The organism is Polaromonas sp. JS666, assembly GCF_900103405.1.
Lineage (GTDB): Bacteria > Pseudomonadota > Gammaproteobacteria > Burkholderiales > Burkholderiaceae_C > Polaromonas.
Map to the genome: position 1 here is coordinate 226,046 of NZ_FNHX01000003.1, position 56,195 is coordinate 282,240.

Genomic DNA, 56,195 nt, shown 5'->3' on the forward strand with positions numbered 1-56,195 from the left:
CACCCGGGAAGCGGCGCATTACGTGCGCGATGCGGGCAAGTTCACGGGGGCGACCGTCACGGCCCACCACCTGCTCTACAACCGCAACGCGATCTTCACCGGCGGCATCCGCCCGCACTACTACTGCCTGCCGGTGCTCAAGCGCGAAACCCACCGCCTGGCGCTGGTCGAGGCCGCTACCAGCGGTAATACGCGCTTCTTCCTGGGCACCGATAGCGCGCCGCACCCGGCCCACCTGAAGGAGCACGCCACCGGTTGCGCGGGCTGCTACACCGCCCATGCCGCGATGGAGCTGTACGCCGAGGCCTTCGACGCGGCCGGCGCGCTGGACAAGCTCGAGGCCTTCGCCAGCTTCAACGGCGCCGACTTTTACGGCCTGCCGCGCAATACCGGCAGCATCACCCTCAGAAAGGAAAGCTGGCACCCGCCTGAGAGCTATGCTTTCGGCGAGGCCGAGCTCAAGCCTTTGCGCTCGGGCGAAAGCCTGCCCTGGAAGCTGGATGCCCCGACGCGGGCATGATGGACCGCCAACCGGTAAGGACCTGAGCACCATGGCAAGCCCGCCGCCGCTGCCCCCTATCGACTGGGAACGGCCCTGGCTGCAGGCCTGGCGTGAACCCGGCCAGCGCGCGGCCTGCGCGGTCACCGCGGGCGTTGCGCTGCACCAGGCGCTAAATGCCGTCCAGCCGGCGCCTGTGTGTTTCGCGCCCCAGTGCAGCCTGCCTTCCGGCGAGGCCTACGAGAGTTTTATCGCCAGGACCCGCTTGTGCCCCACGCGCGAGGGCGCGCACGATTTTTTCAACGGCCTGTGCTGGATGCGCTTTCCGGACACCAAGCGAAAGCTCAACCAGCTGCAGGCCGCCGAGATCGACGCCGCGGGCATCGCGCCTGTGCGCGGGGCGGTGCGCGACGCCCTCACGGTGTTCGACGAAAACGCCGCCTTCCTGACGGCGCCGCAGCCGCTGTGGGACGCGCTGCTCGCCCGCGACTGGAATAGCCTTTTTATCACCCACAGGGCGCTGTGGCAGCAGGCCAGGCTGGTGCTGTTCGGCCATGCCCTGCTGGAAAAGCTGCTCACTCCCCGCAAAGCCATCACCGCCCACGTCTACCTGGCGCAGCCGCCCATGGGCACGCTCGCGGAACTGGACGCCTGGGTGGCGGCCGACCTCAGCGCGGCCAGGCTGGCCGCCAAGCCTTTTGCGCCCTTGCCGGTGCTGGGCGTGCCCGGCTGGTGGCCCGATAACGAGAACTTTTCCTTTTATGATGACTCCCTTGTATTCCGGCCGCCGCGGTTGTCATAGGCTGTCATAAATAACAGACAAAAATCAGCGACTTAGGCGAGGGTACCGCTTGAACCGGACCCGCGGGCCCTCATATCCTGCGCAAGGCGGGCTTTTTTACCGACCCCACGGAGAACCCATGAAACGTATTTTCCTGTTTGTCCTGACCAATATCGCCGTTGTGGCGGTGCTGGGCATCGTCGCCAGCCTGCTGGGCGTGAACCGCTACCTCACGGCCAACGGCCTGAACCTGACGGCGCTGCTCGGCTTCGCGCTGGTCATGGGCTTTGGCGGCGCCATCATCTCGCTGCTGATCAGCAAGCCGGTTGCCAAATGGAGCGCCGGCGTGCGCCTCATCAACGAGCCGCAGAACGCCGACGAAGCCTGGATCGTTGAGACCGTGCGCAAGCTGGCCGAGAAAGCCCAGATCGGCATGCCCGAAGTCGGCATTTTTGAAGGCGAGCCTAACGCCTTTGCTACAGGCGCCTTCAAGAACTCCTCGCTGGTGGCAGTCTCCACCGGCCTGCTGCAAGGCATGACCAAGGAAGAAATCGAAGCCGTGCTGGGCCACGAGATCGCCCACGTCGCCAACGGCGACATGGTCACCATGACCCTGATCCAGGGCGTGATGAACACCTTTGTGGTCTTCCTCTCGCGCGTGATCGGCTACGCCGTCGACAGCTTTTTGCGCCGCGGCAGCGACAACAACTCCGGCCCCGGCATCGGCTACTACGTCAGCACCATCGTGCTGGACATCGTGCTGGGTTTTGCCGCGGCCATCGTCGTGGCCTGGTTCTCGCGCCAGCGTGAGTTCCGCGCCGATGCCGGCGCCGCGCAGCTGATGGGCCGTCGCCAGCCCATGATGAACGCCCTGGCCCGACTGGGCGGCATGCAACCCGGCGAGCTGCCCAAGGCCGTGGCGGCCATGGGCATCACCGGCAGCATAGGCAAGCTGTTTGCCACGCACCCGCCGATTGAAGAGCGCATCGCGGCCTTGCAAAACAGCCAGGCTTGAACATCACATCAAAGGGCGCCCCGCACAGGGCGCCCTTTTTTTCTTCGCAGGAGTGAAAGCATGAAAAGCTGGATCAGGCAGAACCGCAGTTTTCTGGTGTTGCTGTTGTTGTTCGGGTTGTTCCGCACCGCGATCGCGGACTGGAACCCCATCCCCTCGGGCTCCATGCGACCCAACCTGCTCGAAGGCGACGTGGTCTTCGTCAACCGGCTGGCCTACAACGTCAAGATCCCGCTGACCGACACGGTGCTGGCGCGCACCGCCGATCCGCAGCGCGGCGATGTCGTCACCTTTTCCTCGCCGGTAGACGGCGTGCGCCTGATCAAGCGCCTGGTGGCCGTGCCGGGCGACGTCGTGGAAATGCGCGCCAAGGTGCTCGTCATCAATGGCCAGGCGGCGCGCTATGAGGCGCTGGACACGGCGCCGGAACCGGCCGGCCCGGTGGGTGTGCTGGTGGCCACGCACCTCAAGGAAAGCACGGCCCAGGGCCAGCATGAAATCCAGTGGCTGGCCGGCGTGAAGGCCAAGGACGACTGGGGCCCGATCACCGTTCCTCCCGACCAGTTCCTGATGCTGGGCGACAACCGCGACAACAGCGCCGACTCACGCTACATAGGCCTGGTGCCGCGTCAGCTGCTGATAGGCCGGGCCGAGCGCATCCTGGTGTCGGCCGACATTCTTGAAAAGTGGCAGCCTCGCTTCGAGCGTTTCGGCCGCTCGCTGTATTGACCGGGCCTTATTGAGGCTGGGCCGTGCCGGCCCGCCGCGTGCGTTCCACGGCCTGGGCGACGTCGGCCGGGTTCATGCCGTACATCTCGGCAAACTGCTCCACGGTTTTGCCGCTGGCCTCAAAGGCGCGCATCAGCGCTTCACGTTTTGCGGTCTGCACCGCCAATTCGGCAAAAGCCTCATCGAGCAACGCATTGGCGGCTTCGTCCTGGGTCCGGGCTCGCTCGGCGTATTCCTCGCGGCTCAGGCCCGAAGCCTCGATGGCTGCGACCAGGCGGGCGCGGGCCTTGGGGCGCAAATCCTCCTTGGAGCGCGCCTGGCGGCGCCGGAACACCTCCATGATGGCGTGGTGCACATGCTCGGGCGCCACCGGCTCCACGGGCTCGCCCTGCAGGTTGTGGCGCGGAAGGCCTGCCGCCACGCATTCGAGATAGCGGGTGGAACGCGCATGCAGGCCCAGCGCGACTTTCAGCTCGTCGCGCTTGAAGGTGTCCGGGTTCTCGGCCAGCAGGTCCTGGAAGGCGCCCAGCTTGAGCGGCAGGAACTGCGCGCCGAACATTTTTGGATAGAGCTCGAACAGCTTTTCCAGCACCGGGTGGACTTCGCGCGTGCGTTGCTGCGGTGGGGCGGCGGGCCGGGAGCGCTGCTGCTGGCTACGGGGGCGCTTGGCGCGCGGGGTGGGTATGGTGGTGTCGGTCATGGGGGTGGGGTGAAAAGGTGGACTGCCGGGTGTTCAGCCGCTAGCGCGGCCTGAACATACGAAAGAGGTTGTCGGGGGTGACGGCAAAATAATCGGCCGGCCCGCCGCCGCGAAGAATGGGCTGGGCGGCCGCCGTGTCGTAAATGCCGTCCTTGAGCAGCTGCCTTGCAATGTACACGCCCACGACTTCGCCCAGCACCAGCCAGGTCGACACCGGCACGCCGTCGGCGCCCTGCAGCTGCAGGATCTGGGTCAGCTTGCACTCGAAGGACACCGGGCTTTCCAGCACGCGCGGCGCGGCGATGCGCTGAGAGGCTGTGGGCGTGAGGCCGGCCAGCTCGAACTCGTTGACCTCGGGCGGTACCATCGCGCAGGACTGGTTCATGGCCTCAGCCAGCGGCCGGGTCGCCAGGTTCCAGCCGAACTCGCCGGTCTCGCGGATGTTGCGCAAGCTGTCCTTGGCGCCAATGCTGGCAAAACCGATGATGGGCGGTGTGTAGTTGAAGGCGTTGAAAAAACTGTAGGGTGCCAGGTTGAGCCGGCCCTTTGCGTCCCGCGAGGAAATCCAGCCTATGGGCCGCGGCCCCACCATGGCGTTAAAGGGGTCGTGCGGCAGGCCGTGGCCTTTGGCGGGCTCGTAATAGTGAAAGCCGTCGTCAGCCATCATGCGGCCATCCGCTGCCGTTCGGCATCCTGCAGCACGCAGCGCGCCAGCGCTTCAGCGACCTTGATGCCGTCCACGCCGGCCGACAGGATGCCGCCCGCGTAGCTCGCGCCTTCGCCGGCCGGGTAGAGGCCGCGCACGTTGACGCTTTGCAGGTCCTCGCCGCGGCTGATGCGTATGGGTGAGGAGGTGCGTGTTTCCACGCCGGTCAGCACCGCGTCATGGGTGTCAAAGCCCTTGATCTTTTTGCCGAACACCGGAAAAGCTTCGCGCATGGCCGCGATCGCATAGTCGGGCAGTGCCGACGACAGGTCGCCCAGGGTCACGCCCGGCTTGTACGACGGCGTGATGCTGCCCAGCGCGCTCGAGGGGCGGCCGGCCAGGAAGTCGCCGACCAGCTGCCCCGGGGCGCGGTAGTCGCCGCCGCCCAGCACAAAGGCGTGGGACTCGAGCCGGCGCTGCAGCGCGATGCCGGCCAGCGCGTCGCCGGCCTCAAAGCCGGGGTAGTCGCGCGGGTCTATGCCGACCACGATGCCGGCGTTGGCGTTGCGCTCGTTGCGCGAGTACTGGCTCATGCCATTGGTCACCACGCGGCCGGGCTCTGAAGTGGCCGCCACCACCGTGCCGCCCGGGCACATGCAAAAACTGTAGACCGAACGGCCGTTGCTCGCGTGGTGCACCAGCTTGTATTCGGCCGCGCCCAGCGAAGGATGGCCGGCATGGCGGCCCCAGCGCGCGCGGTCAATGATGCCCTGCGGGTGCTCGACCCGAAAGCCGATGGAAAACGGCTTGGCCTCGATGTACACGCCGCGCGCATACAGCATGGCGAAGGTGTCGCGCGAGCTGTGGCCCAGCGCCATCACCACCTGGTCGGCGCGCATTTCGTGGCTTTGGCCCGTGGCCTGGTCCAGCACCGTGAGGCCGCGCAGCTGTTTGCCCTCGGGGCCGTCCTCGATCAGCACGTCGGTCACGCGCTGCTCGAAACGGATCTCGCCGCCCAGCGCGACGATCTGCGCGCGCATGTTCTCGACCACCTTCACCAGCTTGAAAGTACCGATGTGCGGATGCGCCTCGAACAGGATGTCGGCCGGCGCGCCGGCTTTGACGAATTCGTTCATCACCTTGCGGCCCAGGTGGCGCGGGTCCTTGATCTGGCTGTAAAGCTTGCCGTCGGAAAAGGTGCCGGCGCCGCCTTCGCCGAACTGCACGTTGGATTCGGGATTGAGCACGTTCTTGCGCCACAGGCCCCAGGTGTCGCGGGTGCGCTGGCGCACCGTCTTGCCGCGCTCCAGCACGATGGGCTTGAAACCCATTTGCGCCAGCAGCAGCGCCGCGAACATGCCGCAGGGGCCGAAACCGACCACGACGGGACGCAGCGGCAGGCCGGCGGGCGCCTGGCCCACGGCACGGTAGGCCATGTCGGGTGTGGGCAGGATGTGCGGGTTGCCGGCAAACTTCGCCAGCAGCGCGCTTTCCTGGCCGGCGTCGGCCAGCGTGACGTCGACGATATAGACCTTGAGCAGGTCCGCCTTGCGGGCGTCGAAGCTGCGTTTGTGGATGTGGATATTCTGCAGGGCGGCCGCGGCAATACCCAGGGTCTGGGCCACCAGGGCGGGCAGGGCGTCTTCCGCGTGCTCCAGCGGAAGTTTGAGTTCGGTCAGGCGAATCATGGCAAGGGGCTCGTGTTGATCAAGCAGCCCGCATTTTAAAGGGCGCCACGCCATGGCGTCTTGCTGGCGGATAATAGGCTCCGTGAAGCACGCCAGGCCGCCGCTGGTGCAATCTGGGAAACCAGGCACTGGAGGAACGTCCGGACTGCACAGGACAGCGTAGGAGGTAACACCTCTCCACCGTGAGGTGAGGATCAGAGCAACAGAGACGAGTCGGCCTTGGGGTAACCCCGGGCCGGGTGAAACGGGCAATCTCTACGCGCAGCAATACCAAGTAGGCCAGCGTTGATGTGGTTCCGCAGAGCTGGCGGGTAGGTAGCATTGAGCCGTGGGGGCGACCCCCGGCCCAGATTAATGGCGGTCACGCCGGGCTTTCTCCAAGGGGGCCCGGTGCACAGAATCCGGCTTATCGGCGGGCTTCACACTTTATTTGCACGGCCTTGGCGGCCCCGGCGCATCCAGAGCTGGAACGCCAGGAAACCCACCACCCCCAGGTTGAGCAGCAACACGCCCGCGTTGATGGCGCCGGGCCGGTGCGCCAGGTGGGCCACTTCGAGCGGGACGTAAAGCGCCCCCGACAGCGCGCCTAGCCATTCGGCCCAGGTTTTTTCCTTCCACAGTCCCCAGGCTTCCAGGAAGCGCACGGCGATATACGCCAGCGCCACCGGCGCCAGCGTGCGCAGGTCGATGGCACTGAGCAGGTCGGCATAGTGCAGCAGGAGCGTGGGGTAGGGCCGGGCCGGGTCGAGATGAAAGCGCCACAGCAGCGCGACGGCCAGCCGGTGGATGTCGTGGTGCAGCAGCTCCAGCAGGCCTATGCCGGCCGCCAGCGCGGCCAGGCCTTTGGCGGCCTCAAAAACGGCAATGGCGCGCAGGGCGCGCCTGCGGCCGGCGGGTGTGGCGCCGGCGGGCGGGATCGTCTTGCCGGGAGTCATGCAGGCGCCGCGCAGGGGTAAAACCGGCGGCGCCTGAGGCGAGTGGCCTTATTTCGAGGCGGCGGACGCGGGGGCCTTGGCGGCTGCCGCGGCAGGTGCGCCGAAGTACTGGGTGTAAATCTTGTCGTAGGTGCCGTCGGTCTTGATGTCGGCCAAGCCCTTGTTGAGTTTTTCCAGCAGTTCGGTGTTGCCCTTCTTGACGGCCAGGCCGTACTGCTCGGCGGCGAAGCTGGCGTCGCTGATGGTCTTGAAGTTCGCGCCGCTGTTGTTATTGACGTAGTGCACCACCACGCCGTTGTCGGCCACCACGGCATCCACGCCGCCGGCTTCGAGTTCTTTCAGCGCCAGCGGCGTCGATTCAAAACGCTTGATGTTGGCGCTGTCCTTGCCTTGCAGTTTGGACACCACTTCATCGCCCGTGGTGCCGTTCTGCACGCCGACCTTGAGTTTTTTCAGGTCGTTGAACTTGGCGATCTTCGAATCCTTCTTGACGGCGATCAGCTGCTGCGCGTCGAAGTAAGGCGTCGAAAAATCCATGGTCTGCTTGCGCTCGGCCGTGATGGTGATGGACGACACCAGCAGGTCGCGGTCGCCCTGGGCCAGGGTGTTGAAGATGCCTTCCCACGGCGTGTTCACGAATTTCACTTCGATACCGGCTTTTTGCGCCACGGCCTTGACGACCTCGATGTCGAAACCGACGATCTCGCCTTTTTCGTTCTGCGATTCAAAGGGTGCGTAGGCGGCGTCGGTGCCCACCAGGTAGACCTTGGCAGCCGGCGCGGGCGCGGAGGCTGCGGGCGCCGATGCACCGGCGGCGGGTGCTGGGGGCTCCTGCTTGCCGCAGGCCGCCAGAACCAAGCCGGCCAGCAAAATGCCGGCGCTTTGAAGGAAATGTCGGGTCGAGATGGAAGACATGAAAACCTCGCTGAATGTTGAATATGTGAGTTCAGAATCCCGCGGAAAGGCGGGCTGGTGGCCCGGTTCCCGGCAGGTATGAGAAAAAAAGTATAAACCGTGGCCGTCAAAAACCTAGCAATTGGTGTGCCCGAGGTGACGGACAGGCTGCACAAGCGTGTGCGCAGCCCTACAGATTGGCAAAACCCTGCGACTCAATGCGCTCCACATGCGCGAGCAGCGATCGCTTGGCCACCGGCCAGATGCGCGGGTCCACGTCGTCGTAGGCGGCCGCAACCCAGTCGTCCATGGTGCCGTCCGGCCGAGCCCGCATCACGCCGATGATCTTGGCCTCGCGCTTGAGGCGGTGCGCCTTGAGCTGGGCAATCGCGGTTTTAGCCTCGCCTATCACATAGCCGTGCGCCGGGGCGATGAATTCGATCCGGTGTTCGTCGCAGGCCGCGCTGAGCGCATCCAGCGATTCGAGGTAGGCGTTCATGTCGCCGTCCGGCGGGTCGATCACGGTGGTGCTGCCGTTGAGGATGTGGTCACCGCTGAACAGCAGGCCGTCTTCCTCGAGCACCAGGCAGACATGGTTGGCCGCATGGCCGGGCGTATGCAGCGCCTGCAGCGTGTGGGTGGTGGTCTCGCCGTCCGGCCCTTCTCCCGAGAGCGTGAGGCGTTCCCGGTGTTGCAGGGCCCTGTCGGGTATGAAGGCGCTGGCGCTGCGCGCCGTGGGTGCCGAAGGCAGGCCCAGGATGGGCGGGGCCATGCGGCACAGGGCCTGCAGCGGTTTGGCTCCGGGGGAATGGTCGGGATGTGAGTGCGTGCAGACAATCATGCGGATATCGCCGCCGGCCGCCTGCCAGAGGCGCTGCAGGTGTTCGTGGTCGGCTGGGCCCGGGTCGATCACGATGTAGCCGCTGTCCGTGTCGCCGACAAGGTAGCTGTTGGTGCCCGGCCCGGTCATCACACCCGGGTTGGGAGCGGTCAGGCGGCTCACATTGCGCAGCAGCGCTACCGGCCGCGCGCTTTGCCAGTCCAGCGTGTGCACGATCTGCCCGTCGGGGCAGGTCAGCGCGAGTTCGCCATAGGGCGCTTCATGCTCCATATAGCGCGCTTCCTTGCCGGCCAACAGCCCGGCGCGCGGGCAGGAAGTCCACAGCGGGATTTCAGACGCGCAGGCGGCCAGCAACGCGTCGACATCGGCATAGTGCCGCAGCTTTTCCAGCGTGCGTATGGTGGGGAAGATGATGAAAAAATCGCCCGCCGCGTGCCGCGCCAGCGCATCGGCCGGCCGCACCCAGACCGGCTCGAACTGCTCGGCCTCGTCGGCCACCGGGCTCTGGCCTTCGGGCATGCGCGCCACCAGAAAGGGCACGTCAAAGCGCCGCGGCAGGTCGCGGTCGGTGATCCAGTGCGCCAGCACAAACACCTCGTCGCCCGCCAGCGTGAGGCCGCGCTCGCGACATTGCGCGGCAAAGGGCGCCTTGCGGTCCAGGGCCGCGATGTCCGCCGTACTGGCATGGCTGCCATCCGCATGGCGTGCCAGCAGCACGCCCAGTTCCTCAAAACTTTCCCGTATCGCCGCGATGGCCTGGGTCAGATGCAGGTCGCTTTGCGTGGCCCGTCGCGTCGACTGGGCGTGCGCCTGCGCGTCCGCAGCGTCGATGCCTCCGCCGGGGAAGACATACGCGCCCGGCGCGAAGCTGGCTGTCATGGAGCGGCGTGTCATCAGCACCTCGATGCCCTGGGGCGTGTCGCGCAGCAGCAGGACGGTGGCGGCAGGGCGTAGCGGGGCGGGGTCGCGGTGGGGGTGGAGTTGTTGTGAGAGGCGGGGCATTTTTGGATTATGGCTTTTAGGGTGGGTTCTTGCTGTGGCGGGGAGCCCCCGGCGGAGAAGCACAGATAATCCGGGGATGCGAATCCGATTCACCAAAATGCAAGGCGCGGGCAACGATTTCGTCATGCTCGACGAAACCCGGGGCCCGCTGGGCCTGAGCACCGCCCAGTACCGTTTCCTCGCCGACCGCCATTTCGGCGTCGGCGCCGACCAGATCCTCACGGTGCGGCCTTCGCCCGCGGAAGGCATTGATTTCGAGTACGTGATCCACAACGCTGACGGCGGCGAGGTGGAGCAGTGCGGCAACGGCGCGCGCTGCTTTGTGCGTTTTGTGCGCGAGCAGGGGCTCACGAGTAAGGACGTCGTGAGGGTCAAGACCCTGAGCGGCATCATCGAGCCGCGTATGCAGGCCGATGGGCGCGTCACGGTCGACATGGGGGCGCCGGTGTTTGAGCTGGTGCGCGTCCCGTTTGACGCTGCCGGCCTGGCGCCCGTGGCGCAAGGTTCATGGGAGAAATGGCCGCTGGCACTGCCGGGGCAGGCGCAGGCGGCTTCGCTGTTCATAGGCGCGCTGTCTATGGGCAACCCGCATGCGGTGCAACTGGTGGATGAGGTCGATACCGCGCCGGTGCTGCAAACCGGCCCGCTGATCGAGAACCATGCGCGCTTTCCGCGCCGCGTGAACGCCGGCTTTATGCAGGTGGTCTCGCGCGGGCAGATTCGCCTGCGCGTTTACGAGCGCGGCGTGGGCGAGACGCTGGCCTGCGGCACGGGCGCTTGTGCGGCCGTGGTGGCGGGCATACGCTGGGGTCTGCTGGATGCGAAAGTGGATGTCATGACGCGGGGCGGCCAGCTGACCATCGAATGGCCGGGCAAGCTCGATGCGCCTGTCATGATGACGGGGCCGGCGACCACGGTGTTCGAGTCCGAGATCGACATTCCCGACGGAGTCTGAAAACGGTCTTTCCACGAAAGCGGATGTAACGCGGGCACCCTGCGCCTTTGCGTTCGCCACAAAACTGAGGACAATCCCCGACATGAATCCAACCGAACATCCCATCACCGAAGACGACATCGCCAATTTCCTGGCCAACACGCCCGACTTCTTCGAGCGCCATGCCGAGTTGCTGGCTTCGGTGCAACTGTCCAGCGGCCACGGCAACCGCGCTGTCAGCCTCCAGGAGCGTCAGGCGCTGATGCTGCGCGAAAAAATCAAGGGCCTGGAAACACGCATGGTCGAGATGATCCGCCACGGCCAGGACAACGTCGGCATCGCCGACAAGATGCAGCGCTGGACGCGCAAGCTGCTGCAGGCCGCGCAGGCGCGCGACCTGCCGGGCGCGGTGGTCGAGGGCATCACGACCGAGTTCCTGATCCCGCAGGCCGCGATCAAGGTCTGGGACGTGAACGGTATTTTTTCGGACGAGAGTTTCGCCACCGGCGTGAGCGAGGATGCCAAGGCCTTTGCCTCCTCGCTGGGCGCGCCCTATTGCGGCGTCAATTCGGGCTTTGAGGCCGCCGGCTGGCTGCCTGAGCCTGCGGTGGCGCTGTCGATGGCGATGATCCCGCTGCGCGCCGCCCCGGGCGCGGATGCGTCCGGCCTGCTGGTGCTGGCCTCGCCCGACCCCGAGCGCTTTCACAGCGGCATGGGCACCGACTTCCTCGAGCGCCTGGGCGAACTCGCCAGCGCGGCGCTGACGCGCCTCCGGCCCCAGCCGGCGGCCGCCGAATAAACACCACGGTTATGGCGCAGGCATTCCCTCCCGCGCCGGACATTGCGCCCGAAGCCGGCGGCCCGGTGCCGCCCTCGCACCCGCTGGTCGAGCGCTACCTCGAGCATGTGCGCGTGGAAAAACGCCTGGCTTCGCGCACCGTGGAGCTGTATGCGCTGGACCTGCAAAAACTCGAGGCCAACGCCGGCCAGGCCGGCGTGGCGTTGACCGAGGTGCAAAACATCCATATGCGGCGCTGGGTCGCGCAAATGCACGGCGCCGGGCGCAGCGGCCGCGGCATCGCGCTCATCCTCTCGGGCTGGCGCGGTTTTTACACCTGGCTGGGCCGTGAGGGCCTGATCAAGGGCAATCCGGTGCAGGACGTGCGCGCCCCCAAGGCCGCCAAGCCCCTGCCCAAGGCGCTGAGCGTGGACGAGGCCGTGCAACTGGCCGCCTATAACGCCGACGCCGCCGAAGGCGACCCGGTGCTGGCGCTGCGCGACCAGTGCATCACCGAGTTGCTGTACGGCTGCGGGCTGCGCATCGCCGAGCTTGTGGGGCTGGACGTGCAGGCCAGTGCCCAGGCGCGCGGCTGGATAGACCTGGATGCGGCCGAAGCCCATGTGCTCGGCAAGGGTTCCAAGCGGCGCAGCGTGCCGGTGGGTCATGCGGCCTTGCAGGTGCTGCGCCAGTGGCTGGTGGCGCGCGGCGGCTGGGCGCGCGAGGACCAAGCCCTGTTCATCAACCAGCGCGGCACGCGCCTGACGCCGCAGCACATACGCGTGCGCCTGAAGCAGCGCTCGCTGAAGGCCGGATTGGCCACGCCGGTGCACCCGCACATGCTGCGCCACTCCTTCGCCAGCCATGTGCTGCAGTCGAGCGGTGATTTGCGCGCGGTGCAGGAGTTGCTGGGCCACGCCAACATCACGACCACACAGGTCTATACGCGGCTGGATTTCCAGCACCTGGCCAAGGTGTATGACGCGGCGCATCCGCGAGCGGTGTCCAAGGCCGGCACGGGCATGCCGGCGCCGGCGCTGCCTGCTGAAAACGGCCAGGCATCCAAAGCGGCCAAACAAGCCGCGGGCCCGGCCAAGGGCAAAACCTGAGCAGGCCGCTCAGGCCGCCTTGGGCCGGTCGCGCCGCACCGGCCGCAGGGGCTGCGGCTCCCCGAGCATGAATACCGCGCGCTTGCCCTCGGCCGGCGCGGCGGCCAGGCGCTCTTCGAGCTGCGTCAGCAGACCCTGCGCGTTGGAGCCCTGGTGGGGCACCAGCGCATAGGCCACGTGCACCTGCGCCACGCAGTCCACATGCAGGCCCTTGTAGGGCATCAGGCAGCGCGCCACGATGCGCGGGCCCAGCGTGCCGGCGTCTTCGGCGTTGAACGGGCCTTCCACCAGCATGCCGAAGCGCCGCTCCGACAGCCGCGCGGCGCTGTCGATTTCGCGCGCGGTGGACAGCAGGCGCTCGGCCACGCGCAGCGGCAATTCCTCGGCCGCCTTGCGCCCGAAGTCGCGCTGGATCTGCTCGGTGTTGACCAGGTCAATGATCATCACCGCGCTCTGGTGGCGCAGCCGCTCGGAGCGCGCGATCATGCGGATCAGGCGTTCGGCGAACACATGGCCATTGATCAGGCCGGTGGCCGGGTCGACCCGGTCCAGGCCCTGGATGCGGCGTATGTTTTCGCGGCGCTGCTGGCTGCGCAGCATCAGCACCAGCATGACAATGGGCAGGTGCAGCGCCACGCCCAGCTGCATGCCGTGCTGGGTCAGAAAGCCTATGGGCACCAGCTCGGCGTTGCGCGCCATGGTCCAGCCGGCGGCGACCAGCACGGGCACATAGGCCAGCATCAGCCAGGGCGCGAAGCGGTCGCCGCGCCGCCAGGCCCAGCCCATGACCAGCATCCCGCTGAACTGCAGGATCAGCATGATGGGGATGAACACGTCCATGCGGGAGGCGGCGGGCAGCAGCGCCAGCAGCACCGCCACCAGCGCGCCCAGCGCGGCCTGGCCCACCATCAGCCAGTGCAGGCGCGGCGAGCGCTCGGGCAGGGCCACGGCCGCGGAAATGAAGAGCAGCATGGCCGAGACCGTCAGCATGGGCAGCACCGAGGTCGCGACGTCGCTCCAGCCGGGCCAGGCCGGCCACAGGTGCAGGCCGGCGATGCCGGTGACGGTGGCCTGGGTCAGTGCCAGCAAGGTCACGCACAAGGCATAAAAGCCGTAGGCGGTGTCGCGCAGCGATACGGCGCCCAGCGCCGAGATCAGCGCGGCCAGGCCGGCCAGGCCGAAGAAAATGCCCAGGATCAGCGAGACGCGCTGCTCGGAGTAGCTGAGCCGGCCTTCGCTGATGAACTGCAGCGGTGCGCTGAAGGCGTGGCCGTTTTCCAGGCGCAGCAGGTAATTGGAGGGAGTTTCGGCCGACAGCGCGATGGGCAGCAGCGGGTGGCGGTGCGGCACCGGCCATGTGTTGACCGCCACGAGGTCGCCGGCGCGCTGCTCGTTCCACTGGCCGGCACCGTCCAGCGTGTACAGCGACGCCCGGTCTATGGACGGGTAGGGCACCTCGAGGTACCAGCGCTCGCTGTCGGGCGCGGGCGGCACGTTAAAGCGCACCCACATCGAGGAACCGCTGGTGACCGGGTAGATCGCGTCGGCGCGCGTCGGCTTCCAGGGGATGTCGGGCGTGGCGGCGACCTGTTCGGGCGTGAACTTGCCCGTGCTGTCTATCCAGTAGTCGCCCCAGTCCTGCAGGGCCACCGGCTGCACCTGGGCGTCCAGGTCCAGCACCGTGCGCGAGCGGGCGTCCAGGCTGGTGAGCGCCAGCAGCGAGCCCATCAGCAGGCTCATCGCCAGGCCCAGCAACAGGGTGCGCATGGCCGCAGGCCTGCGAACCACAGCGCCCGTAAATGGCCTGGTTTTCTTGAGTTGCAGGAAAAAGTAATTAAAAATCATTAATTTACGATTGTCGCAAACTTTCCGGAAAAACGACCGCCACGAGTTTAGAGAGCTGTTTCGGTGGCTGTTTGTGCGAGGGATGGCGCGGTCGCACAGGGCTTGCACAGCCTGCCACGACAATAGCACCATGAAAACACTTCGATTGCGCGATGGCAAGGAGCGCTCCCTGCTGCGGCGCCACCCATGGATTTTTGACGGTGCCATCGCCAAGGGCGGCGGCGACGCCGGTGAAACGGTGCGGGTGGAAAGCCACGCCGGCCAGTTCCTGGGCTGGGCGGCCTTCAGCCCGGCCTCCAAGATCCGTGCGCGGGTCTGGAGTTTTGACGAGGCCCAGCGCATAGACTCGGCTTTTTTCGCGGCCCGCATTGCCCAGGCCCTGAAGGCCAGGGAGCGCTTCGATATCCAGAGCGACGGCCGGCGCCTGGTCCATGGCGAATCCGACGGCCTGCCGGGCCTGGTGGTGGACCGCTACGGCGACACCCTGGTGGCCCAGTTTTCCAGTTGCGGCGCGGAAAAGTGGAAAAGCGTGATCGTCGACACCTTGCTGGCCCAGACCGGGCTGACCCGCCTCTATGAGCGTTCCGATGCGAGTTCCCGCGCGCTGGAAGGCCTGCCGGAAGTCACCGGCTGGTTGAAGGGCTCGGGCGAGACCGGCATCACCATCACTGAACACGGCTGGAAGCTCAGCCTGGACATTGCCGAAGGCCACAAGACCGGCTTTTACCTGGACCAGCGCGACAGCCGGCAGAAGTTCGCCGCCTACACACGCCGGTTGCAGTTCGGCCAGGTCCTCAACTGCTACTGCTACACCGGCGGCTTTACCGTGGCCGCCTTGGCCGGCGGCGCCGGGCACGTCACTTCCATCGATTCGTCGGCCCCGGCGATTGAGCGGGCTCGGGCCAATGTGGCGCTCAACGGCTTTGACGCCGGCCGCACCACCTTGCTCGACGCCGACGTGAACGCCTCGCTGCGCCAGTACCAGAAGGAGGGCCGGACCTTCGACGCCATCGTGCTGGACCCGCCCAAATTCGCGCCCACCGTGACGCACGCCGAACGCGCCGCCCGCGCCTACAAGGACATCAACCGCCTGGCGCTGTCCATCCTGTCGCCGGGCGGCGTGCTGTTCACCTATTCGTGCTCGGGCGGCATCAGCGCCGACCTGTTCCACAAAATCGTGGCCTCGGCCGGCACGGACGCCGGCGTGGACGCCTTTATCTCCGAGCGCATGGGCGGCGCGCCCGACCACCCCATGACGGTGGCCTTTCCGGAAGGCGAATACCTCAAGGGGCTGGTGCTGGTGAAACGGGTGGCTGGCTAGGGCTTGACAGCCTCTGTAAAGTAACTGTTAGCCAAAGTGGTATTCGCCGCGCCCCTGTGAAGGGCTTGAAGCCACCGCTAAACTCCCCAGCTTGGGTTTTCGCGGCCTGCCCGCCTTCCCGCAACCTTCCGTTTTTAGGTAGACACCATGAGCTTGATCCCCGTCACCATACTCACCGGCTTTCTGGGCTCCGGCAAAACCACGCTGCTCAAGCGCGTGCTGACCGAGGCGCACGGCCAGAAGATCGCCGTCATCGAGAACGAATTCGGCGAGGAAAACATCGACAACGACATCCTGGTCAACGACACCACGGAAAACATCATCCAGATGAACAACGGCTGCATCTGCTGCTCCATCCGCGAAGACCTGCGGGAGACGCTGCAACTGCTGGCCGCCAAGAAGCGCAAGGGGCTGCTCGACTTCGACCGCGTGGTGATAGAAACCACCGGCCTGGCCGACCCCGGCCCGGTGGCGCAGACCTTTTTCATGGACGAGGAAGTCGCCGAGCAATACCTGCTGGATTCCATCCTGACCCTGGTGGACGCCAAGCACGCCGCCGGCCAGCTCAACGATCGCCAGGAGGCGCGCCGCCAGGTCGGTTTCGCCGACCAGATCTTCATCAGCAAATCGGACCTGGTCGCCAAGGACGAGGTCGATGCCCTGATGCACCGGCTCAAGCACATGAACCCGCGTGCCCCGCAGACCGCCGTGCATTTCGGCGAAGTGGCGATCAAGGACGTGTTCGACCTGCGCGGCTTCAACCTCAATGCCAAGCTGGACATAGACCCCGATTTCCTCAAGGAGGACGAGCACGCCGGCCACGACCACGATCATGAACACGGCGAGCATTGCGACCACCCCTCCCATGCCCATGACGGGCATGAGGGCCACGGCCACCATCACCACCATGACGATGACGTCAAAAGTTTTGTCTTTCGCTCCGACAAGGCTTTCAGCCCGGCCAAGCTCGAGGACTTCCTGGGCGCGGTGGTCAATATCTACGGCCCGCGCATGCTGCGCTACAAGGGCGTGCTGAACATGGAAGGCACCGACCGCAAGGTGATTTTCCAGGGTGTGCACCAGCTCATGGGCAGCGACCTGGGGCCCGCCTGGGCAGAGGGCGAGAAGAAAAACAGCAAGATGGTGTTTATCGGCATCGACCTGCCCAAAGATATTTTTGTGCAGGGCCTGGAGCAGTGCCTGGTTTGAGGTAGGCTGTCCGCCTGTAGCCTAATAAAAGGCGGAGGGCTTCATGTTTGTCTCGATTCTCCAACGATTTGTTTTTTGGGTGTCACAGGGCGCTGGCGAGCCGCTACAATCGCGCGCCGACCAAAATACCCGAAAAATCGAATCGGGAGGCCAGTCAGGTACAAAACCGGTTAAAAAGCGGGTTGAGGGCCGCGATTTAGCGGTTTTCAGGACTGGCGGGCGGCAGACAAACCAGGAAATCTGGCTACAGCTAGGGTTGGACTGCCGCACAGCGGCAGTCTGGCCAGGAAGCCGCCCTAGAGGCCTCAGGGCCGTTCCAAGGCTGCTTTCCAGAGGAGACACATTGTGAAAGCCCCAGCGAAGAAGACCAAGACACCCGCCAAGGCTGCAGCCAAACCGGCCGCCAAGACAGCCGTGAAAGCCAAGCCGGCACCCAAAGCAGCCGCCAAGGCCGTGAAAAAAGTGGCCAAGCCTGTCGCCAAAGCCAAGCCGGCGCCCAAACCCGCCGCGAAGAAGGCCGTCAAGGCCGCGCCCCCAAAAAAACCTGTCGCAGCCGTCAAGAAAACCGCTGCCAAGCCTGTGCCTTCCAAGGCCAAGGCCGTCGCCAAACCCGCAAAGCCAGTGCCCAAAACCACACCGAAACCCGCCGTAAAACCGGCTGTCAAGCCTCCTGTGGTGAAAGCCGCCGCCAAACCCGCGGCCAAGCCAGTCGTGGTTGCCCCCGTGCCGGCGCCAGCGCCGGCTCCCGCTCCTGTGGTGTCCGGGCTCATGGCCCCGCCTCCACTGAAACCCGGACGGCGCAGCTCAGCCCGGGTCGCCACCCAATCACCCCCTCCCGCACCCATGGTGCCAACCCATGCGCCCGACGCAGCCAAAGCCAGTTACTCCACAATGACCGAACGCGTGATCGCGCCGCCACCTCAGGCGGCGGCCAAAAAAGACCCCAAGCTTGCCAACAACTGGAAGACCAAATCCGCCGAGCAACTGACGGACGACGAAGTCAAGGCCATGCCCGACTCCGAGTACATGAACGAAAAGCAGCTGGCCTTCTTCCGCCACAAGCTGTCGGTGCTCAAGCAGGATATCCACAACAGCGCCGGCGAAACCACCGAGCACCTGCGTGAAGACACCGTCGTGGTGCCCGACCCGGCCGACCGCGCCACCATCGAGGAAGAGCACGCCCTTGAATTGCGCACCCGCGACCGCGAGCGCAAGCTGCTCAAGAAAATCGAGCAATCCATCGCCCGCATCGACTCCGGTGACTATGGCTACTGTGACGAGACCGGCGAACCCATCGGTGTGGGCCGGCTGATCGCCCGCCCCACGGCGAATCTGTCGCTGGAAGCCCAGCAGCGCCGGGAACTCAAGCAAAAGATGTTTGGCGATTGACGCCAGGCTACCGATAGAAGTATTGTTAGTCGTCCGACCATGTCCAAAGAAGATACCGCTTCAGGCCTGCTGTCCAAGATGGTGAAGTTCGTCCGGAATCCGGCCACGAACTGGGCCGACCTGGACGCGGCTGCCACGGACCGGGACGAAGCCATGAGCAAGCAGTTGCTCAAGGAAATGATAGAGCGCAAGCGGCAGAACGATTTCGTGCGCAAGCGTGAATTCGACATGCTGCGCAAGATGCGCAAGCGCGAGGCCATGGTCGGCGTGGGCCAGGATCCGACCGGGCGGCCTTCCTTCTTTCAGAGCAGCATGCCGTCCAAACCGGACGACAGGGCCACCACGCTCAAGAAGATCGACGAGATCGAAGCGCAGATGTCCATGCAGTGGTGGAAAACCAAGAATGGCGGGATTCCCGACAGCACCCCCCCGCATGCCTCGCCCACGGGCGCCAGGAATCCCTCGGTGCAGGCGCCGCTGCTGGACAACGCCCTGCCGACCGCCTACCGGGCAACGGCCCCGGCGGGCCTGCAAACCCCGGGCTTTAAAAGACCCGAGCCGACGGAAGCCGCTCCGCTGGACGCTTCGCCCACCGCGCCCGATTCCTTGTCCATCGCGCTTGCGGAAGCGCGTGCCGGCGGTGCACCTGCAGCCAGGCCACCCGCTCCTACTCCCGTGCCTGCCCCCGCTGCTCCCGCCCCCGCGCCTGTTGGCTTGCCCGGTGGGCTGGCGGGTATCAGCGCCCGCAGCGACGACGGCAGCTCCGGTTTTTCGCATTCCAAATTCAGCGCCGTCGATGTCGATGAAGGGGTCGAGCATGACGCCGAACTCGAAGAGGCGGCCATCCGCTTTGCCAACGGCGACGACGCCGGGGCCGAAGCCGGCCTGCTCGAAATCCTGGCCCCGAACGGTTCGCGCGCCGGCCATGCCGATACCTGGCTGACGCTGTTCGACCTGTACCGCGCCACGGCCCAGCAGGACAAGTTCGAAACCGCCGCCATCCAGTTCGTTGAGCGTTTTGACCGGTCGGCGCCGCAATGGTTTTCCATGCCCGACATGGTGAAAAAACTCACCGAACCGGCAGGCGGCAAAGCCAGCAACGGCCCCGCTGCCGACTGGGTATGCCCTTCCACGCTGGGCATACAGACGGTGGCCACGCTCAAGGCGGCCATGGCCAAGGCACCCATGCCGTGGCGGCTGGACTGGAAAAACCTCAAGGCCATCGAGGCCGCCGCGGTGGAGCCGCTGTACAAGGTTTTCAGCAGCTGGGCGGCTCAGCCCGTCCAGTTGCGTTTCATGGGCGATGCGCAACTGCAGAAGGTGCTGCAGGACGCCACGCCCTCGGGCAGCCGCGACACGGTCCAGACCTGGTGGCTTTTGCGCATGGAGGCGCTGCGTGTCACGCACCGGCCCGACGACTTCGAACTCGCGGCGCTCGACTTCTGCGTCACCTATGAAGTCTCCCCGCCGGCCTGGGACAGCGCGCGCTGCGAATACAAGCCCATAGACGCCCAGGGCGGCGTTTTGAGCGGCCAGGCCATCATCGGCGACGTCTACCGCGATTCGGTGCCCTCCAGCCTCAGCGCCATCGAGGGCGATACTCAGATGGATGCGCCGAGTTCGCAGATGAGCAACCTGCTGTCGGTGGAGCTGTCCGGCCAGGTGCAGGGCGACGCGATCGCGGTGCTCGACAAGCTCGAGGCCAAATTGATGGGCGCGGACATGATGCTGATCTCCTGCTCCAAGCTGATCCGCGTGGATTTTTCCGCGGCGGGGACGCTGCTGAACTGGGTGTCGGCCCGCGAAGCCGAGAACCGCGCCGTGCAGTTCTCCGACGTCAACCGCCTCGTGGCCGCATTCTTCAATGTGATCGGCATCACCGAGCACGCCAGGGTCATGGTCCGCGTCGACTGACGCAGTCCAATTCTGTCTCAGCCCCTGCGCAGGGGCTTGTTCAACCGGCTTTGACGGCCCGAGTCACCCGCAGTGGGCCTGGCGCTGCCCGGGCATTCCCTCTTTCATTCCTGATGGCGCGCCTCGCGCCGTGCTTTTTTGCGCTTGTCCGCGGCCGTCGCGCGCTATACGGCCGCGAAAAAGGGAAATAGTCCCGCTTTGCGCTCTGCTGTCTCCGCCTAGGGACTCTTGCCTTAAAGCAATACTTTCATTGCATCGGCTAAGTACTTAATTTAGAACACTTTTTGATTTTGGCTTCGCATCCAAAGAAGCTTCTAAGTCCTTGATTTCATTGAAAAAATTTGTTTCAAATCCCTTGTTTGCAAATGGTTTCCTGCTAAAGTGGGAAGAAGTGCAATTTAGTGGTGAAAAGTGTTTTCCAAAGGTTTGTAGCAGTGTTTCAAGGCGCCTCATCGTTAGCTCTCGATACCAAGGGTCGGCTCTCCGTGCCGACCCGGCATCGTGACGTGCTGAGCGCCACCGCTTCCGGCCAGCTCACCATCACCAAACATCCGCACGGCTGCCTCATGATTTTCCCTCGCAACGAGTGGGAAAAATTTCGCGAGCGCATCGCCTCGCTGCCGATGCAGGCACAGTGGTGGAAGCGCATCTTTCTTGGCAACGCCATGGACGTGGACATGGACGCCACCGGCCGCGTGCTGGTGTCGCCCGAACTGCGCGCTGCGGCGGGCATCAGCAAGGACACGGTGCTGCTGGGCATGGGCAGCTACTTCGAGCTCTGGGATGCCGCCACCTACGCGGCCCAGGAAGCCGAGCAGATGAAGGGCGAAATGCCCGATGTCTTCAGAGACTTTTCGTTCTGAAAGAAGACGGTGAACGGCACATGGATACACCGTACCGTCCTGTTGAACGAAGCCATAGCGGCGCTTCTTGTCAACCCGGACGGCCACTACGTCGACGCGACCTTCGGGCGCGGCGGCCATTCACGGCTGTTGCTGTCGCAACTCTCGCCCCAAGGGCGGCTCACCGCCTTCGACAAAGACCTCGACGCCATCGCCGAGGCGCAGACTATCACCGACCCGCGCTTTTCGATCCGCCACGAGGGTTTCATGCACCTGGGCCAGTTGACCGCCGCCAGCGCGGACGGCGTGCTAATGGACCTGGGCGTGAGCTCGCCGCAGATCGACAACCCGGTGCGCGGATTTTCGTTTCGGCAGGAGGGGCCGCTGGACATGCGCATGGACACCACGCGTGGCCAGAGCGTGGCCGAGTGGCTGGCGGATGCATCCATAGAAACCATGGCGGAGGTGATTCGTGAATATGGCGAAGAACGGTTTGCTCAACAGATTGCAAAGGCGATTGATCGTCGCCGACAGGAACGGGGCCCTCTTCGAACCACCGCTGAGCTGGCCGAAGTCGTGGCTGGCGCGGTCAAAACCCGCGAGCCGGGCAAGGACCCTGCAACGCGCACATTTCAGGCTCTTCGGATTTTCATCAACGCCGAGCTTGAAGAGCTGCAACAGGCGCTAGCCGCGTCGCTGAAAGTTCTCCGACCGGGAGGCCGTCTGGTGGTGATCAGTTTTCATTCGCTCGAAGACCGCATCGTCAAACAGTTCATCGCCGCACATTCGCGCGAGGTGTTCGACCGCCGCGCGCCTTTCGCCGAACCCAAGGCCATGCAGCTCAAGGCCCTGGGCCGCACCAAGCCCAGCGAACAGGAGGTGGAAGGCAACCCGCGCTCGCGCAGCGCCGTGATGCGTGTTGCCGAACGCACAGAGGTGGCCGCATGAGCACCGCTACAAGCGTGGGGGCCGTATGGCTCGGCTGAACCTCATTCTTCTTCTGGCCGTGCTGGCCAGCGCGCTTTACCTCGTGCGCACCCAGTACGAGTCGCGCCGTCTCTACGTCGAGCTTGAGAAAGCGACGGCCGAGGCGCGGAAAATCGAAATGGACAACGAGCGCCTGCAGGTGGAAAAGCGCGCCCAGGCCACGCCCTTGAAGGTCGAGAAGCTGGCCAAGGAGCGCCTGCAGATGCGCACGGTGACGCCGGCCATCACCCAGTACGTGACCTACAAGGACGCCCCGGCCGCTGCGGCCGTTGCGGCCTCCGCAGCGGAAGGCACCAAGCCATGAGCCGCAGCGTGCTTTATTCGTCCAGCCCCCTGCTGGCCAGCAAGACACCGGTCTGGCGCAGCAAGTTCATCGTGGCCGGCATCGCGCTGGCCTTTGCCGGGCTGGCCGGCCGGGCGGCCTACATCCAGATTTTTGGCAATGAGTTCTTCCAGAAGCAGGGCGAGGTGCGTTTTGCCCGCACGTTGGAGCTGCCCGCCAACCGCGGTCGCATCCTGGACCGCAACGGCCTGATCCTCGCGTCCAGCGTGCCGGCCTCCAGCATCTGGGCCATTCCCGAAGACGTCCAGGCCAGCAAGGCGCAGCTTGCCGAGCTGGCCACGCTGCTGGAAATGCCGCTGGCGGACCTCAACAAGAAGCTCGGCGATGAGGACAAGACCTTTGTCTGGCTCAAGCGCCAGGTCGACGAGCCGGTGGCGCAAAAAATCCACGCGATCGGCATCAAGGGCATTTACCAGCGCAAGGAATACAAGCGCCAGTATCCCGAAGGTGAAACCACGGCCCACGTGGTGGGCTTCACCAACGTCGAGGACCGCGGCCAGGAAGGCATCGAGCTGGCCTTCAACAAGGACCTGGCGGGCAAGGCCGGTTCGCGCCGCGTGATCAAGGACCGCCTGGGCCGCGTCGTCGAGGACGTCGGCGAGCAGATGCCTCCCGTCGAAGGCAAGGACATCCAGCTGAGCATAGACAGCAAGGTGCAGTTCTTTGCCTACCAGAAGCTGCGCGACGCGGTTATCGCGCGCAAGGCCAAGGCCGGCAGCGTTGTTGTGCTGGACTCCACCACCGGTGAGGTGCTGGCGCTGGTGAACTATCCCAGTTACGTGCCCGACAGGCGGAAAAACCTGACCGGCGAGCAACTGCGCAACCGTGCCCTCACCGACACTTTCGAACCCGGCTCCACGATGAAGCCGATCACGGTGGCCATGGCGCTGGAAGCCGGGCGCATCAAGCCGCAAACCATCATCGAAACCGGTCCCGGCCGCTACAGCCTGGGCGGTTTCACCATCAGCGACACCCACAACTACGGCACGCTGACGGTGGAGGGCGTCATCCAGAAATCCAGCAACGTCGGGGCGCTGAAGATCGCCCAGAAAATGAGCCCGCAGGAAATGTGGGAAACCTATATGGCGCTGGGCTACGGGCAAAAACCGCAGATCCAGTTTCCCGGCGCTGTCACGGGGCGTGTGCGGCCCTGGAAGACCTGGCGTCCCGTCGAACAGGCGACCATGGCCTACGGCTACGGTCTGTCGGCCTCGCTGTTCCAGATGGCGCACTCCTACACCGCGTTCGCGCACGACGGCCAGATCATTCCCGTCACCATGCTCAAGAGCAGTGAGCCCGCGGTGGGCGTGCAGGTTTTCTCCGCGGCGAACGCGCATGCCGTTCGCCGCATGCTGCAGATGGCCGCCGCTCCCGGTGGCACCGGCCCGCTGGCCCAAACCGTGGGCTATTCGGTGGGCGGCAAGTCGGGAACGGCGCACAAGCAGGTCGGCAAAGGTTATGCCACCAACAAATACCGCGCCTGGTTCACCGGCATGGCGCCCATAGAGGCCCCGCGCATCATCGTCGGCGTGATGATCGATGAGCCCAGCGACGGCAACTACTTCGGCGGCGTGGCCGCCGCACCTGTTTTCAGCGAGGTCGTGCAGCAGACCCTGCGCATGATGGGCGTGCAGCCCGACATGAGCGTGAAGCCGCAAATCACCACCCAGGCTGTGGAGGAGTCGTTTTGAGCACGCAGCTCCACACCCCTGAGCAGGCCGCCGGCTGGCTGCGCGAGCGCGTGAGCGGCTGCCTGCGCACGGACAGCCGCAAGCTGGTCCGGGGCGATGGTTTCATCGCCTGGCCCGGCGCAGCCACCGACGGGCGCAAATTTGTGGGCGCCGCGCTGGAAGCGGGCGCTCTTGCCTGCCTGGTCGAGCAGGAGGGCGCGGCGGCCTACGGCTTGCAGGACGCCAAGGTCGCGGAATATGCCGGCCTCAAGGCCGCCACCGGCCCCATCGCCGCGGCTTACTTCAACCAGCCCAGCCGGCAGCTGCGCATTTGCGCCGTCACCGGCACCAATGGCAAGACGTCCACCGCCTGGTGGTTGGCGCAGGCCCAGGGTCGCCTGGGACGCAAATGCGGCCTCATCGGCACGCTGGGCACGGGCGAGCCCGGCGCCATGGTTTCCAACGGCCTGACCACGCCCGACCCGGTGCTGCTGCAGCAGGAATTGCGGCGTTTCGCCGACCAGGGTTTTGTCGCCGTGGCGCTCGAAGCCTCCTCCATCGGCGTGGTTGAGCATCGCCTGGACGCGACCGCCATCGAGGTCGCCATCTTCACCAATTTCACGCAGGACCATCTCGACTACCACGCCTCCATGGAGGCCTACTGGGAGGCCAAGGCCGCGCTGTTCGGCTGGCCCGGTCTGAAGGCAGCGGTCATCAACATCGACGACGCCAAGGGTGATGAACTCAAGGACTCCCTGGCCGGCAGCGGCCTGGACCTCTGGACCGTGTCCTGCACGGAGCCGGCCCGCCTGCAGGCGCGCAAGATCGTGCACGGCAGCGACGGCCTGAGCTTTGAAGTAGTTGAGGGCGGCGAAAGCCATAGGCTGGCCACGCGGCTGGTGGGGCAATACAACGTGTCCAACCTGCTGGGCGTGCTGGGAGCCTTGCGCGCCATGGGGGTGCCGCTGGCCGACGCCGTGAAGGCCTGCACCGACCTGCTGCCCGTGCCCGGCCGCACCGAAACGCTGGCCGTGCCGGGCCGGCCGCTGGTGGTCATCGATTACGCCCATACGCCAGACGCGCTCGAGAAAGTGCTGCTTGCGCTACGGCCGGCGGCGGCGCGCCGCGGCGGCCAGCTCTGGTGCGTGTTCGGCTGCGGCGGCGACCGCGATGCCACCAAGCGCCCCTTGATGGCGGCCGTGGCCGAAAAAAATGCCGACCAGGTGGTGGTCACCAGCGACAACCCGCGCAGCGAGAACCCGCTGGCCATCATCTGCCAGGTGCTGCTGGGCCTGAGCCACCGCGATGCCGTGCATGTGCAGGCCGACCGGGCTGCGGCCATCACGCACGCCCTGAGCCTGGCCGGTCCCGACGACGTGGTGTTGCTGGCGGGCAAGGGCCATGAAAGTTTTCAGGAGATCGGCGGCGCCAAGCTACCGTTCTCCGACCGCGAACATGCGCAGGCAGCGCTTGACGCCCTGGCCGTCGCGCCGCAAGGAGGCCGGCCATGATGCGCTTGCAGCAAGCCCTGGATTGGCTGCCCGGTGCCCGGCTGGTGGGCGATGCCGGCGTGCAGGCCTTGCGCGTCAACACCGACACGCGCAGTCTGCAGGCCGGCGACCTGTTTGTGGCGCTCAAGGGCGAGCGTTTCGACGCGCATGATTTCCTTGCCCAGGCCAAGGCGCAGGGCGCCGTCGCGGCGATTGCCCACCACGGCCTGGCAGAGGCTGGCCTGCCCGGGCTGGAAGTGGCCGACACGCGCCTGGCGCTGGGGCGGCTGGCGGCCGGCTGGCGATCGCAGTTCCGCCTGCCGCTTGTGGCGGTCACGGGCAGCAACGGCAAGACCACCGTCACGCAGATGATCGCCTCGATACTGCGTGCCTGGAAAGCCGACAAGGCCTTCGCCACCGAAGGCAACCTCAACAACGACATCGGCGTGCCGCTCACGCTGCTGCGCCTGTCGGCCGCGCACGAAGCCGGCGTGGTCGAGCTCGGCATGAACCACCCCGGCGAGATCGCCTACCTGGCCGAACTCAGCAAGCCCACCGTCGCGCTGGTCAACAACGCGCAGCGCGAGCACCTGGAATTCATGGCCACGGTGGAAGCGGTGGCGCGCGAAAACGGCTCGGTGTTCCAGTCACTGGATGCGGCCGGCACGGCGGTTTTTCCGGCCGACGACGATTACACCCCGCTGTGGCGCGAACTCGTGGGCAAGCGCAAGGTGCTGACCTTCGCGCTTTCAGGGGCCGCCGACGTCACCGGCAGCGCGCAATGGGAGAACGGTTGCTGGAAAGTGGTCGCCGCCACGCCCGCAGGCGCGGCGGAATTTTCGCTGCACATCGCCGGCCGGCACAACGTCAAAAATGCCCTGGCCGCCACGGCCTGCGCACTGGCCGCGGGTGTGCCGCTGGCTGCCATCTGCGCGGGCCTTTCGGCCTTTGTGCCGGTCAAGGGCCGCTCACGCGCCATTGCCGTGGCCTTGCCCGGCCGGGTGCTGACGCTGGTCGACGACAGCTACAACGCCAATCCCGATTCCATGCACGCTGCGCTGGAAGTCCTGGCAGAGCTGCCCGGCCCGCGCCTGATGGTGATGGGCGACATGGGCGAGGTCGGCGACCAGGGGCCGCAGTTCCACGACGAGGCCGGGCGCCATGCGCGCGCGCTGGGCATTGAAAAGCTGTTCACCTTGGGCGAGCAGTCGAAGCAGGCCGCGGCCGCTTTCGGCGGTGCGCAGGTTTTTGCCGGCATGGACGAACTCGCCGCCGCCGTGCTGGCAGCACTTCCGAACACCGGCAGCGTGCTGGTCAAGGGCTCGCGCTTCATGAAGATGGAGCGTGTGGTCCAGGCCATCACGGCCCACGCAGATCAAACACATTATCAAAACAAGGGAGGGCCCCATGCTGCTTAGCCTGGCCCAGTGGCTCCAGTCGATTTCGCCCGAGTTCGGGTTCTTCCGGGTGTTCCAGTACCTGACCTTCCGCGCCGTCATGGCCGCGCTCACGGCGCTGCTGATAGGCCTGCTCGCCGGGCCCTTTGTGATCCGGCGCCTGATCTCGCTCAAGATCGGTCAGCCGATACGCCAGTACGCGATGCAGACGCATTTGAGCAAGAGCGGCACGCCCACCATGGGCGGCGTGCTGATCCTGCTGGCCATAGGCATTTCCACCCTGCTGTGGTTCGACCTGTCCAACCGCTTTGTCTGGATCGTCCTGATCGTCACCTTGGGCTTTGGCGCCATCGGCTGGGCGGACGACTGGCGCAAAGTCGTGCTCAAGGACCCGGAAGGCATGCGCTCGCGCGAGAAATACCTGTGGCAGTCCCTGATCGGCCTGGTCGCGGCGCTGTACCTGGTGTTCAGCATTTCCGAGAGCTCCAACCTGCGCGTGCTCGAGCTGTTCTTCAGCTGGGTGCAGTCGGGCTTTGACGTGAACCTGCCGCCCAAGGCCGGCCTGCTGGTCCCCTTTGTCAAGGAAATCAGCTACCCGCTGGGCGTTTTCGGTTTTGTGATCCTGACCTACCTGGTGATCGTGGGCTCCAGCAATGCCGTCAACCTGACCGACGGCCTGGACGGCCTGGCCATCATGCCGGTGGTCATGGTGGGCTCGGCGCTGGGCGTGTTCGCCTATGTCACCGGTAGCTCGGTCTATTCCAAATACCTGTTCTTCCCGCACATCCCCGGCTCCGGCGAGTTGCTGATCTTCTGCTCGGCCATGGCCGGTGCCGGCCTGGCCTTTCTGTGGTTCAACACGCATCCGGCCCAGGTCTTCATGGGCGACGTGGGTGCGCTGGCCCTGGGCGCCGCCCTGGGCACCATCGCCGTCATCGTGCGCCAGGAAATCGTGCTGGCCATCATGGGCGGCATCTTCGTCGTGGAGGCGCTTTCCGTGATGATGCAGGTGACCTGGTTCAAGTACACCAAGAAACGCTACGGCGAAGGCCGGCGCATCCTCAAGATGGCGCCGCTGCACCATCACTTCGAGAAAAGCGGCTGGAAAGAAACCCAGGTGGTGGTCCGTTTCTGGATCATCACCATGCTGCTGTGCCTCATAGGCCTTTCCACCTTGAAGCTCAGGTAAACAGGCATGCGGCATTTACAAGACCAAACCGTATTGATCCTGGGGCTGGGCGCGTCCGGCCTGGCCATGGCGCGCTGGTGCGCGCGCCATGGGGCGCATGTGACGGTCGCCGACACACGCGAAGCGCCGCCGCTGCTCGCCACGCTGCGCGAGGAGTTGCCGGGCGTGGCCTTTGTGGGCGGCGCGTTCACGCCCGAGCTGGTGCAGGGCACGGCCGTGCGCGCTGTCTACCGCTCGCCCGGGCTGGCGCCCGCGACCATCGCCCCCGTGGCCGACGCCGCGCGCGCCATGGGCCTGCCTGTGGGCGGCGAGCTGGATTTGTTCGCGCGGGCTTTGGCGGATCTGCGCGAGCCGCCGGCCGCTGAGTCCGCCGAGGCCACTGAACCGGCTGAGACATCCGCCGAATCGCCTGCATCCCCTGAGGTGCCAGCCGAGGCGCTCCCGCCTGATGCAGCCAACGCGCCTGCCATGCCCGAAGCGGCCGAGGCGGTTGGCGAAAACGCCCCGCCTGTTGAGGCTCCCGATGTAGCGGATGCGCCCGAAGGAGAGGCGGCCCTGGTAGCCGAGGTTTCGGGCGACATACATGAAGTCGGCGTAGCGCTTGCCGCGGACGCCGCACCGGCCGCCGACGAAGCCGGTGAAGAATCGGCGCTGCCCGCCCTGCTGGCATTGGCCCAGGTCGAACCCGAGCCGGGCTACCGGCCGGCGGTGCTGGCCATCACCGGCACCAACGGCAAGACCACCGTGACCTCGCTGCTGGGCCAGCTGGTGCAGCGCGCCGGGAAGACCGTGGCCGTGGCGGGCAATATAGGCCCGACGCTGCTGGACACGTTGTCGGCCCACATGGATGCGCAAACCCTGCCGCAGGTCTGGGTGCTGGAACTGTCCAGCTTCCAGCTGGCCGACGTGCAGGGCTTCGAACCCACGGCCGCCGTGGTGCTCAACATCACGCAAGACCACCTCGACTGGCACGGCGACATGGACGCTTATGTCGCGGCCAAGGCCAAGGTGTTTGGCAACAGCACCTTCATGCTGCTCAACCGCGACGACCCGCGTGTGATGGCCATGCTGCCGCCGCCCGTCAAGGTGCGCCTGAAAGCGCCGCAGCTGCGCCCCCATGCCACTTTCGGCGCCGGCGAGCCGCAGCGGCCCGGCGACTACGGCATTGAAACCGTCAACGGCATGACCTGGCTGGTGCGCGCGGCCGAGGCCGACGAAACCATCAAGCGCCGCAAGGACGAAGAGGTGGAGCTGCACGTGCAGCGCCTGATGCCTATCGAGGCCCTGCGCATACGCGGGCGGCACAACGCCACCAACGCCCTGGCGGCGCTGGGCCTGGCCGTGGCCGCGGGCTGCACGCTGGCGCCCATGTTGCACGGCCTGCGTGAATACCGCGGCGAGCCGCACCGTGTGGAATCGGTGGCCGTGGTCAAGGACGTCGAGTATTTTGACGACAGCAAGGGCACCAATGTGGGCGCCACCGTGGCGGCGCTTACGGGGCTGGGCCTGGAACGCAAGCTGGTGCTCATCCTGGGCGGCGAAGGCAAGGGGCAGGATTTCTCGCCGCTGGCCGACCCGGTGCAGCGCCATGTGCGGGCCGTGGTGCTGATAGGGCGCGACGCGCCCCTGATCAAGGACGTCCTGCCGCGCAACATCCCGGCGTTCGACGCCGCGTCGATGGAAGAAGCCGTCACCCTGGCGGCGCAGCAGGCCCAGACCGGCGATGCCGTGCTGATGTCGCCGGCCTGCGCCAGCTTCGACATGTTTGACAACTACGAGCACCGCGCGCGCGTCTTTTGCGATGCGGTGCAGGCGCTGGCCCGCGACCAGGGGGAGGTGCTGTGACGGCTGCCGCGCGCCTTTCCGGCCGGTTTTCGGGCTGGTTCTCCGGCTTCGGCAAGGCTGCGGCCGACGTGCTGCCGGTGCGCCTGGGCGGGCAGAGCCTGTCGCGCACGCTGGCGGCGCCGCCCGTGCGCATGGCCGGCTTTGACCAGGCGCTGCTCTGGGTCACGGTGGCCCTGCTGATGTGGGGCTTGGTCATGGTGTATTCGGCCTCCGTGGCCATGCCCGACAACCCCAAATTTGCGCGTTATGCCCACACCCATTTTGTGGTGCGCCACATGCTGTCGCTGGTCGTGGCCTTCATCGCCGCCGTGCTGGCCTTCCAGGTGCCGCTGGCGACCTGGGAGAAGCTCGCGCCCTGGCTGTTCGTGGTCTCCCTGCTGCTGCTGATCCTGGTGCTGGTGCCCTTCATCGGCAAGGGCGTCAACGGCGCCCGCCGCTGGATCTCGCTGGGCATCATGAACTTCCAGCCCTCGGAACTTGCGAAGTTCGCGGTGCTGCTTTATGCGGCCGACTACATGGTGCGCAAGATGGAAGTCAAAGAGCGCTTCTTCCGCGCCGTCATGCCCATGGCGATTGCCATCGCCATCGTCGGCCTGCTGCTGCTGGCCGAGCCCGACATGGGCGCTTTCATGGTGATCTCCGTCATCGCCATGGGCATCCTCTTCCTGGGCGGCGTCAATGCGCGCATGTTTTTTGTCATCGCGGCCGTGGTGGTGGTGGCCTTCAGCCTGATGGTGATGCTCAGCGAATGGCGGCGCGAGCGGATTTTTGCCTACCTCGATCCCTGGAGCGACAAATACTCCATGGGCAAGGGCTACCAGCTCTCCCACTCGCTGATCGCCTTTGGCCGCGGCGAGATCTTCGGCGTGGGCCTGGGCGGCAGCATTGAAAAGCTGCACTGGCTGCCCGAGGCGCACACCGACTTCCTGATGGCCGTCATCGGCGAGGAGTTCGGTCTGCTCGGCGTGCTGGCGGTGATAGGCCTCTTCATGTGGATGACGCGCCGCATCATGCACATAGGCCGCCAGTCGATCGCGCTGGACCGCCTCTTCGCCGGCCTGGTGGCGCAGGGCGTGGGCATCTGGATGGGTTTCCAGACCTTCATCAACATCGGCGTGAACCTGGGCGCCTTGCCGACCAAGGGCTTGACACTGCCCTTGATGAGCTACGGCGGCTCGGCCATCTTGATGAACCTAGTGGCGCTGGCGGTGGTGTTGAGGATTGATTATGAGAACCGCACCCTGATGAGAGGGGGCCGCGCATGAGCAAGCAACACTGCGCTCTTGTGATGGCCGGTGGAACCGGAGGCCACATCTTCCCAGGTCTCGCCGTGGCCGAGGCCCTGCGCGAGCGCGGCTGGCGCGTGCACTGGCTGGGCGGCCTGGGCAGCGCAAGCCGGCCCAGCATGGAGAGCCAGCTGGTGCCGCCGCGCGGCTTTGCCTTCGAGCACATCGATTTCTCCGGCGTGCGCGGCAAAGGGCCGGCGACGCTGGTGTTGCTGCCGCTGCGCCTGCTCAAGGCCTTCTGGCAAAGCATACAGGTGGTGCGCAGGGTCAAGCCCGACGTGGTGGTGGGCCTGGGCGGCTATATCAGCTTCCCGGCCGGCATGATGAGCGTGCTGCTGGGCAAGCCGCTGGTGCTGCATGAACAGAACTCGGTCGCCGGCATGGTCAACAAGGTGCTGGCCGGCGTGGCCGACCGCGTCTTCACGGCTTTCCCGAATGTGTTCCGCAAGGCCGAATGGATAGGCAACCCGCTGCGGCCGGCCTTCACGCGCCAGCCCGGCCCGGTCGAGCGTTTTGCCGACCGGGGCGGCTTGCTCAAGCTGCTGGTGGTGGGCGGCAGCCTGGGCGCGCGCGGCCTCAATGAACTCGTGCCCAAGGCACTGGCGCTGATTCCCGCCGGCGAGCGCCCGCAGGTCACGCACCAGAGCGGCGCCCAGCAGATCGACGAGCTGCGCGCCAATTACGCGGCCGCCGGCGTGCAGGCCGAACTCACGCCGTTCATTGAAGACACCGCGCAGGCTTTTGCCGATGCCGATCTCATCATCTGCCGCGCCGGTGCCAGCACGGTGACCGAAATCGCGGCCGTGGGCGCGGCCGCGATCTTTGTGCCTTTCCCGGCCGCCGTGGACGACCACCAGACCGCCAACGCCAAGTTCCTGGTGGACCAGGGCGGCGGCTGGCTGATCCAGCAGCGTGAGCTCACACCGGAGAAGCTGGCCAACATCCTCAAAACCACGGGACGCTACACCCTTCTGGAGCGCGCCCTTCAGGCCAAGACCATGCAAAAAACTGATGCCACCGCCCGTATGGTGGCCGCCTGCGAGGAGTTGGCGAAATGAAACACGCTATCAAGAACATCCACTTCATCGGCCTGGGCGGCGCCGGCATGTCCGGCATTGCCGAGGTGCTGCACAACCTCGGTTACGCCATCTCCGGCTCCGACCTGTCGGACAGCGCCACCTTGCAGCGACTGGCAAAACTCGGCATCAAGACTTTTGTCGGCCATGCCGCGGGCAACCTCGCCATGGTCGACGCGGTGGTGACCTCCACCGCGGTGCAGCCCGACAACCCCGAGGTGCTGGCAGCGCGTGAAAAACGCATTCCCGTGGTGCCGCGCGCGCTGATGCTGGCCGAGCTGATGCGTCTCAAGCAGGGCATCGCCATCGCGGGCACGCACGGCAAGACCACCACCACCAGCCTGGTGGCCAGCGTGCTGGCCGAAGGCGGCCTGGACCCGACTTTTGTGATCGGTGGGCGCCTGAACAGCGCGGGTGCCAACGCCAAGCTCGGCTCGGGCGACTACATCGTGGTCGAGGCCGATGAATCCGACGCCTCCTTCCTGAACCTGCTGCCCGTGATGGCCGTTGTCACCAACATCGACGCCGACCACATGGAGACCTACGGCCACGATTTCGGCAACCTCAAAAAGGCTTTTGTCGACTTCCTGCACCGCATGCCGTTTTACGGAACGGCCATCCTGTGCACCGACGACCCGGCCGTGCGCGACATCGTGCCCCAGGTCTCCTGCCCCATCACCAGTTACGGCTTCGGGGAGGACGCGCAGGTGCGTGCCGTCAACGTGCGGCCTGTGGGCGCGCAAATGCATTTCACGGCGCAGCGGCGCAACGGCGTCACCCTGCCCGACCTGGACGTGGTGCTCAACCTGGCGGGCGAGCACAACGTGCTCAACGCGCTGTCGGCGATCGCCATCGCGGTCGAGCTCAACGTGCCCGACGCGGCGGTGCAAAAAGCGCTGGCGGATTTCCGCGGCGTGGGCCGGCGCTTCCAGAGCTACGGCGACATGCCGGCCAAAGGCGGCGGGCATTTCACCGTGATCGAGGACTACGGCCACCACCCGGTCGAGATGGCTGCGACGCTGGCCGCCGCGCGCGGCGCCTTTCCGGGCCGACGCCTGGTGCTGGCCTTCCAGCCGCACCGCTACACGCGCACGCGCGACTGCTTTGAGGATTTCGTCAAGGTCATAGGCCAGGCCGACGCTGTGCTGCTATCCGAGGTGTACGCCGCCGGCGAGCCGCCCATTGTCGCGGCCGACGGCCGTTCGCTGGCGCGCGCGCTGCGCGTGGCCGGCAAGGTCGAGCCCGTCTTTGTGGACGAGATCGAGGCCATGCCGCAGGCGATTGTGGACAACGCCCTGGGCGGCGACGTGGTGATGTGCATGGGCGCCGGCTCCATAGGCCAGGTGCCCGCCAGGGTGGCCGAGATGCTGGAAGGAACGCGGGCATGAAACAAAATTCTCCCAATTTCGGAAAGGTCGCCGTCCTCATGGGCGGCCAGTCGGCCGAACGTGAAGTCTCGCTGATGTCGGGCAGCGGTGTGCTCAAGGCGCTGCGTTCGCGCGGCGTGGATGCCCATGCCTTCGACCCGGCCGAGCGCGACCTCGCCGAGCTCAAAAAAGAAGGCTTTGCGCGCTGCTTTATCGCCCTGCATGGCCGCTTCGGTGAAGACGGAACGGTGCAGGGTGCGCTGGAGCTGCTGGGCATCCCCTACACCGGCTCGGGCGTCATGGCCTCCAGCATGGCCATCGACAAGGTCATGACCAAGCGCGTGATGATTTCCGAAGGGCTGCCGACGCCCCAGTACCGTTTGCTGCGCCGTGGCGCCTACGGCGCGGCCGACATCGCCGCCGTGCCCGACGCGCTCGGGCTGCCGCTCATCGTCAAGCCCGCGCGCGAGGGTTCTTCCATAGGCCTGACCAAGGTCACCAGCCGCGAAGGCATGGCCGAGGCCGTCGCGCAGGCCGAAAAACTCGATGCCGACGTGCTGTGCGAGCAGTTCATCAGCGGCGACGAAGTGACCTGCCCGGTGCTGGGCACCGGCGCCGGCGCGCATGCGCTGCCGGTGATACGCATCGTCGCACCGGACGGCAACTACGACTACCAGAACAAGTACTTCACTGACACCACGCAGTACCTGGTGCCTTGCGGGCTTCCCGAGGGCGAAGAGGCCGTCATCCAGCAGCTGGTGCTGGACGCTTTCCGCATCCTCAACTGCCGCGGCTGGGCGCGTGCCGACGTGATGATCGACAAAGCCACGCGCAAGCCCTACTTGCTGGAGATCAACACCTCGCCCGGCATGACGGGCCACTCGCTGGTGCCCATGTCCGCGCGCGCGGCCGGCATCTCCTACGAAGACCTGTGTGTCGAAGTGCTCAAGACCGCCACGCTGGACCACCAGAAACAGGGGGGAGGCGCCATTTGAAGCGCAGAACGCCTATGCCCACCGCCATGCCGCTGGACGTCAAGCTCATGAACACCTTCTCGGTGGTCCTGGGCCTGGCGTTTGCCGCCATGGTCGTGGCCCTGGGCGTCGCCTGGGTGTTGCGCCAGTCGCTGTTCAGCCTGAGTGCGATCCGTGTGCAGGGCGATTTGACGCACAACAACGCGGTCACGTTGCGCGCCAACGTGGCGCCCAGGCTGGCCGGCAATTTTTTCACGGTGGACCTGGCCGCCACGCGCGCGGTGTTCGAGTCCGTGCCCTGGGTGCGGCGGGCGCTGGTGCAGCGCGAATTCCCGAACCGCCTCAAGGTGGTGCTGCAGGAACACAAGCCGGTGGCCTTCTGGGGTGCCGAAGGCGACGCGCGGCTGATCAACAGTTTTGGCGAGGTATTCGAAGCCAACCAGGGCGACGTGGAGGCGGAAACCCTGCCGCTGCTGAGCGGCCCGCCGGGACAGGCGCCCTTGGTGCTGCAGGCCTACCAGACGCTGGGGCCGCTGTTCGACGAAACGGACGCCACGCTGGAGCAACTGCAGCTCAGCGGCCAGGGCGGCTGGCGCGCGCTGCTTGACAGCGGCGCCGTGATCGAACTCGGCCACGGCTCGCTGCCGGAAATCGAGGCGCGCACGCGCCGCTTTATCGCCACGGTGACGCAGGTGTCGTCGCGCTACGGAAGGGACCTGGAGTCCGCCGACCTGCGTTACGCCAGCGGTTATGCGATCAGGCTCAGGGGGGTGACCACGGGCAACCCCGCCGACAAAGAAGACGGAAAGAAAAAAAGGTAAACATATGGCCAAGGAATACAAGGATCTGGTGGTTGGGCTGGACATCGGCACCAGCAAGGTCATGGCCGTCGTGGCCGAGGTCATGCCGGGCGGCGAGCTCAAACTCGCGGGCCTGGGCATCGCGTCCAGCAACGGCTTGAAGCGCGGCGTGGTGGTCAACATCGACGCCACGGTGCAGAGCATCCAGCAGGCCTTGAAGGAGGCCGAGCTGATGGCCGACTGCAAGATCGCCCGTGTCTACACCGGCATCACCGGCAGCCACATACGCGGCATCAACTCCAGCGGCATGGTGGCGGTCAAGGACAAGGAAGTCACCCAGGCCGACGTGGCGCGCGTGATCGAGACGGCCAAGGCCATCAACATCTCGACCGACCAGCGCCTGCTGCTGGTCGAGCCGCAGGAGTTCGTCATCGACGGCCAGGACGTGCGCGAGCCCATAGGCATGAGCGGCATACGCCTGGAGGCCAAGGTGCACATCGTGACCGGTGCGCAGAGCGCGGCCGAGAACATCATCAAGTGCGTGCGGCGCTGCGGCCTGGAGGTGGACCAGCTGATGCTCAATCCGCTGGCCTCCAGCCTGGCGGTGCTCACGCAGGACGAGCAGGAACTCGGCGTCGCGCTGGTCGACATAGGCGCGGGCACCACCGACGTCGCGATTTTCACCGGCGGCGCCATCCGGCACACCGCGGTGATCCCGATCGCCGGCGACCTGATCACCAGCGACATCGCCATGGCGCTGCGCACGCCCACCAAGGACGCCGAAGACATCAAGGTGGAAAGCGGCTACGCCAAGCAGCTGCTGGCCGACCCCGACACCCAGGTGGAAGTCCCGGGCCTGGGCGACCGCGGCCCGCGCATGCTGAGCAAGCAGGCGCTGGCCGGCGTCATCGAGCCGCGCATCGAGGAGATTTTCTCGCTGGTCCAGCAGGTGATACGCGAGTCGGGCTATGAAGAGGTGCTGTCGTCCGGCATCGTCATCACCGGCGGCAGCGCCGTCATGCCCGGCATGGTGGAGCTCGGCGAGGACATTTTCCTCAAGCCGGTGCGTCGCGGCATACCGCGCTACTCCAGCGCGCTGTCCGACATGGTGGCGCAGGCGCGGGCCTCCACCGTCATGGGCCTGCTCGAAGAGGCCCGGCTGGCCCGCATGCGGGGCTACAAGGTGTCGCAGAAGGCGGGCAGCGTGCACAACGCCTTCGGCCGCGTCAAAGACTGGTTTGTGGGGAACTTCTGACCATGAAAACCTATTCCACTTTTATCGGCAGGCCCTCGCGTTGCATGCATTCGGGCGGGGCGGATCCCCCTGCGTGAGACAGCCGTGTCAACCATAAATACAAATTTCCAATTATTGGCAACTGCAGTTTATTGATTAGGAGGCTCCCAATGAGCATCGAAATGATTGAAATCGAAGAATTCAACCAGGGCACACAGATCAAGGTGATCGGTGTGGGCGGCGGCGGCGGCAACGCCGTCGGGCACATGATCGAATGCGGCGTGCAAGGCGTCGAATTCATCTGCGCCAACACGGACGCGCAGGCGCTCAGCCGCGGCAGCGCCCACAAGACCATCCAGCTGGGCAGCAGCGGCCTGGGCGCGGGCAGCAAGCCCGACAAGGGCCGCGACGCGGCCGAAGTGGCGGCGGACGACATCCGCAGCGCGATCGACGGCGCGCACATGCTGTTCATCACCGCCGGCATGGGCGGCGGCACGGGCACCGGCGCCGCGCCGGTGATCGCGCGCATTGCCAAGGAGATGGGCATCCTGACGGTCGGTGTGGTGACCAAGCCCTTCGAGTTCGAAGGCGGCCGCCGCATGACCAATGCCGACCTGGGCCTGGCCGAGCTCGAAGCCAACGTTGATTCGCTGATCGTGGTGCTCAACGAGAAGCTGCTCGAAGTGCTGGGCGACGACGTGACGCAGGACGAGGCTTTCGCGCATGCCAACGACGTGCTCAAAAACGCCGTGGGTGGCATCGCCGAAATCATCAACGTGCCCGGCCATGTGAACGTCGACTTCGAGGACGTGCGCACCGTGATGGGTGAACCCGGCAAGGCCATGATGGGCACGGCCAAAGCCAACGGCCCTGACCGCGCGCGCATCGCCGCCGAGCAGGCCGTGGCCTGCCCGCTGCTCGAAGGCATCGACCTGTCTGGCGCCAAGGGCGTGCTGGTGCTGATCTCGGCGGCCAAGGGCTCGCTCAAGCTGAGCGAATCCAAGCTCGCGATGAACACCATCCGTGCTTACGCCTCGCCCGATGCGCACGTGATCTACGGCACGGCTTATGACGATGAACTGGGCGACGAGATCCGCGTGACCGTGGTCGCGACGGGTTTGTCGCGCCAGGGTGTGCGCCGCCATGCGCCGCCGCTGCAGGTGCTGCGCACCGGCACCGACAACGTGCCTTTCAACGTGCCCACGCTGAACACGGCGGCAGGTGGTGCGGGCGTGCCGCAGATGGCCACGGGCGCGGCCCAGCCCGATTATGGAAATATGGCGGTGCCGAGCGTGTGGCGCACGAATCGGACGCAGGCTGCGGCCAAGGTGGATGCGCTGGCTTCGGGGGGCATGGACGACTTCGAGATTCCCGCCTTCCTCCGCAAACAAGCCGATTAATGGGTGTAAAGCTACTGCGCGTCCCGATCTTGCGTCTGCGGTGCTCACCGTACTTATGTACGGTTCCGCTCCTCGACGCAAGCTCGGGTCGCTCGCTACGCTTTCCATCCCATTAATCGCCCGTTGAGGGGACGCTTCGCTTCCCTTGCTTGCATCTCATCAATCGTCGGGGGTGGCTGCGCAATGCACTGCGCCTATGCCCGGCATTGCTATCCCCTACCCTTGAAATGGCCTTGGGCCAACTAAAATGAGCAAGATGCTTGCCCAAAGAACCCTTAAATCCCTGACCAAAGCCGTGGGCGTGGGCCTGCACAGCGGGCAGCGGGTGGAATTGACTTTGCGCCCCGCCGCGCCGGATACGGGCATTGTGTTTCGCCGTGTGGATTTGCCGCAGCCGGTGGATATCGCGATTTCGGCGCAATCGGTGACGGACACGCGGCTGGCGTCCACCATCTCCAGCGGCAGCGCCAAGGTGCACACGGTGGAGCATTTGATGTCGGCCTGTGCGGGCCTGGGCATTGACAACCTCTACGTCGACATCACGGCCGAGGAAGTGCCCATCCTGGACGGTTCGGCCTCTTCGTTTGTGTTTTTGCTGCAGTCGGCCGGCATCGAGTTGCAGGCCGCGCCCAAGCGCTTTATCCGTGTGATCAAGCCGGTGGAAGTGCGCGAAGGCGAGGGCGCCAGCACCAAGTGGGCGCGCCTGTCCCCTTATGAGGGCTACAAGCTCAGCTTTGAAATTGATTTCGACCACCCGGCGGTGGACTCCACCGGCCAGCGCGTGGAGTTCGACATGGGCTCGGGCGCCTACTCGCGCGACATCGCGCGGGCCCGCACCTTCGGCTTCACCAAGGACGTGGAGATGATGCGCGCCAACGGCCTGGCCCTGGGCGGCGGGCTGGACAACGCCATCGTGATGGACGACTACAAGGTGCTCAACAGCGACGGCCTGCGCTACAACGACGAGTTCGTAAAGCACAAGATCCTCGATGCCATGGGCGACCTGTACCTGCTGGGCAAGCCGCTGCTGGCCGCTTACAGCGCGTTTCGCTCCGGCCATGCGATGAACAACAAGCTGCTGCGGGAGCTGCTGGCGCATAAGGACGCCTACGAAGTCGTCACCTTTGAAGACGAGAAAAAAGCGCCCAGGGGTTTCGCCACACTGGCGCGCGCCTGGTAGGCGCGGCACTGCCAAGGGCCGCCCATGCTGCTGTTCCGCTGGCTCATCCTGCTGTTCTTGCTGGCCGCCGTGGTGGCCTTCATGTTTTACGCGGGTACCGGGCAGGCGCGCTACAAGCGCTTCGGGCTCATCATCCTCAAATGGACGCTGATTGCCGCCTTCGGGTTTTTCGCGGTGCTGGTGCTTGAGCGCATCGCGTAGCGAAGCCCTTCAGCGGCTGCGCCCGCCGCGGTAATTTCCCGTCATCTTTGTTGTACCCGTGCCGCCGGCCTGGGCCAGCCGTGCCATGGCGCTGCCCACGTGGGCATGGGTGATGGCCAGGCCCAGCGCGTCGGCCGCGTCCTTGCCGGGCAGCGAAGGCAGCTTGAGCAGGCGCATGACCATCTCCTGCACCTCGGCCTTGCCGGCCTTGCCGTAGCCGGCCACAGCTTTTTTGAGCTGCAAGGCGGTGTATTCGGCCACCGACAATTCGCGCGACACCAGCGCGGTGATGCAGGCGCCGCGCGCCTGGCCCAGCAGCAAGGTGGCCTGCGGGTTGACGTTGACAAAAATGATCTCGACCGAGGCCGCGTCGGGCTGGTAGCGCTCTACCACCTCGCACACGCCCTCGAACAGCACCTTGAGCCGCCCCGGCAGGTCGGCGCGCTCCAGGTGGGTGGTCTTGATGGTGCCGCTGGCCACATAGCGCAGGTGGGGGCCGTCCACGTCGACCACGCCGAAGCCGGAGGTCTGCAGGCCGGGGTCTATGCCTAGGATGCGCATGGCCGGGCCGCCTAGAGGCCGAAATACCAGCGGACCGAATGAAAGAAGATGGGCGCGCCGAAGCACAGCGCATCAACCCGGTCCAGCAGGCCGCTGGCGCCGGTCACGCCCACGCCGCGTTTACCCCAGTTGGGAATGCCGCGGTCGCGCTTGAGGGCCTTCATCACGAGGTGGCCCAGCGAGCCCGAAACGCAGGCGATAAAGGCCATGGCCACGGCCTGGGCCGGCTTGAAGGGTGTGAGGCCCGCGAGCAGGCCGCCCAGCAGGCTGGCCGCCACCACGGCGATCAGCCAGCTGGTCCAGTTGAAGCTTTTGCTCACATTGGGCGCGCTGGGCGGGCGCTGCAGCCTGCGGCCGACCAGGTACTCCACGATCATGCAGCTTTGCACCACGAACACCAGGAAGAACACCAGGAAGGCGTTCTTGCCTTCATAACTGGGAAACTTCAGCAGCATCAGGGCCGGCACGTGGCTGATGCCGTAGACGCAGACCATGATGCCCCATTGCAGCTTGGCGTTGCGCTCCAGGAAGCGCTGCGGGTCGTCGGCCAGCGCGCTGACCACCGGAATCGCCAGGAAGACGTAGACGGGGATGAACACGGTGACCAGGTCGAAGCGCCGCGTGATGACCAGCGCGAACTGCACCGGCAGCACCACGAAGAAGGCCAGCACCAGGCTGCGGTGGTCGCCCTGGCGCGTGGGCGAGAGCGTGATGAACTCGCGCAGCGCAAAAAAAGCGACCAGCCCGAACAGCACGGTGGCCACGGTCTCGCCCAGCGTCCAGCCTATCCAGAACACCGTGGACATCAGCCAGGACGTGCGCAGGACGCCATTGAACTCCTTGAGCTTCTGGGTGTGCAGGTCGTCCTCGTGCGTGTCCTTGAGCGACATCACGAAGGCGGCCACGCTGATGGCGGTCAGGATGCCGAAGACCAGCACGAACAGCAGGCCGACCTGCTGCGAAGGCGAGAGGTTGCGCAGAAAGGTATTCATCAGGAATCCCGCAGGTCCATCACGGCCTGGCGTGCGCGGGCCAGGAATTCGCCGCGGTCCTCCCCGTCACCCAGGGCAATCGGCGCGCCGAAGGTGACCGAGCACAGGATGGGCACCGGCACGACCTCGCCCTTGGGCATGACGCGCTGCACGTTGTTGATCCAGGCCGGCACCAGCACCACGCCCGGGAACTTGAGCGCCAGGTTGTAGAGGCCGGCCTTGAATTTTTGCGGTTCCTCATGGTTGCCGCGCGTGCCTTCCGGGAACAGGATGATGGAGTCGCCGTGGGTCAGCGCTTCGATCAGCGGCTCCAGCGGGTCCTGGTCGCCGGTTTTGGCGCGGTCCACGTAAATCGCGTTGAACACCGCCGTGGTGATCCACTTCTTGAACGGCGTCTTGGTCCAGTAGTCCTTGGCCGCGATGGGCCGCGTGATGCTGCGCAGCTCCTCGGGCAGGGCCGCCCACATCAGCACCAGGTCGGCGTGGCTTTGGTGGTTGGCGAAGTAGATGCGCTGCTCGGCCTTTGGCGGGCAGCCTTGCCAGCGCGCCTGCGCGCCGGTCAGCGTGCGGATCAGACCCAGCAGGAACAGGCCCATGAGCTTGGCCAGCAAGGGAGAAAGCTTGTCGTTCATGGGCTGCTTGCCTTGGGGTGCCTCAAGGCAGTTCCACGCCGCCCATGCGGGCCACGATGGTGCCGGCGCGCGAGGCCAGGTAGCCCGAGTTGGGCCGGGTCTCAAAGTACTTGGGCCGCGGCAGCATCACGGCCAGGCGCGCGGCCTCATAGGCGCTCAGCCTGGCCGCGGGCTTGCGGTAGTAGTGCTGGGCGGCCGCCTCGGCGCCAAAAACGCCTTCGCCCCATTCCACGCTGTTGAGGTAGATCTCCAGGATGCGCTCCTTGCCCAGCAGCGCTTCCAGCAGCAAGGTCAGCACCAGCTCCTGGCCCTTGCGCAGCAGCGTGCGCTCGCCCGACAAAAACAGGTTTTTGGCCAACTGCTGCGTGATGGTGGAGCCGCCCACGATCTTCAGGGATTTGGCCGGCGCGGCCGCCGCCCTGGCGGGCGCCAGCCGGCTGGCCGATTGCGCGGCGCGCTGTTCGGCCTTGGCGTTTTTGTCCCAGGCTTTTTCCAGTGCTTCCATGTCGACACCGTCGTGCTCGGCAAAGCTGGCGTCTTCGGAGGCGATGACCGCGCGCTTGAGGCTGTCGGGCAGTTCGCTGTAGGGTACCCATTGCTGGCGCCATTTCAGGCTGCCGGTATTGCGCGCGACCAGGTAGGCTTCGGAGCGCTGGAAGGCGGTGGACTCTGGGTCCATCACGGCCATCACGGCGATGCGCGCCACAAAAAAAAGTTGCAAGGCCAGGCCGGCCAGCAGGCCCAGGCCGATCAGCCTGAACAGCGCCTTCATGCCAGCTGCGCCCGCATTTCCCGCAGCACCTGCGCCGAGGGCGGGCGCACCTTGCGCCACAGCTCGAAGGCCTCGGCGGCCTGCTCGACCAGCATGCCCAGGCCGTCGCGCGGCACGGCGCCGTTGTCGCGGGCCCAGGCCATAAAGCCGGCCGCGGCGGGGCCGTACATCATGTCGCAGGCCAGCGCGCCGGGCTTGAGCACAGCGGCGGCGACCGGCACCCCGGCACCGGCCAGGCTGCTGGCGCTGGCGTTGATGACCACGTCGAACGTGCCTTGGAGGCCGTCCAGGTCTTGGGCCAGCAGTTCGGTGGCTTGCAGCAGGGGCTGCAAAGACGCATGCGCCTTGTGGCGCTTGACCAGCGCATCGGCCTTGGCCTTTGTGCGGTTGACCAGCACCAGCCGGCGCGGCGCGGCCGCCAGCAGCGGCGCCAGCGCACCGGCGCCAGCGCCGCCCGCGCCTATCAGCAGCACGTCGCGCCCGGCCAGCGAAACGCCGGCGTTGTTCTGGATATCTTTGACCAGGCCCACGCCGTCGGTGTTGTCGGCATGGACGGCACCGCCCTGCAGCAGCAAGGTGTTGGCGGCCTGCGCGAGCTGCGCCCTGTCGCTGCGCGTGGTGGCAGCCTCAAAAGCATCAAGCTTGAAGGGCACGGTGACGTTGCAGCCCTTGACGCCGTCCCGCTGCAGCTGGGCCACGGTGGCGGCAAAGGATTCCAGCGGCACCAGCAGGCGCTCGTAGCGCAGGGATTGCCCCGTGAGTTCGGCAAAGCGCGCATGGATCAGCGGCGACTTGCTGTGAGCGATCGGGTTGCCCAGGACGTAGTACTGATCCATGGGGACCCTAGCGGCTTGTGAGTTTGGTTTCCAGCGTGTCGTCACGCGTGAACTTGAAGCGCGACACCACGACGATCTGGTCGGCCTTGCGGCGCATGGCGTCGTTGAAGCGGCCGAAGGGCCCGGTGCCGCGCACAATGCTTTGCGCGCGCCGGTCCAGCGTCAGGTTGCCCGAGGTCTGCACCACTTCCGTGTCCAGCACGGTGCCGTCGAAGTTCACGGTGACGATCATGGTCAGCTCGCCATACAGTTTTTTGCCGGCCTGTTCGGGGAAGTTGACGGTGCCCTTGTCCTCGATCTTGCGGCGCAGCTCGTCGTAATAGACGGCATAGACCTCTTCGCGCGTGGCCGGGCTGATGTAGCGCTTTTTGGGCCGCGCGTTTTCTTCGTTGATGCGGCGCTCGATCTCAGCCAGGATCTTGACCAGCGCCTTGCGTTTTTCCTCGCGCTCGGCCTGGGCCGGGCTGTTGGCGGGCTGGGTCAGGTCGGGCGGCGGCATGGAGGCCAGCTGTTTTTTGATTTGCGCCAGCAGCTGGGTCTGCTGCTCCTGCAGCGACTCGACCTTGCGCTGCGCGTCTTCGGTAGCGTCGCCAAGCTCCATCAGGGCCGAAGGCGGCAGGGGCGAGGTGGCCCGGCCTTTTTCGGCCTCGCCGCCGCCGGCCAGCGAGGCCTGCGCAATCGCCTTGGCGAAGTCGGGCTTTTCGTTGGACTTGGCGTTGACCAGGATGACTTCCAGCGGGGTGTCCTGGAACACGCGGTTAAAGCGCTCGGGATCGACAAAACGCACCGTCAGCAGCACCGCGTGCACGGCGATGGACGCGCCTAAAGCGATTTGCAGTGTGCTGGGGGATTTCACAGAAAGAGATTATCGGGGTTTATGCGCGAAATCCGGTGTCAACCCGCCACCGGAGCCGCCGCGGCGGCGTCGGTTTGTGGCTCATTGACATCGACCGCGATGGAGATCGGGCCGGCGGCCATCTCGGTCTCGCCGTCATCCTCACCGAGCGGGTCGGGCGATTCGTCAAGCTCCACGTCCAGCCGCTCGGTCACCGTGCCCGACACATCCAGCGTGATCTCGTCGATTTCGCCCAATCGCACGCGCACTTTCGCGCCGCGCGGCAGGCCCTGCGCACCCACGGCCGCGAGCACCAGCGGCAATTCGTCGGCGCGCACCAGGTTGTCCTTGAAGGCGGTGGCCACCAACTCGGTGATGCCGTTTTGCTGCAGGTATTTGAGAGTCCAGTAGCGTTCTATGCCGGCCTGGAAACCGTTGTAGGCGCTGTAGGCGGCGTCAAAGCCCGAGATGATGGAAAACAGCTCGGCATCCTTGGGCTTGAAGGGCGCGGCCAGCGCGGCCGTGCGGCCGTGGCGGGCGCAGGCGATGATCTGCCACTGGTTGACCAGGTCGGTGTAGCGGCGCAGCGGCGAGGTGCTCCAGGCATAACTTTTGACGCCTATGCCCGCATGCGGCAAGGCCTTGGTGCCCATGCGCACCTTCACGCCGGGCGCCAGGCTGGCCTGGCTGCGGTAGATACCGGGCACGCCGTGCTCGGCCAGCCACTGGCCCCAGGTGCTGTTGGCCAGGATCATGGCCTCGGCCACGATCAGGTCCAGCGGCGCGCCGCGTTGGCGCGTGCTGATGCTGACCGTTTCGTTGCCTTGGGGCTCGCCGCCCGTGGGGTTGTCCAGGCGGAAGTTGTAGTCGGGACGGTTGAAATTCTCGGGCTTGCCGCGCACGATTTCGCGCTGCGCCTTCAGGTGTTTGGCCAGCCGGTGCAGAAAGGTCAGCTCCACGCCCCACTGCACGCCGGTGGGCGGGCTGCTTTGCGCGGCTTCAAAAAAAGCTTCGGTAAAAGTGCTGTCCAGCATGTCGTGGCGCAGGTTGCTCACGATGGGCACCTGCTCCAGCCGCGTGGCGCTTTCCTTGATCTCCAGCGTGGCTTCGTCGAGCGTGAGGTAAAGCGACAGGGCCGGGCAGTTGCGGCCTTCCTGCAGCGTGTAGCTTTTGATGATCTCGTCGGGCAGCATGGTCAGCTTGTAGCCCGGCATGTAGACGGTGGACAGCCGCGCGCGGCCCACCGCATCGATGGGGCTGCCGGGCAGCACGGCCAGGCCGGGCGCGGCGATGTGTATGCCCAGGGTGACGATGCCGCTGCCAAGGCCCTGCACCGAGAGCGCATCGTCGATCTCGGTGGTGGCCGAGTCGTCGATGGAAAACGCCTTCACGTCCGCCAGGGGAAGCTCGTCCTTGACTTCGGGCGCCTGCAGCGCCGGAAAGCCCGTGCCCTTGGGAAAGTTCTCGAACAGGAAACGTTTCCAGTGGAACTGGTAGGGCGAGGCGATGGCGCCGGCCTTTTGCAGCAGGTCCAGCGGCGCGGTGTGCGTGGCGCGCGAGGCCTCGACCACGGCTTTGTACTCGGCGCTGTTTTTGTCGGGCTTGAACAGGATTTTGTAGAGCTGCTCGCGCACCGGCGCCGGGCATTCGCCGCGGCCCAGTTCCTCGGCCCAGGCGGTGATTTGCGCCGCCACCTGTTTTTTCTTCTCGATGGCGGCCAGTGCCTGCTGCAGGATGTCGGCGGGCGCCTTCTTGAAGCGGCCCTTGCCGGCACGGCGGAAGTAGTGCGGCGCATCGTAAAGGCGGAACAGCGCGGCGGCCTGCTGCTCCAGCGTGGCGGGTTTGCCGTCGGCGCTGAAGTAGTCGCGGGCCAGGTCGGCAAAGCCGAATTCGCCTTCGCCGGCGAATTCCCAGGCCAGGTCCAGCTCGATGTCGCTGCTCAGTTTTTGCCCGGCGGCCATGAGCTCGGCGGGCGAGGGCTTCTCGAATTTCAGCAGGGCATTGACGCCCTTGACCTTCACGCGCTTGCCCGAGTCGAGCTCCACCTGCAGCGAGGCGTCGCTCTCGGACAAAATGCGGCCGGCCAGAAACTTGCCGGCTTCTTCAAACAATACAAACAAAACGGGATCCCTTTGGTGTCTTTGATGACTTGGGGCTAGTGTAATCAGCGCCGTCCAGGGGCATTTTCAGACCAGTGCCAGGAAATCCAGGATTTCGGGCACATGCGTGTCGAAGTCGCTCAGCGCGTGGTCGCCGCCTTCGAGGATGCGCAGCCGGCTGCCCGCATAGCGGGCCGCCATTTCACGCCAGTCCAGCACCTCGTCGCCCTTGGCGATGATGGCCAGGTAGTTTTCAGGCGTTTTAAGCGGCCCGGCATGCTGGGCCTTGAGCTCATCGACAAAACGCGGTTCGAAGAAAAAGTGCTGGTCCGGGTCGTGCCAAGCGGTTTGCTCGCCGATATAGCGGGCCAGGTCGCGCGCCGGATCCACGGCCGGGTTGAGCAGCACGGCTTTGCAGCCGGTGCGCTCGGCCACGGCGGTGGCGTAAAAGCCGCCCAGCGAAGAGCCAACCACGGCCTGGCTTTCAAACCCGGCTTCAAGCGGCCAGCCGGCGATTGTGTCCATCACCCCGCGCAGCGCGGCCGCGGGCGAAGGCGGCAGCTGCGGGCACCACCAGCGCACGGCGGGATGGCGCTGCCGCACAATGGCCGCCATTTTTTGGGCCTTCATGGACTGCGGCGAAGAGCGAAAGCCGTGCAGGTAGAGCAGGTGGGTGGTGCGCATGCCGCCATGGTAGACGGGAGCCCACGGTCTTTGGCCCCCGGTCGCGGGCCCTGGCGGATAATCCCCGGCATGGCTGCCGTTTTCGACAAACCCTCTCTTTACCAGCGAACTTTGCCCCTGCTGCAGGGTTTTGACGGCCTGCTGGCATTTGCCGTCTTCCTGCTGGCCTGCGCGGGCCTGCTGATCATGTATTCATCGGGCTACGACCACGGCAGCCGCTTTGTCGACCACGGCCGCAACATGCTGATCGCCGGGGCCATCATGTTTGTGGTGGCGCAGGTGCCGCCGCAGCGCCTGATGGCCTTTGCCGTGCCGCTCTACATCGTGGGCGTGACCCTGCTGGTGGCGGTCGCGGTATTCGGCGTGACCAAAAAAGGCGCCAGGCGCTGGCTCAATGTGGGCGTGGTGATACAGCCCAGCGAAATCCTCAAGATCGCCATGCCGCTGATGCTGGCCTGGTGGTTCCAGAAGCGCGAGGGCCAGCTGCGGCCCCTGGACTTCGTGGCCGCCGTGCTGCTGCTGGCCATGCCAGTGGGCCTGATCATGAAGCAGCCCGACCTGGGCACCTCACTGCTGGTGCTGGCGGCCGGCCTTGCGGTGATCTTTTTCGCGGGACTGAGCTGGAAACTGATCCTGCCGCCGGTGATGCTGGGCCTGGTCGGCGTGTTCCTGGTGGTCTGGTTCGAGCCGCAGATCTGCGCCGACGGCGTGCGCTGGCCCATATTGCACGACTACCAGCAGCAGCGCATCTGCACCCTGCTGGACCCGTCGCGCGATCCGCTGGGCAAGGGTTTTCACATCATCCAGGGCATGATCGCGATCGGCTCGGGCGGCATTACCGGCAAGGGCTTTATGGCCGGCACGCAGACCCACCTGGAGTTCATTCCCGAGCGCACCACCGACTTCATCTTCGCCGCCTATTCGGAGGAGTTCGGCCTGCTGGGCAACCTGCTGCTGATCGCCGGCTTCATCTTCCTGATCCTGCGCGGGCTGGCTATCGCGCTGGAGGCCTCGACCCTGTTCGCGCGCCTGCTGGCGGGGGCACTGACCATGATTTTTTTCACCTATGCCTTCGTCAACATGGGCATGGTCAGCGGCATCCTGCCGGTGGTGGGCGTGCCTTTGCCCTTCATCAGCTACGGCGGCACCGCCATGGTCACTCTGGGCCTGGCCATAGGCATGCTGATGTCCATCGCCAAGGCCAAGCGCCTGGTGCAGACCTGAGGCCGCCTGCGTGAGCGCCCTCATGGTGACCGTGATCGGCGTGGGCAATATGGGCGGCGGCATGGCGGCCAACCTGCTGGCCAGAGGCTGGGAGGTCCAGGTTTGCGACATCGATGCGGCCAAGGTGGCGGCCATGGTGCAACTGGGCGCCACCGCCATTGCCAGCCCCGCGGATGCCGCGGCGGAGTCCCAGGCTTTTATCGTCTGTGTGGTCGATGCGGCGCAAACCGAAGAGGTGCTGTTTGGCGGGCAAGGCCTGGCCCGCATGCTGCGGTCCGGCCATGCCGTGATGCTGTGCCCCACGATTTCGCCGCAGGACGTCGAATCCTTCGCCGCCCGGCTGGCCGAACGCGGCGTGCACACGCTGGACGCCCCCATGTCGGGCGGCCCGGCCCGGGCGCGTGACGGCTCCATGAGCCTCATGCTGGCCTGCACGCAGGCGGTGTATGACCAGCAGGCCGGCTTGCTGCGGGACTTGTCGGCCAGGGTGTTCCTCATCAGCGAAAAACCCGGTGACGGCGCCCGCACCAAGCTGGTCAACAACCTGCTGGCGGGCATCAACCTGGTGGGCGCGGCCGAGGCGCTGGCGCTGGCCGGGCGCCTGGGGCTGGACCTGGCGAAAACCCTGGACGTGATCGAGCAGTCCAGCGGGCAGAGCTGGATAGGCTCGGACCGCATGCGCCGCGCGATTGCCGGCGACTACGCGCCGCGCGCGCATGTGACGCTGCTTGAAAAAGACACGCGGCTGGCCGTGGCGGCGGCCCGCGCGGCCGGCTTCGAAGGCCCGCTGGGCGAGAGCGCCAGCCGGGTCTTTGCCGAGGCCCACCAGGCCGGGCTGGCGGCCGAGGACGATGCCGCGCTGTTCAAGCACCTGGACGGCAAGGGCGGCTGAGCCGGTTTTTCACCCCGTTTCCCCTGCCTGCGGGCAAAACCCCGCCGCCCCCGGCCCACAGGCAGACTGCCTACAATGGCCGCATGACCTCACTTCGCTCCACCACCGCCTCCGCCCCCAACAAGTCCACGGTCTCCTCGGCCGCCCGGCCTACGGTGGAGTCGACCACGGGGCGGCTGGAGATCGCGCAGAAACTGCTGCTGGCGCCTTTCGGCCTCACGCAGGCGCACCTGGGCCGCGCGCTTGGTGAAATCACCTCCCATGGCGCGGACGACGCCGACCTGTATTTCCAGTACACCCGTAGCGAAGGCTGGAGCCTGGAAGAGGGCATCGTGAAAACCGGCTCCTTCAGCATCGACCAGGGCGTGGGCGTGCGTGCCGTCAGCGGTGAAAAAACCGCGTTTGCCTATTCCGACGACATTTCCGAGGCCTCGCTGCTGGACGCGGCGCGCACCGTGCGCAGCATTGCCGCCGGCGGCAAAAGCGCCCGCGTGAAGACACCGGCCGGCCGCATCGCCGGCAGCCGCTCGCTGTACCAGGGCCTGGACCCCATCGCCACGCTGGACAGTACCGCCAAGGTCCAGCTGCTGGAAAAGGTCGAAAAATTCGCCAAGGCCAAGGACCCGCGCATCGTGCAGGTCATGGCCGGCCTGGCCAGCGAATACGACGTGGTCATGGTGGCGCGCGCCGACGGCACACTGGCCGCCGACGTGCGCCCGCTGGTGCGCCTGAGCGTGACGGTGATCGCCGAGCAGAAGGGCCGGCGCGAAGTCGGCTCGGGCGGCGGCGGCGGCCGTTTCGGCCTGTCCTATTTTGACGACGCGCAGATTGCCGAATACGTCAACGACGCGGTGAAAGCCGCCCTGACCAACCTCGACGCGCGTCCCGCGCCGGCCGGCGAGATGACGGTGGTGCTGGGTTCGGGCTGGCCCGGCATCCTGCTGCACGAAGCCATAGGCCACGGCCTGGAGGGTGACTTCAACCGCAAGGGTTCCAGCGCGTTTTCAGGGCGCATAGGCCAGCGCGTGGCGGCCAAGGGCGTCACGGTGCTGGACGACGGCACCATCGCCGACCGCCGCGGTTCGCTCAACGTCGACGACGAGGGCAATGCCAGCCAGCGCAATGTGCTGATCGAGGACGGCATCTTGAAGGGATATATCCAGGATTCTCTGAACGCCCGCCTGATGAAGGTCAAGCCCACCGGCAACGGCCGGCGCGAAAGCTACGCCCACGTGCCCATGCCGCGCATGACCAACACCTATATGCTGGGCGGCGACAAGCAGCCCGAAGAAATCGTGGCCAGCATCAAGAAGGGCCTGTACGCCACCAACTTCGGCGGCGGCCAGGTCGACATCACCTCGGGCAAGTTCGTGTTCTCGGCCAGCGAAGCCTTCTGGGTCGAAAACGGCAAGATTCTGTATCCCGTCAAGGGCGCGACGATTGTCGGCAACGGCCCCGACGCGCTGACCCGCGTCACCATGATGGGCAACGACATGGCCCTGGACAGCGGCGTCGGCACCTGCGGCAAGGAAGGCCAGAGCGTTCCGGTCGGCGTCGGCCAGCCGACCCTGCGCATCGACGGCCTGACGGTGGGCGGGACGGCCTGAACCGGCCGTTTTCGGGGCTTTCTCGGACCTGTGCTACATTCCAGCTTATGAATTTCGGCAAGTTTTATTTTTCTTACTTTTGGTTCTCCAGCGCTTTCGGCGGTAGAGAGATCAAGGCGTGACCCGATAAAACGCACCGAATCTCCAAAAACCGCCGGCTCCCGGCGGTTTTTTTTTGCCCCATTTGTTTGCTGAATGTTTGTACCGAAACCTGAATTGCCCGACTGACACCTGACACCCTAGAAAAGGAAGATTGCGATGAATGCCAAAGCCACCTCCGCCAGCGACAACTGGTATGCGACCGTCGAAAAGACCAGCCAGACCGACGACGAACGCATCAAGGACATCACCGTGCTACCCCCTCCCGAGCATCTCATCCGCTTCTTCCCTATCCGCGGCACCGCCGTCGAGACGCTGATCAGCAAGACCCGCAAGGGCATCCACAACATCATCCAAGGCAAGGACGACCGCCTGCTGGTCGTCATAGGCCCCTGCTCCATCCACGATCCCGCGGCGGCGCTGGACTACGCCCGCAAACTGGTCGAGCAGCGTAAGAAGTACGAAGGCACGCTGGAAATCGTGATGCGCGTCTACTTCGAAAAGCCGCGCACCACCGTGGGCTGGAAGGGCCTGATCAACGACCCTTACCTCGATGAAACCTTCCGCATCGACGAAGGCTTGCGCATCGCGCGCCAGCTGCTGATCGACATCAACCGCCTGGGCCTGCCGGCGGGCAGCGAATTCCTGGACGTGATCTCGCCCCAGTACATCGGCGACCTGATCTCCTGGGGCGCCATCGGCGCGCGCACCACCGAAAGCCAGGTGCATCGCGAACTGGCCTCGGGCCTGTCGGCACCCATAGGCTTCAAAAACGGCACCGACGGCAACATCCGCATCGCCACCGACGCCATCCAGGCGGCGGCGCGCGGCCACCATTTCCTGTCGGTGCACAAAAACGGCCAGGTCGCCATCGTGCAGACCAACGGCAACAAGGACTGCCACGTGATCCTGCGCGGCGGCAAGACGCCCAATTACGACGCGGCCAGCGTCGCGGCGGCCTGCAAGGAGCTGGAAGCCTCCAAGCTGCCGGCTACGCTGATGGTGGACTGCAGCCACGCCAACAGCTCCAAGCAGCACGAAAAGCAGGTCGAGGTGGCGCGCGACATCGCGGGTCAGGTGGCCGGCGGCTCGCGCCATGTGTTCGGCCTGATGGTGGAAAGCCACCTCAATGCCGGCGCGCAGAAATTCACCCCCGGCAAGGACGACGCAAAAGCGCTGGACTACGGCAAGAGCATCACCGATGCCTGCCTGGGCTGGAACGATTCGATGGACGTGCTGGAAATTCTGTCGGCCGCTGTGCTCAAGCGCCGCGCCAGCAAATAAGCGCTAAGGGCCGCTTGCGGGTTTGTGCGAATAGCCGCGCTACCCGCAAGTCGCCGACCATGGGTGCCTGACCAGGAGCACATCATGCGCAGCGAAGTCACCGTGAGCTTCAAGGATGGCCCGCCCGTGCGGCTGGACCTCAACGAAGTGCAGCCCATGCCGCACGACGTGGCACGCTGGTGGCTGGACGACCAGTTCACGCAGATGGGCTGCGAGCCGCTGCGGCCCACAGGCAAGCTGCTGACCGCCGACAAGGTCGTGGTGGTGGCCCAGGCCGCCGGGCCGGCGAAATTCGCCGAGGCCAAATGGGCGCAGGAGTTTGCCCGCGCGGCCAGCGCGGCGCTGGCCAAGCCGGTGATTCACATCGACGTGGCCGCGCTCACCATCTCTTATTAATTAGTAGGGCCCTCAGGAGCCCCCAGGAGTTCCGGGCAGCGGCTCAGGCCTTGAGCGCCTCCAGCAGTTTGGCGTGAATCCCGCCAAAACCCCCGTTGCTCATGCACAGCAGGTGGTCGCCCGGCCGGGCCGCTGCTTTGACTTGCTCCAGCAATTGATCAATGGTGCCGGCCACCTGGGCGCGCTCGCCCATGGGCGCCAGCGCGGCGCGCGCGTCCCAGTCCAGTCCGCCGGCGTGGCAGAAGGCCAGGTCGGCCTGCTCCAGGCTCCAGGGCAGCTGGGCCGTCATGGCGCCCAGTTTCATGGTGTTGCTGCGCGGCTCGAAGATGGCGAGTATGCGTTCGCCGCCCCGGCCGGCGCTTTGCAGCTGGCGGCGCAGGCCGTCCACCGTGGTGTGGATGGCCGTGGGGTGGTGGGCGAAGTCGTCATACACCGTGATGTCGCCGCCTTTGCGCGGGATCACGCCGCGCACTTCCATGCGCCGCTTGACGTTCTGGAATTCCGCCAGCGCCAGCGCCGCGGCCTCGGGCGCCACGCCCACGTGCTCGGCCGCCGCGATGGCCGCCAGGGCATTGAGCTGGTTGTGCACGCCGCTGATGCCCCACTTCACATGGGCCACGGCCTCGCCGGCCTTGAGCACGTGAAAGTCATGCGGTTCGCCATGGGCGGTAAAGCCGGCTTTGTTCAGCAGGCCGTTGCCAAAGAGCAGTTGCTCACTCCAGCAGCCCTGGGCCAGCACGCGCTGCAGGCTGGCCTCGGCTGCGTTGACGACCACCCGGCCCTGCGAGGGCACGGTGCGCACCAGGTGGTGGAACTGCCGCTCGATGGCCGCCAGGTCGTCGAAGATGTCGGCATGGTCGAACTCGAGGTTGTTCAGCACGGCGGTGCGCGGCCGGTAGTGCACAAACTTGCTGCGCTTGTCGAAAAACGCCGTGTCGTATTCATCGGCCTCGATCACAAAGGCATTGCCCTCGCCCAGGCGGGCCGAGACGCCGAAGTTGAGCGGCACGCCGCCGACCAGAAAACCCGGCTTCAGCCCGGCATGCTCCAGGATCCAGGCCAGCATGGCCGTGGTGGTGGTCTTGCCGTGCGTGCCGGCCACGGCCAGCACGTGGCGCGGGCCGGTCGCGTGGTGGGTGGGGTGGTGCAGCACATGGCCCGACAGCCATTGCGGGCCGCTGGTGTAAGGCTTGCCGCTGTTCAAAATGGCTTCCATCAGCGGGTATTTGGGCGTCCCGTCGGCCAGCCGGGCGCGCGAGATCACATTGCCGACCACGAACACATCGGGCTCAAAGGCCATCTGGTCGGCGCCATAGCCCTCGATCAGCTCTATGCCCAGGCCGCGCAGCTGGTCGCTCATGGGCGGGTAGACGCCCGTGTCGCAGCCCGTGACCTTGTGTCCCGCCTCCCGCGCCAGGGCGGCGAGGCCGCCCATGAAAGTGCCGCAGATTCCCAGAATATGTATGTGCATGGGGCTGTATTCTAGGAGGCCGGGTTTCGCGGGCCCGGCGGTGAACTTTGCGCCACATCGGGAGCCTAACCGGGGCACAATCGCTTCGCCCCCCTCTTTTCTTCTCTCTTCTCTCTTCTGGCTCCCGGGCCTGCCGACCTTGACCCCACACACCCTTAAATCCGAAATTGCCGCTACGGCTGCCGCGATGGTGGTCGAAGAAGGGCTGGAATACGGTCCCGCCAAGCGCCGCGCCGTCAAACAGCTGGCACTGCCGGCCCGCACCGAGCTGCCCGGCAACGACGAACTCGAGGACGCGGTGCGCGAATACATTGCGCTGTTTTGCGCCGACACCCAGCCGGCCGAGCTGGCCGCCCTGCGCGAACTGGCCCTGGTCTGGATGGAGCGCCTGGCGCAGTTCCGGCCCCATCTGGGCGGCGCCGTCTGGCACGGCACGGCCACGCGGCTTTCCGATATTTATATCCAGCTTTTCTGCGATGACCCCAAATCGGCCGAAATCGCGCTGATTGAGCACAATGTGGACTACGAGCCGCGCACCGTGACCGGCTTTACCGGCGACAGCGTGGAAGCGCTCAGTCTGCGAAGTGTGTGCAAACCTTTGAATGAAACGGTGGGCGTGCATCTGATGGTCTACGACCACGACGACCTGCGCGGCGCCTTGAGGGCCGATACCAAGGGCCGCACGCCCCGGGGCGACATCGCCGCCGTGCAAAAATTATTGATCCCCCCAGCCGGAGCCTCAGACACGTGAACCGCAGAAACATACTTTATGGCGCGGCGGCTGCCGCAGCCGGCCTGGCCGGCGCCAGCGTCGCCTGGTGGAAGTTCCAGCCGCACCAGGTGGTGCCCGGGTCGGCCGAGACGCCGGTGGTGGGTGCGGCTGGCAGCGCCTCCGACGCCTTCTGGCGCCTCAGTTTTGACACGCCGGACGGCAAGAACCTCTCGATGAGCAGCTTTCGCGGCAAGCTCCTGCTGGTCAATTTCTGGGCCACCTGGTGCCCACCCTGTGTCGAGGAACTGCCTTTATTGGATTATTTCTACCAGGAAAACCGCGATAAAAACCTGCAAATAGTGGGTTTGGCCGTCGATCAGCCCACTGCGGTACGGACCTGGCTGCAAACCAAGCCCCTGCATTTCCCGGTGGGCATGGCCGGCCTGGGCGGGACTGAGCTCAGCAAATCGCTGGGCAACCTCGCCGGCAGCCTGCCCTTCACGGCGGTGTTCAGCGCCTCGGGAGAGCTGCTGCACCGCAAGATCGGCAAGGTCTTGCCTGAAGACCTCGCGCAGTGGGCCAAGCTGGTCTAAAAGGCCGACACGGGTTTTTGCGCGAAAACCCGGCCAACCTGCGGCAATACGCTTCTAACAGCATTGTCTGAAGGGGATTTAGGGAAATCGAGGCCAACCGCCAGACGGTTTGGAATGGCCTCCGGCTTGATGTACACTCTGCGCTTTCCCGGGGAAAGCCGCCTGGCTCCTCCCCGCAGTAGTTAACTGATAAGCGCTTTAAAGCGTAAAAGCAGAAAGTAAGTGAAAAAAGAAGGAAGATCGGTGGTGGCGCTCCTTGCGCCCTGTTTCCGGCCTTTCAGTCAAAAGCTGCGCCGAGATCCCGCGCCAGCATCTACCGTCGTTGGAGAGAACCCATGGATTTAAGAAAACTCAAAACCCTGATCGACCTCGTCTCGGAGTCCAACGTCTCCGAGCTGGAAATCACCGAAGCCGAGGGCAAGGTACGCATCGTCAAATCCAGCGGCGCTCCCGTCGTGATGCAGCAGCCGGTTGCCATGGTAGCAGCTCCCGCAGCGGCCCCGGCCGCCGGCGCCCCGGCTGCTCCGGCCCCCGAGGCGGCGCCCGCCGCCCCGGCCGGCCATGCCGTCAAGTCGCCCATGGTGGGCACTTTCTACCGCTCGGCCAGCCCCGGCGCCAAGCCCTTTGTCGAAATCGGCAGCGTGGTCAAGGAAGGCGAGACCATCTGCATCATCGAGGCCATGAAGATCCTCAACGAGATCGAAGCCGACAAGTCGGGCACGGTCACCAAGATTCTTTCGGAAAACGGCCAGGCTGTCGAATACGGCCAACCCCTCTTCATCATTGAATAAGCGGGGCGCAGCGCCCCCTTTTCAAACCAGGCTTACCGACGCATGTTCAAAAAAATTCTGATCGCCAACCGCGGGGAGATCGCTTTGCGCATCCAGCGCGCCTGCCGCGAACTCGGCGTGAAGGCCGTGATGGTCTATTCCGAGGCCGACCGTGAAGCGAAATACATCAAGCTGGCGGACGAGTCGGTCTGCATTGGCCCGGCGC

53 protein-coding genes and 1 other RNA gene (2 of these 54 running past the window's edge) are annotated in these 56,195 nt (G+C 65.7%); 38 read left to right on the plus strand and 16 right to left on the minus strand.

Going from position 1 to position 56,195, the window contains the following annotated elements:
* The 4 genes from pyrC to lepB all read left to right on the plus strand — a co-directional run.
* Nucleotides 1–520, plus strand: the final stretch of a protein-coding gene (gene pyrC / locus BLQ85_RS09300; protein WP_074576144.1) for a dihydroorotase. The gene continues 548 nt to the left of window position 1, outside the view; the window shows 520 of its 1,068 coding nt (coding positions 549–1,068); the start codon falls outside the window, past its left edge; its stop codon occupies nt 518–520.
* A gap of 31 nt (nt 521–551) precedes the next feature.
* Entirely contained in the window at nt 552–1,301 is a 750-nt protein-coding gene (locus BLQ85_RS09305; RefSeq protein WP_175456078.1) for a DUF3025 domain-containing protein, read from the plus strand.
* Nucleotides 1,302–1,419: 118 nt separating this feature from the next.
* A complete protein-coding gene (htpX, locus tag BLQ85_RS09310) occupies nt 1,420–2,295 on the plus strand; it encodes a protease HtpX (RefSeq protein WP_074576146.1) in 876 nt (291 codons plus the stop codon).
* 60 nt (nt 2,296–2,355) lie between these two features.
* A complete protein-coding gene (gene lepB / locus BLQ85_RS09315; RefSeq protein ID WP_074576148.1) occupies nt 2,356–3,024 on the plus strand; it encodes a signal peptidase I in 669 nt (222 codons plus the stop codon).
* Between the two features lie 7 nt (nt 3,025–3,031).
* Here lepB and BLQ85_RS09320 read toward each other — a convergent pair whose 3' ends face one another.
* The 3 genes from BLQ85_RS09320 to BLQ85_RS09330 are packed head-to-tail and all read right to left on the minus strand — an operon-like array spanning nt 3,032 to nt 6,058.
* Entirely contained in the window at nt 3,032–3,724 is a 693-nt protein-coding gene (locus BLQ85_RS09320; RefSeq protein WP_074576150.1) for a ProQ/FINO family protein, read from the minus strand.
* A gap of 40 nt (nt 3,725–3,764) precedes the next feature.
* Nucleotides 3,765–4,388, minus strand: coding sequence for a flavin reductase family protein (locus BLQ85_RS09325; protein ID WP_074576152.1), 624 nt, complete (start codon nt 4,386–4,388; stop codon nt 3,765–3,767).
* On the minus strand, nt 4,388–6,058 hold the full coding sequence (locus BLQ85_RS09330; RefSeq protein ID WP_074576154.1) for an NAD(P)/FAD-dependent oxidoreductase: 1,671 nt from the start codon (nt 6,056–6,058) through the stop codon (nt 4,388–4,390). Before BLQ85_RS09330 ends, BLQ85_RS09325 begins: the two co-directional genes overlap by 1 nt.
* Nucleotides 6,059–6,142: 84 nt before the next feature.
* Between BLQ85_RS09330 and rnpB the strand changes: the two genes are divergently transcribed.
* Nucleotides 6,143–6,483, plus strand: an RNA gene (gene rnpB / locus BLQ85_RS09335) — RNase P RNA component class A.
* Here the strand turns inward: rnpB and BLQ85_RS09340 are convergent.
* From BLQ85_RS09340 to BLQ85_RS09350, 3 genes are all read right to left on the minus strand, one after another.
* On the minus strand, nt 6,478–6,993 hold the full coding sequence (locus BLQ85_RS09340; protein WP_074576156.1) for a DUF2127 domain-containing protein: 516 nt from the start codon (nt 6,991–6,993) through the stop codon (nt 6,478–6,480). The genes rnpB and BLQ85_RS09340 overlap by 6 nt on opposite strands.
* Nucleotides 6,994–7,041: 48 nt before the next feature.
* Complete coding sequence (locus tag BLQ85_RS09345; protein ID WP_074576160.1) at nt 7,042–7,908, minus strand: basic amino acid ABC transporter substrate-binding protein; 867 nt, start codon at nt 7,906–7,908, stop codon at nt 7,042–7,044.
* Between the two features lie 169 nt (nt 7,909–8,077).
* Nucleotides 8,078–9,730 carry an MBL fold metallo-hydrolase gene (locus tag BLQ85_RS09350; RefSeq protein ID WP_074576162.1) on the minus strand — a complete coding sequence of 551 codons (1,653 nt, stop codon included), beginning with the start codon at nt 9,728–9,730 and terminating at the stop codon, nt 8,078–8,080.
* A gap of 76 nt (nt 9,731–9,806) precedes the next feature.
* Between BLQ85_RS09350 and dapF the strand changes: the two genes are divergently transcribed.
* The 3 genes from dapF to BLQ85_RS09365 all read left to right on the plus strand — a co-directional run bounded on the left by dapF (nt 9,807) and on the right by BLQ85_RS09365 (nt 12,551).
* Complete coding sequence (gene dapF, locus BLQ85_RS09355; RefSeq protein ID WP_074576164.1) at nt 9,807–10,685, plus strand: diaminopimelate epimerase; 879 nt, start codon at nt 9,807–9,809, stop codon at nt 10,683–10,685.
* Between the two features lie 82 nt (nt 10,686–10,767).
* Nucleotides 10,768–11,463 (plus strand): DUF484 family protein, encoded by a 696-nt coding sequence (locus BLQ85_RS09360; protein ID WP_074576166.1) that lies wholly within the window; start codon nt 10,768–10,770, stop codon nt 11,461–11,463.
* A gap of 11 nt (nt 11,464–11,474) precedes the next feature.
* Entirely contained in the window at nt 11,475–12,551 is a 1,077-nt protein-coding gene (locus BLQ85_RS09365; protein ID WP_074576167.1) for a tyrosine recombinase XerC, read from the plus strand.
* Between the two features lie 9 nt (nt 12,552–12,560).
* On the opposite strand, the gene BLQ85_RS09370 is transcribed toward BLQ85_RS09365, so the two are convergent.
* On the minus strand, nt 12,561–14,318 hold the full coding sequence (locus BLQ85_RS09370) for a sensor domain-containing diguanylate cyclase (RefSeq protein ID WP_254806389.1): 1,758 nt from the start codon (nt 14,316–14,318) through the stop codon (nt 12,561–12,563).
* Nucleotides 14,319–14,526: 208 nt separating this feature from the next.
* On the opposite strand from BLQ85_RS09370, the gene BLQ85_RS09375 reads away from it, so the two are divergent.
* From BLQ85_RS09375 to BLQ85_RS24570, 21 genes are all read left to right on the plus strand, one after another.
* Complete coding sequence (locus BLQ85_RS09375; protein ID WP_074576172.1) at nt 14,527–15,717, plus strand: class I SAM-dependent rRNA methyltransferase; 1,191 nt, start codon at nt 14,527–14,529, stop codon at nt 15,715–15,717.
* Nucleotides 15,718–15,864: 147 nt separating this feature from the next.
* Nucleotides 15,865–16,926 (plus strand): CobW family GTP-binding protein, encoded by a 1,062-nt coding sequence (locus tag BLQ85_RS09380; RefSeq protein WP_007864763.1) that lies wholly within the window; start codon nt 15,865–15,867, stop codon nt 16,924–16,926.
* A 345-nt stretch (nt 16,927–17,271) separates the two neighbouring features.
* Entirely contained in the window at nt 17,272–18,315 is a 1,044-nt protein-coding gene (gene dksA / locus BLQ85_RS09385; RefSeq protein WP_074576174.1) for an RNA polymerase-binding protein DksA, read from the plus strand.
* A gap of 39 nt (nt 18,316–18,354) precedes the next feature.
* Entirely contained in the window at nt 18,355–20,229 is a 1,875-nt protein-coding gene (locus BLQ85_RS09390; RefSeq protein WP_074576176.1) for an STAS domain-containing protein, read from the plus strand.
* Between the two features lie 434 nt (nt 20,230–20,663).
* The gene (gene mraZ / locus BLQ85_RS09395) at nt 20,664–21,092 is read left to right on the plus strand and encodes a division/cell wall cluster transcriptional repressor MraZ (protein WP_074576178.1); all 429 of its coding nucleotides are present in this window, start codon (nt 20,664–20,666) and stop codon (nt 21,090–21,092) included.
* Between the two features lie 9 nt (nt 21,093–21,101).
* The gene (gene rsmH / locus BLQ85_RS09400) at nt 21,102–22,019 is read left to right on the plus strand and encodes a 16S rRNA (cytosine(1402)-N(4))-methyltransferase RsmH (protein ID WP_074576180.1); all 918 of its coding nucleotides are present in this window, start codon (nt 21,102–21,104) and stop codon (nt 22,017–22,019) included.
* 25 nt (nt 22,020–22,044) lie between these two features.
* Complete coding sequence (gene ftsL, locus BLQ85_RS09405; protein WP_074576182.1) at nt 22,045–22,362, plus strand: cell division protein FtsL; 318 nt, start codon at nt 22,045–22,047, stop codon at nt 22,360–22,362.
* Nucleotides 22,359–24,092, plus strand: a complete 1,734-nt coding sequence (locus BLQ85_RS09410; protein WP_074576184.1) for a peptidoglycan D,D-transpeptidase FtsI family protein — start codon at nt 22,359–22,361, stop codon at nt 24,090–24,092. The genes ftsL and BLQ85_RS09410 overlap by 4 nt, the downstream gene beginning before the upstream one ends.
* Nucleotides 24,089–25,582 carry a UDP-N-acetylmuramoyl-L-alanyl-D-glutamate--2,6-diaminopimelate ligase gene (locus tag BLQ85_RS09415; protein WP_074576186.1) on the plus strand — a complete coding sequence of 498 codons (1,494 nt, stop codon included), beginning with the start codon at nt 24,089–24,091 and terminating at the stop codon, nt 25,580–25,582. Before BLQ85_RS09410 ends, BLQ85_RS09415 begins: the two co-directional genes overlap by 4 nt.
* Nucleotides 25,579–26,979, plus strand: a complete 1,401-nt coding sequence (murF, locus tag BLQ85_RS09420) for a UDP-N-acetylmuramoyl-tripeptide--D-alanyl-D-alanine ligase (RefSeq protein ID WP_074576188.1) — start codon at nt 25,579–25,581, stop codon at nt 26,977–26,979. The genes BLQ85_RS09415 and murF overlap by 4 nt, the downstream gene beginning before the upstream one ends.
* On the plus strand, nt 26,969–28,147 hold the full coding sequence (gene mraY, locus BLQ85_RS09425) for a phospho-N-acetylmuramoyl-pentapeptide-transferase (protein ID WP_074576190.1): 1,179 nt from the start codon (nt 26,969–26,971) through the stop codon (nt 28,145–28,147). Before murF ends, mraY begins: the two co-directional genes overlap by 11 nt.
* A gap of 6 nt (nt 28,148–28,153) precedes the next feature.
* Nucleotides 28,154–29,992 carry a UDP-N-acetylmuramoyl-L-alanine--D-glutamate ligase gene (gene murD / locus BLQ85_RS09430; RefSeq protein ID WP_074576193.1) on the plus strand — a complete coding sequence of 613 codons (1,839 nt, stop codon included), beginning with the start codon at nt 28,154–28,156 and terminating at the stop codon, nt 29,990–29,992.
* Nucleotides 29,989–31,257 carry a putative lipid II flippase FtsW gene (gene ftsW, locus BLQ85_RS09435; protein WP_074576195.1) on the plus strand — a complete coding sequence of 423 codons (1,269 nt, stop codon included), beginning with the start codon at nt 29,989–29,991 and terminating at the stop codon, nt 31,255–31,257. The genes murD and ftsW overlap by 4 nt, the downstream gene beginning before the upstream one ends.
* Entirely contained in the window at nt 31,254–32,336 is a 1,083-nt protein-coding gene (gene murG, locus BLQ85_RS09440) for an undecaprenyldiphospho-muramoylpentapeptide beta-N-acetylglucosaminyltransferase (RefSeq protein WP_074576197.1), read from the plus strand. Before ftsW ends, murG begins: the two co-directional genes overlap by 4 nt.
* Nucleotides 32,333–33,742 (plus strand): UDP-N-acetylmuramate--L-alanine ligase, encoded by a 1,410-nt coding sequence (gene murC, locus BLQ85_RS09445; protein WP_074576199.1) that lies wholly within the window; start codon nt 32,333–32,335, stop codon nt 33,740–33,742. The genes murG and murC overlap by 4 nt, the downstream gene beginning before the upstream one ends.
* The gene (locus BLQ85_RS09450; protein WP_074576201.1) at nt 33,739–34,716 is read left to right on the plus strand and encodes a D-alanine--D-alanine ligase; all 978 of its coding nucleotides are present in this window, start codon (nt 33,739–33,741) and stop codon (nt 34,714–34,716) included. The genes murC and BLQ85_RS09450 overlap by 4 nt, the downstream gene beginning before the upstream one ends.
* A 14-nt stretch (nt 34,717–34,730) precedes the next feature.
* Nucleotides 34,731–35,516, plus strand: coding sequence for a cell division protein FtsQ/DivIB (locus tag BLQ85_RS09455; RefSeq protein WP_074576203.1), 786 nt, complete (start codon nt 34,731–34,733; stop codon nt 35,514–35,516).
* A gap of 4 nt (nt 35,517–35,520) precedes the next feature.
* The gene (ftsA, locus tag BLQ85_RS09460; RefSeq protein WP_007864797.1) at nt 35,521–36,750 is read left to right on the plus strand and encodes a cell division protein FtsA; all 1,230 of its coding nucleotides are present in this window, start codon (nt 35,521–35,523) and stop codon (nt 36,748–36,750) included.
* 149 nt (nt 36,751–36,899) lie between these two features.
* Nucleotides 36,900–38,129, plus strand: a complete 1,230-nt coding sequence (gene ftsZ, locus BLQ85_RS09465; protein WP_074576206.1) for a cell division protein FtsZ — start codon at nt 36,900–36,902, stop codon at nt 38,127–38,129.
* Between the two features lie 256 nt (nt 38,130–38,385).
* Complete coding sequence (gene lpxC, locus BLQ85_RS09470) at nt 38,386–39,309, plus strand: UDP-3-O-acyl-N-acetylglucosamine deacetylase (RefSeq protein WP_007864807.1); 924 nt, start codon at nt 38,386–38,388, stop codon at nt 39,307–39,309.
* A gap of 24 nt (nt 39,310–39,333) precedes the next feature.
* Nucleotides 39,334–39,510, plus strand: a complete 177-nt coding sequence (locus tag BLQ85_RS24570; protein WP_007864810.1) for a hypothetical protein — start codon at nt 39,334–39,336, stop codon at nt 39,508–39,510.
* A gap of 9 nt (nt 39,511–39,519) precedes the next feature.
* Here the strand turns inward: BLQ85_RS24570 and ruvC are convergent, their stop codons facing one another.
* The 8 genes from ruvC to BLQ85_RS09510 form a co-directional block, all read right to left on the minus strand.
* Nucleotides 39,520–40,071, minus strand: coding sequence for a crossover junction endodeoxyribonuclease RuvC (gene ruvC, locus BLQ85_RS09475; protein WP_074576208.1), 552 nt, complete (start codon nt 40,069–40,071; stop codon nt 39,520–39,522).
* 11 nt (nt 40,072–40,082) lie between these two features.
* Complete coding sequence (locus BLQ85_RS09480) at nt 40,083–41,063, minus strand: phosphatidate cytidylyltransferase (protein ID WP_074576210.1); 981 nt, start codon at nt 41,061–41,063, stop codon at nt 40,083–40,085.
* Nucleotides 41,063–41,695: a lysophospholipid acyltransferase family protein gene (locus BLQ85_RS09485; protein WP_083336801.1), complete on the minus strand. Its 633-nt coding sequence runs from the start codon at nt 41,693–41,695 to the stop codon at nt 41,063–41,065. Before BLQ85_RS09485 ends, BLQ85_RS09480 begins: the two co-directional genes overlap by 1 nt.
* Nucleotides 41,696–41,717: 22 nt before the next feature.
* The gene (locus BLQ85_RS09490) at nt 41,718–42,467 is read right to left on the minus strand and encodes a transglycosylase domain-containing protein (protein ID WP_074576212.1); all 750 of its coding nucleotides are present in this window, start codon (nt 42,465–42,467) and stop codon (nt 41,718–41,720) included.
* Complete coding sequence (aroE, locus tag BLQ85_RS09495) at nt 42,464–43,303, minus strand: shikimate dehydrogenase (RefSeq protein WP_074576215.1); 840 nt, start codon at nt 43,301–43,303, stop codon at nt 42,464–42,466. Before aroE ends, BLQ85_RS09490 begins: the two co-directional genes overlap by 4 nt.
* Nucleotides 43,304–43,310: 7 nt before the next feature.
* Nucleotides 43,311–44,159, minus strand: a complete 849-nt coding sequence (locus BLQ85_RS09500; RefSeq protein ID WP_074576217.1) for a TonB family protein — start codon at nt 44,157–44,159, stop codon at nt 43,311–43,313.
* 38 nt (nt 44,160–44,197) lie between these two features.
* A complete protein-coding gene (locus BLQ85_RS09505; RefSeq protein WP_074576225.1) occupies nt 44,198–46,258 on the minus strand; it encodes a ribonuclease catalytic domain-containing protein in 2,061 nt (686 codons plus the stop codon).
* A gap of 66 nt (nt 46,259–46,324) precedes the next feature.
* A complete protein-coding gene (locus BLQ85_RS09510; protein WP_074576227.1) occupies nt 46,325–46,921 on the minus strand; it encodes a YqiA/YcfP family alpha/beta fold hydrolase in 597 nt (198 codons plus the stop codon).
* 69 nt (nt 46,922–46,990) lie between these two features.
* Here BLQ85_RS09510 and rodA point away from each other — a divergent pair, with 69 nt between their 5' ends.
* From rodA to BLQ85_RS09535, 5 genes are all read left to right on the plus strand, one after another.
* Complete coding sequence (gene rodA / locus BLQ85_RS09515; protein WP_074576229.1) at nt 46,991–48,145, plus strand: rod shape-determining protein RodA; 1,155 nt, start codon at nt 46,991–46,993, stop codon at nt 48,143–48,145.
* Nucleotides 48,146–48,155: 10 nt separating this feature from the next.
* A complete protein-coding gene (locus BLQ85_RS09520) occupies nt 48,156–49,037 on the plus strand; it encodes an NAD(P)-dependent oxidoreductase (protein WP_254806390.1) in 882 nt (293 codons plus the stop codon).
* A gap of 83 nt (nt 49,038–49,120) precedes the next feature.
* Nucleotides 49,121–50,644, plus strand: coding sequence for a metalloprotease TldD (tldD, locus tag BLQ85_RS09525; protein ID WP_254806391.1), 1,524 nt, complete (start codon nt 49,121–49,123; stop codon nt 50,642–50,644).
* Between the two features lie 258 nt (nt 50,645–50,902).
* Nucleotides 50,903–52,027 carry a 3-deoxy-7-phosphoheptulonate synthase gene (locus tag BLQ85_RS09530; RefSeq protein WP_074576233.1) on the plus strand — a complete coding sequence of 375 codons (1,125 nt, stop codon included), beginning with the start codon at nt 50,903–50,905 and terminating at the stop codon, nt 52,025–52,027.
* 84 nt (nt 52,028–52,111) lie between these two features.
* On the plus strand, nt 52,112–52,423 hold the full coding sequence (locus BLQ85_RS09535) for a hypothetical protein (RefSeq protein WP_074576803.1): 312 nt from the start codon (nt 52,112–52,114) through the stop codon (nt 52,421–52,423).
* A 43-nt stretch (nt 52,424–52,466) separates the two neighbouring features.
* Here BLQ85_RS09535 and mpl read toward each other — a convergent pair whose 3' ends face one another.
* Complete coding sequence (gene mpl / locus BLQ85_RS09540; protein WP_074576236.1) at nt 52,467–53,894, minus strand: UDP-N-acetylmuramate:L-alanyl-gamma-D-glutamyl-meso-diaminopimelate ligase; 1,428 nt, start codon at nt 53,892–53,894, stop codon at nt 52,467–52,469.
* A 187-nt stretch (nt 53,895–54,081) separates the two neighbouring features.
* Here mpl and BLQ85_RS09545 point away from each other — a divergent pair, with 187 nt between their 5' ends.
* The 4 genes from BLQ85_RS09545 to accC form a co-directional block, all read left to right on the plus strand.
* On the plus strand, nt 54,082–54,645 hold the full coding sequence (locus BLQ85_RS09545; protein ID WP_074576238.1) for a hypothetical protein: 564 nt from the start codon (nt 54,082–54,084) through the stop codon (nt 54,643–54,645).
* Entirely contained in the window at nt 54,642–55,199 is a 558-nt protein-coding gene (locus BLQ85_RS09550; protein ID WP_254806392.1) for a TlpA disulfide reductase family protein, read from the plus strand. Before BLQ85_RS09545 ends, BLQ85_RS09550 begins: the two co-directional genes overlap by 4 nt.
* 335 nt (nt 55,200–55,534) lie before the next feature.
* Nucleotides 55,535–55,990 (plus strand): acetyl-CoA carboxylase biotin carboxyl carrier protein, encoded by a 456-nt coding sequence (gene accB, locus BLQ85_RS09555; RefSeq protein ID WP_074576241.1) that lies wholly within the window; start codon nt 55,535–55,537, stop codon nt 55,988–55,990.
* 42 nt (nt 55,991–56,032) lie between these two features.
* Nucleotides 56,033–56,195: the start of an acetyl-CoA carboxylase biotin carboxylase subunit gene (accC, locus tag BLQ85_RS09560; protein WP_074576243.1), read on the plus strand. It continues 1,187 nt past the right edge of the window; 163 of the gene's 1,350 nt are visible here — the first part of the coding sequence; its start codon is at nt 56,033–56,035; its stop codon lies off the right edge, out of view.

Excerpts from the sequence above, each read along its gene's own strand:
- BLQ85_RS09305 (WP_175456078.1), top strand. The coding sequence starts at position 552 with ATGGCAAGCCCGCCGCCGCTGCCCCCTATCGACTGGGAACGGCCCTGG.
- htpX (WP_074576146.1), top strand. The coding sequence starts at position 1,420 with ATGAAACGTATTTTCCTGTTTGTCCTGACCAATATCGCCGTTGTGGCG.
- lepB (WP_074576148.1), top strand. The coding sequence starts at position 2,356 with ATGAAAAGCTGGATCAGGCAGAACCGCAGTTTTCTGGTGTTGCTGTTG.
- BLQ85_RS09320 (WP_074576150.1), bottom strand. The coding sequence starts at position 3,724 with ATGACCGACACCACCATACCCACCCCGCGCGCCAAGCGCCCCCGTAGC.
- BLQ85_RS09325 (WP_074576152.1), bottom strand. The coding sequence starts at position 4,388 with ATGGCTGACGACGGCTTTCACTATTACGAGCCCGCCAAAGGCCACGGC.
- BLQ85_RS09330 (WP_074576154.1), bottom strand. The coding sequence starts at position 6,058 with ATGATTCGCCTGACCGAACTCAAACTTCCGCTGGAGCACGCGGAAGAC.
- BLQ85_RS09340 (WP_074576156.1), bottom strand. The coding sequence starts at position 6,993 with ATGACTCCCGGCAAGACGATCCCGCCCGCCGGCGCCACACCCGCCGGC.
- BLQ85_RS09345 (WP_074576160.1), bottom strand. The coding sequence starts at position 7,908 with ATGTCTTCCATCTCGACCCGACATTTCCTTCAAAGCGCCGGCATTTTG.
- BLQ85_RS09350 (WP_074576162.1), bottom strand. The coding sequence starts at position 9,730 with ATGCCCCGCCTCTCACAACAACTCCACCCCCACCGCGACCCCGCCCCG.
- dapF (WP_074576164.1), top strand. The coding sequence starts at position 9,807 with ATGCGAATCCGATTCACCAAAATGCAAGGCGCGGGCAACGATTTCGTC.
- BLQ85_RS09360 (WP_074576166.1), top strand. The coding sequence starts at position 10,768 with ATGAATCCAACCGAACATCCCATCACCGAAGACGACATCGCCAATTTC.
- BLQ85_RS09365 (WP_074576167.1), top strand. The coding sequence starts at position 11,475 with ATGGCGCAGGCATTCCCTCCCGCGCCGGACATTGCGCCCGAAGCCGGC.
- BLQ85_RS09370 (WP_254806389.1), bottom strand. The coding sequence starts at position 14,318 with ATGCGCACCCTGTTGCTGGGCCTGGCGATGAGCCTGCTGATGGGCTCG.
- BLQ85_RS09375 (WP_074576172.1), top strand. The coding sequence starts at position 14,527 with ATGAAAACACTTCGATTGCGCGATGGCAAGGAGCGCTCCCTGCTGCGG.
- BLQ85_RS09380 (WP_007864763.1), top strand. The coding sequence starts at position 15,865 with ATGAGCTTGATCCCCGTCACCATACTCACCGGCTTTCTGGGCTCCGGC.
- BLQ85_RS09390 (WP_074576176.1), top strand. The coding sequence starts at position 18,355 with ATGTCCAAAGAAGATACCGCTTCAGGCCTGCTGTCCAAGATGGTGAAG.
- ftsL (WP_074576182.1), top strand. The coding sequence starts at position 22,045 with ATGGCTCGGCTGAACCTCATTCTTCTTCTGGCCGTGCTGGCCAGCGCG.
- BLQ85_RS09410 (WP_074576184.1), top strand. The coding sequence starts at position 22,359 with ATGAGCCGCAGCGTGCTTTATTCGTCCAGCCCCCTGCTGGCCAGCAAG.
- murF (WP_074576188.1), top strand. The coding sequence starts at position 25,579 with ATGATGCGCTTGCAGCAAGCCCTGGATTGGCTGCCCGGTGCCCGGCTG.
- mraY (WP_074576190.1), top strand. The coding sequence starts at position 26,969 with ATGCTGCTTAGCCTGGCCCAGTGGCTCCAGTCGATTTCGCCCGAGTTC.
- murD (WP_074576193.1), top strand. The coding sequence starts at position 28,154 with ATGCGGCATTTACAAGACCAAACCGTATTGATCCTGGGGCTGGGCGCG.
- murG (WP_074576197.1), top strand. The coding sequence starts at position 31,254 with ATGAGCAAGCAACACTGCGCTCTTGTGATGGCCGGTGGAACCGGAGGC.
- murC (WP_074576199.1), top strand. The coding sequence starts at position 32,333 with ATGAAACACGCTATCAAGAACATCCACTTCATCGGCCTGGGCGGCGCC.
- BLQ85_RS09450 (WP_074576201.1), top strand. The coding sequence starts at position 33,739 with ATGAAACAAAATTCTCCCAATTTCGGAAAGGTCGCCGTCCTCATGGGC.
- BLQ85_RS09455 (WP_074576203.1), top strand. The coding sequence starts at position 34,731 with ATGCCCACCGCCATGCCGCTGGACGTCAAGCTCATGAACACCTTCTCG.
- ftsA (WP_007864797.1), top strand. The coding sequence starts at position 35,521 with ATGGCCAAGGAATACAAGGATCTGGTGGTTGGGCTGGACATCGGCACC.
- ftsZ (WP_074576206.1), top strand. The coding sequence starts at position 36,900 with ATGAGCATCGAAATGATTGAAATCGAAGAATTCAACCAGGGCACACAG.
- lpxC (WP_007864807.1), top strand. The coding sequence starts at position 38,386 with ATGCTTGCCCAAAGAACCCTTAAATCCCTGACCAAAGCCGTGGGCGTG.
- BLQ85_RS24570 (WP_007864810.1), top strand. The coding sequence starts at position 39,334 with ATGCTGCTGTTCCGCTGGCTCATCCTGCTGTTCTTGCTGGCCGCCGTG.
- ruvC (WP_074576208.1), bottom strand. The coding sequence starts at position 40,071 with ATGCGCATCCTAGGCATAGACCCCGGCCTGCAGACCTCCGGCTTCGGC.
- BLQ85_RS09480 (WP_074576210.1), bottom strand. The coding sequence starts at position 41,063 with ATGAATACCTTTCTGCGCAACCTCTCGCCTTCGCAGCAGGTCGGCCTG.
- BLQ85_RS09485 (WP_083336801.1), bottom strand. The coding sequence starts at position 41,695 with ATGAACGACAAGCTTTCTCCCTTGCTGGCCAAGCTCATGGGCCTGTTC.
- BLQ85_RS09490 (WP_074576212.1), bottom strand. The coding sequence starts at position 42,467 with ATGAAGGCGCTGTTCAGGCTGATCGGCCTGGGCCTGCTGGCCGGCCTG.
- aroE (WP_074576215.1), bottom strand. The coding sequence starts at position 43,303 with ATGGATCAGTACTACGTCCTGGGCAACCCGATCGCTCACAGCAAGTCG.
- BLQ85_RS09510 (WP_074576227.1), bottom strand. The coding sequence starts at position 46,921 with ATGCGCACCACCCACCTGCTCTACCTGCACGGCTTTCGCTCTTCGCCG.
- rodA (WP_074576229.1), top strand. The coding sequence starts at position 46,991 with ATGGCTGCCGTTTTCGACAAACCCTCTCTTTACCAGCGAACTTTGCCC.
- tldD (WP_254806391.1), top strand. The coding sequence starts at position 49,121 with ATGACCTCACTTCGCTCCACCACCGCCTCCGCCCCCAACAAGTCCACG.
- BLQ85_RS09530 (WP_074576233.1), top strand. The coding sequence starts at position 50,903 with ATGAATGCCAAAGCCACCTCCGCCAGCGACAACTGGTATGCGACCGTC.
- BLQ85_RS09535 (WP_074576803.1), top strand. The coding sequence starts at position 52,112 with ATGCGCAGCGAAGTCACCGTGAGCTTCAAGGATGGCCCGCCCGTGCGG.
- mpl (WP_074576236.1), bottom strand. The coding sequence starts at position 53,894 with ATGCACATACATATTCTGGGAATCTGCGGCACTTTCATGGGCGGCCTC.
- BLQ85_RS09545 (WP_074576238.1), top strand. The coding sequence starts at position 54,082 with ATGGTGGTCGAAGAAGGGCTGGAATACGGTCCCGCCAAGCGCCGCGCC.
- accB (WP_074576241.1), top strand. The coding sequence starts at position 55,535 with ATGGATTTAAGAAAACTCAAAACCCTGATCGACCTCGTCTCGGAGTCC.